Genomic DNA, 57,671 nt, shown 5'->3' with positions numbered 1-57,671 from the left:
TAGACAACGATCAACCTAGTTTAGATATTCTGACTCAGCAAGCACAGGCATCTGGCTTAGAAAGTAATGTTCAAACCGTGTGCGCAAGCATGATGGATTTACCGTTTGAAGCGAAGTCGTTCGACCTGATCTGGTCAGAAGGCAGTGCCTACATCATGGGTGTCCAGAAAGCACTTAAACAGTGGCGAAAGTTACTTACTGATGACGGCATATTGGTCGTGAATGATTTGGTGTGGAACACCGAGAACCCGAGCGAACCAGTCAAAGCATTCTGGCAGAAAGAATACCCAGACATGACGACGGTACCTGAGCGAATTAAACAAGCAAAAGCAGAGGGTTATCAAGTATTGGATGACTTCGCGATGAGCGACGCCGGTTGGCTCGCCTATTACCTGCCTTTACAAAAGCAAGTCGAGGCTTTGAAAGCGACGATGCCGAATTCTAAAGCGCTCACAGATTGCGACAATGAAATTAAACAATTCTTCAATAACAGTAAACCTAAGAGTGACCTTTCAGAAGGTTCTCAAGGCTCTGGGCTGCGTGATTTTGATTATCATTTTTTTGTGTTGAAGAAAGTACATTAAGTGAAGAACACCATGAAATTTAGACAATATGATTCAAGCGAGATCGAAACTATCACTCGCCTTTTTACTCAAACCTTTACGGATTAAGAAGGCGAGAACGAAGGTAAAACAGTGGGTAAGCTTGCCAACGATCTTTTAACGATCACGGATTCGACAGAGCTACTTTGCTTTGTTGCTGCAGATGATTCTAGTGAGTCAGATACGGATAGCACGATTATAGGCGCGATTATCTTTACACCACTTTCATTTGACGATTAAACGAAGGCATATTTGCTTTCACCAGTAGCGGTGAGTACTCAGGTTCAAAAACGTGGTATTGGCCAAAAGCTGATTAACTTTGGTTTACAGGTTCTTAAGGAGCAGGGCGTTGAACTTGCTGTGACATACGGTGACCCTAGTTACTATTCCAAAGTTGGCTTTGGGCAAATTACCGTTGAGCAGATCCCTGCGCCATTTAAATTGAGTTTCCCTCACGGTTGGTTGGCTCAGTCGTTGATTGGCGGTGAAGTTAAAGTAACAAGTGAAAAATCGAATTGCGTTAAAGGCTTGGCTCATGCTGAATATTGGTAGTTGCTTGAAATAAAAATTGAGAAGTAGAGAAAGCCCAATAGGTGTTTCCTATTGGGCTTTGTTGTATTGATCGGATTAAGTAATTTGATTGCCTATTAATTGGCGTTTAATGCTGCCTTAAGTCGTACCAATGCATCATTTAATACTTCAGCAGGACACCCTAGGTTCAAACGGATAAACCCAGAACCTTCCTCTCCAAAGGCACAACCCATACTCGGTACAATTCCGGCTGCAATGAGTTTTTTCTCAAGCTCAGTGTCACTTATTTCCATTGCTCGGCAGTCAAGCCATGCGAGGTAAGTCGCTTGAGGTTTTACAAAGCGAACATGAGGTAGTTCTGCTTTCAAGAATCCATGCAGCGTTTCGATGTTGCCTTGCAAATATTGCTTTAAGTCCGCTAACCAAGTATCACACTCTTGATATGCCGTGGTCGCAGCGGACATTGATAGGTTGTTGAAGCAATCCATGCCATGAGCATCTAAACGGCGAACAAACTGCTCTTTCAATTCTGCATTTGGAATGATGAAGTTAGAGATTCTTAATGATGACAAGCCAAAAGTTTTACTGGCCGCAGTCGCCACAATAAGTTTGTCGGTTAGCGAACTTGGTAGTTTCAATGTTGAATGGAATATGTTGGATGCTAGCGCTAGGTCGCTCCAAATTTCATCACTGATTAGCCATACACCGTGTTTTTGGCAAAGCTCGGCAACTTGCAGGATCTCTTGTTCGCTCCATACTCGGCCTGTTGGGTTGTGTGGGTTGCAGAAAATCAACGCTTTGGCTCCACTCGCAAAGCAGTCTTCCAAATGTGCGAAATCAAGCTGGTAATGACCTTCTGATTCAATCAATGGGTTGTTCAACACCTTACGATCATTTAGTTCGATGATCTTACGGAATGAACCGTAGCCCGGGCTTTGAATAACGATTTGGTCATTCACTTGTGTGAGCATTTGCAACGCCATAGCAATACCGGGCAAAACACCGTGTACCGTGGTGATCCACTCTCGTTTGATTTCTGTTTTATGTTGTTTTTTAAACCAATCAATCGCGGCTTGGTAGTAGTCGTCTTGACGTTCTGAGTAACCAAAAATACCATGCGAAATATCTTGAGCTAAGCGATCTAATACTTGTTGAGGTGCTTGGAAATCATAGTCAGACACCCACATAGGCAGCAACTCGGAGCCTTCTAAGCCAAGCTTCTGCTCCATAAAGTCCCACTTTACCGACCCTGTATTTCGGCGGTTAATTGTATTGTCGAAAGAATTCATAGGATGTGAGCCTTACTTAATGCTGTGAGCTAGAGAAGTTTCTGCGGAGTCTTCTGACTGTTCTGGTTTTGCAGGGGCGATACCAAACCCAGTGAAGCCATAAATCAGAGCGAAAACGACACCGGTGTAACATTGGATTGCCCAAGGTAGGTAATCTAGCGTCGCTACACCTAGTGTGCTTGCCATGTAAATACCCGCAGCAGTCCAAGGAACCAGTGGCTCAATAATCGTGCCCGCGTCTTCGATGGTTCTTGATAGGTTTTTAGTATCTAGCCCCATTTTACGGTAAGCGTTTTGGAACAATTCACCTGGAATAAGAAGAGCTAGTTTGCCATCTGATGTCGTGAAAACTACGGTAATAGTCGCGATCACTGTTGATGCGATAAGCTGTCCTGTTGAGTGGATAAGATGCAGGAAACGACCCAGTACCACATTTAACGCGCCCGTCAGGCTTAAAATACCAGCGAAAGAGAAGGCACAGAACACCAGTAGAATGGTGCTCATCATTGAGAACAGGCCACCACGGTTAAGCAGTTTTGATACGTCTGGGATTAGCCCATCAGTCACTGTTCCTTTTGCTTCAAACAATGAAACATTGAAGCCGTCGACATAAGCTTGGAAGCCTTGTTGTAGAGAGAATCCTTGTAGAACCATTCCCAGTACAATCGCTAGTGCTGAAGCTCCTAACATTAGTGGTAGAACGGGTTTCTTAGTTAATGCACCCCATAGGATCATAACTGGTGGGATGATAAGGAAGATACTGAAGTTATAAAGGCTATCTAGCCCCGCAAGGATTTGCGTTACTTTCTCTGGCTGACCAATGTTTGCCACATCAGCGCTTTGTCCTGCAAAGAAGAAGACAACAGAAGCAATCACAAACCCCGGTAGTGTTGTGTAAAGCATGTGCTGAATGTGTTCGTACAGTGTGGTGCCTGAAACGACAGGTGCAAAGTTTGTGGAATCAGAAAGAGGCGAGATCTTGTCGCCAAAGTAAGCACCAGATACAACAGCACCCGCTGCGGCAGCAAGTGACACGTCTAAACCTGCCGCAACTCCCATCAATGCAACACCAACCGTACCTGCAGAACCCCATGAAGTACCAGTACATACCGAGACGATAGAAGTTACGAAGAATGCGGCGATCAGGATGTATTCAGCACTGATGACTTTAAGCCCCCAGTAAACCATGTATGGGATGGTGCCGCTGATCATCCAACTGGCAATGAGGCCGCCTACGGAAACTAAAATCAAAATGACGGGCATGGCTTTAGCAAGTTTCTCAACAATGGCGTTGATGATGTCATCCCAGTTATAGCCCATTTTCCAAGCAATGCATGCAGTGAAAGTTGCAGAAATCAGTAGTAGCACTTCAATGCGAAGTCCTAAAACACCGTATCCAATAGCAAGCAACGCAAACATAACGGCTATAGGTGCTAGTGCTAATCCGAACGATGGTAGAGGCTTTGAGTTATTCATATTTGTTGTCCTCAGGTGAATGTAGGGTTTGTTCGGAGTGGATAATAAGTGGGCTCTAGCATTGAAAGTGAGACTTCAATACTGTTTTCATGTAAGCGGTTACATGAGGTTCGTACATGAGATTTCGGTCACGTTTTGTCTAATTTTAGCGCTTGATTGGCTTAACGGTCTGCCTTTCAACCAAGGTTGTTTCGAATTTATGTTGTGTTGGCGGTACGTAACCCGCTGACTTTAACTTAATTGCGAGGTTGGCTGCGTAGGTCGACATTTCATCAATAGGATTGTGCATTGTGGTTAATCGAGGATAAAGGTAGCGAGCGAGTAAGACGTCGTCAAAGCCGATCACCGAAATATCGTTGGGTACAGAGATACCTTGGTCTTGCAGGCTGGTCATTAAGCCTGCGGCCATCACATCATTAAAGGTGACAGCTGCGGTAACCTCAGGACATTGACTCGCCAAGATGTCGCCAGCCGCTTCACCGCCTGACTCACTAAAGTTTTGGCTGATGATCCAGTTGGGTTGTATTTCGATATTGGCCGCTTTCATGGCCTCTCGGTAGCCTTCCAATCGATCGGTTCTGTCTTGAATGGGCAGGTCGCTGGACACATAAGCTATTTTTCTGTGCCCAAGCTTGATCAGGTGTTGCACTGATACTTGAGTGCCTAGTCTATTGTCTACCCATACTGAGCGGTTCGATACTTGGGCGATGGTGCGGTTGAGCAGTACCATCGCGGGTAACTGAGCGGTGTAGCGTAATAGCGTCGCGTCATCGAGCATTTTTGAGTGAACCACCATCGCCTCGCAGCCTTGGCTGATAAGAAAGTCGAGACCTTCTTTCTCGCGCTGAGCATTGTGGCCGCCGCTAACTACAACCAGTTGATAGCCGTTGGTTCGGGCAACTTCTTCAACACTTTTTGCAACCAGTGCAAAGAAAGGGTCAGCTAAATTGCCGGTTAATAAACCTAAGGTGTTGCTACTTCTATTCGCCAGAGCGGTTGCTCGTGCATCACGATGGTAATTGAGTTCTTTGATTGCTCGTTCTACACGTTCTAACGTGATTGGTTCGACATAGCAGGTACGGTTCATTACTCGTGAAACGGTTGCTGTTGAAACTCCGGCAAGTGCCGCTACATCTTTGATAGTTGCCACGTCGGACTCCGCTAGGCATAGAAAGGCTGAGAGTGTAGCGAATCTTTGCTGTTAAAAATGTTAATAAGGTCAAACCTTATTCATGATTATCACGGTATCTAGGGCAGGCCTGACACTCTCTAGTGTGTATGCTTAGCGATTATCTTCGCTAGTGTCACTACCCCTTCTTTCCACTCTTTGCTCTCTTCAATATTGGCGACAGTGAAGCGAAGGCAATGTTTATATTGGTCATTCGTCCCAAACACTGTGCCGGGTAAAATCCCCAACTTATGCTTTAAACAGTCTTGATAGACCGCGTAGCTATCGACTGACTCAGGCAGTGTTATCCAGTTTAAAAAAGAGCCTTCAGGTCTTGATAAGTGGTAGCGCTCGACAAGGTGAGGGTGACTATCCAATGCTTGAATTAAAAGGCTTTGGAATTGCTTTTGATTGGTTTGGTAAAGCCGTTTCATTTTCGAAAGGTGACTGCGGTATTTGCCTGTGGTGAGGAACTGCCCCACTGCCGATTGCATTAGGTTGGAACTCCCCATGTTGTCGCACAAGAGGTACTTTTCGATCAAAGGCTGGTAACGACCGGATAGTAGCCAGCCGACTCGCAAGCGTGAGTCTAAGGTTTTAGACAATGAGTTGACGTAGATAACTCTATCTTGATCATCAAGCTCTTTGAGGCTGGCAATTGGTGCGTCAAACGCTAAGCTGCCGAAAACATCATCTTCGATAATAGGCAAAGATCCGGTTATCTCCAACAAGGATTTTCGATTAGCAAGAGGCATTCTAGAGCCTGTCGGGTTGGTAAAGTTTGGCGTTAGCAGTAAGGTTTTCACTTCCCATTTGTCTAACGCGCTCTGTAGTGATGGAATATCAATACCGTGGCTAACACTGCTTGGAATTTCAAGGACTTGCAAGCCAAGCGATTCAAGTAAAAGTAGATTACCGAAGTAACATGGTGACTCGACGGCCACTATGTCGCCGGGCTTGGTGAGCGCACGCAGAGCCAGGCTGATCGCCTGTTGAGCACCATGAGTAATCGCAATCTCTTTCGATCCCGCAGGCACACCAAGATCATGGGTGATCTTTAACAATTGCTTTACTAACTGCTCGTCTCCAGGAGGCAGTTGGTAATAACCGGGAAGCTGAGTTTGCAAACGGCTATGCCGACCGATTTCGGCGTACAAGCTACGAATCGCAGGGTTGTTGATGTTCGGGTGTGCTGAGCCTGCCAGCAACTTCAGACGACCTTTTGGACGAGAGAGTACAGACTTGGTGACCGACAACAGGTCAACTTTTTGAGGTTGGTTTGGCGAATCCCAGCTTGTGGTGTTGGGTGCTTTCACGCGATAGCCAGATTTAGGTACTGAGTAAACCCAGCCTGTCGCTTCCAGTTCTTGGTAGGCACGAATCACGGTATTTTTACTCACGCCAAGCTGTTCGCTTAACTGACGAATTGAGGGAAGGCGATCGTCTGGATGAAAGAGTCCTTTATCGATCTGAGCCTTAATATGTTGTTCGGTAGCAAGGTATTTATTGCCGCTGACTTCTGCTTCCACGTTATTCTCCCTCGTGCTCACTTTTAATCTGTAACCATTTAAAGTGTTATATCTGTGTCTTTATTAGTTATCTGTACCCAACTAAGGTAGCAGCATTGATGAAGAGTTGACCAGAGGTTTGTAATGCTGATTAAAATGATTCCGTTTGTGTTTGTAATATTGTGGTCGTCAGGCTTTGTCGGCGCACGTCTTGGTGTGGAATACGCCGAACCCGCAACATTACTTTCACTGAGGATGGTAGCCAACGTGGCGCTGTTCTTGGTTTTGATTGCAATCCTTAAGCGTCGTATCCCTCGTGGTCGCGCATTCTTCCACGCTTGTGTGGTTGGCATCTTGATTCATGGTTTCTACCTTGGTGGCACCTATCTGGCGATTGATATGGGTATGCCCGCCGGGCTGAGTTCTCTACTTGTTGGCTTGCAACCGATTCTTACCGCATTGATTATGATCAGCTGTACTTCGCAGCGTTTTAATTTTGCACAGTGGTTGGGATTAGCGCTTGGTTTTGCGGGTATCAGTTTGGTGTTGATGGGCAATATTGAATGGCAGTCAGACGACCAAAAAGGCTTGGCAACGTTATTGTGTTTGGTTTCTTTAGTGGGTATTACCTGCGGCACTCTGTATCAGAAGCGCTTCTGTCAGGGGACAGATATGGTCGGCGGTGCGATGGTCCAATATTTGGCTTCTGCTGCTCTGTTTCTACCGTTCGCAATGCGCTACGAAACGATGCAAGTGAACTGGACTGTAGAATTCACGTTGACTCTAATCTGGCTGGTGGTAGTTCTGTCTTGTGTTGCCATCCTTTTGCTGCTTTACATGGTAGAGCACGGTGCATCTTCAAGTGTGGCATCGGTGTTTTACTTGGTGCCACCGACGACAGCAATTCAAGCCTGGCTCATCTTTGGGGAATCGTTCGACTTCTACGGGGCAATGGGCTTCGCGTTGTCAGCAACAGCTGTGTATTTGGTGGTGAGGAAGCCGGAGTTAATTAAGGTCCGCAGACGAACAGCATTAGAGAGGTAGTCTGTATAGCAAACTAATTCTACTTAAAGCTGATTACTAGAAACAAAAAAGAGCCTGAATATTCAGGCTCTTTCTGTATCAAATATTGGCTAGCGACTTTTTATTAGCGCTTCATCAAGCAAGCGTATGCCGTAGTAAACGGCGCTTCTTGGTATTGTTTAAGGCCAGTTTCTTTGAACTTCATCATTAGAGGGTTACGTTTAAGGCTCTCTTTGATGTCAGCCGGTGATACAACGGTTACGTCTAGGCCGTCGATCAGTTGAATTGCTGCTTCTAGTTTGAAACCAAAGCCACCACCAGCAAATTTGCCTTTAGTTTGGCGCTGACGAATTACAACTTTATCTACTTGGTAATCTTCCATTAACTTTGCAAAAGAGAATTGAAAGTCTTTCATATTCTGTGTGTCGTTTGCGTCGCTAATTGAAACTTTAGAAACTCGGCAATCAGGAATGTTAAATACACCATCTGATAGAGAAAGAAGACAGATGACTGCATCGTTACCTTTGATTTCAACACCACAAATTTTCATGTTCTTACCTACTTATTTTAGAGCCCTACATTATGGTGTTATTTCTCACACTTCTCCAGTATTTGCGTGTATCAGCGGAAAATAAGTCTAAATCAGAGCATGCCTTAACGTTTGGGAGTTGAGCTATGGTCGAATAATTACCACGAAATTTGACGATATCGTTTGCTATGAGATGAGGCTCACAAATCCTTAGCGAGACTTCATATGTGTGCTGTATATTGCGCGCGCATCCCTATTTGAAGTGTGGTTATTAATCCCAATGAATATCAATAATCTTTCGATTAAGAGTAAAATCGCGATCCCGCTGTTTGTGATTGTGATTGTTTTTTCTACTGTTACTGTGCTCAACGTTATCAGATCAAATGCTCAAGCTGCGATTAATAACGAGCTCAATAATGTGGTTCAGCCAGTGCTAGATAACCTAGAAGATGGCTACCGAGATATCTACCAGATTATCGCTTCGGCACAAGGTCTGTTGCTTGCTAAAGACCAAGCGGCGATCGAGTACCAAAAGTTTGAATTTAAAGACAACGCTTACAAAGCGGTTCCTCGTTTTCAAAGTGTTGAAACCTTATATCAAGCGGGCGTGTTGGATCCATCTTCACGTGATGAGTTATCAAAGCTTGTTAATGCGATGAGCAAGTGGGTGGCACTGCACGAGCCAATGTTCGCTGATCCAGCAAACGCAGACCAATACAATATTGATTACTCACCTGCATTAGATGCTGAGTTTGCAACTATTCGTAAGCAACTGCGTGATATCCGAACTCTGATTGAACTGAAGCAGAAAGAGCTTCGCCAACAAGCCGACGATTCGATTGAATCAAGTAAGTTGATCATTGAAGTGGGTATGGCGGTTGCTATCTTAGCGGCGTTGTTTGCGATGTGGCTGTCGAATCGTTTTATTATTCGTCCAATTCAAAATGTCGAAAAAGCGATGAGCGAGATTGCTTCTGGCGACGGCGATTTATCACAGCGTATGCATGTTGAGGGCAATGACGAAATTGCACGTTTGAGCTCTGCGTTTAATCAATTTGTCGGTAAGATTCACGTGACAGTTGAGCAAGTTATCTTAGCGTCAAATGCGGTTCGTTCAGAGATGGAAAACATCAAATCATTGACTCAAAGTGTTGCTCTTTTCTCTGCTAATCAACAACAAGAAAGTGAAGTAGTGGCTGCGGCAGTACATGAAATGCAAGCGACCAGTGAAGTGGTCAGCGGTAACGCACTGGATGCGGCTACAGCAAGCAATGTAGCAAACCATGAAGTGGAATCTGCGGATACTACATTAGGTTTAACTGTCACTTCAATTGAGCGTTTAGCGCAAGATATTGAAAATGCGGGTGGTGTGGTTCAAGAGTTGGATACCGATGTGAAGAACATCGCTTCTATTTTGGGAGTTATCAAAGGCATTGCAGAGCAAACCAATTTGTTGGCATTGAATGCGGCGATTGAAGCGGCACGTGCGGGTGAACAAGGTCGTGGTTTTGCGGTTGTGGCCGATGAAGTTCGTGCGCTTGCGAGCAAAACTCAAGACAGCACCGGTGAAATCCAATCAATGATTGAACGCTTAGAAGTGGGTGCGAAACATGCGGTTGGCGTGATGACTGAAAGCAAAGTGAGTGGCGAGAAAACCATTGTTCAAGCCGGAACGGCGGCGTCTTCCTTGAGTGAGATTCGTAACTCAATTGGCAAGATGAATGAGATGAACACGCAGATTGCCACAGCGGCTTCCCAGCAATCTCAAGTGTCGGAAGAAGTGAATCAAAACGTCCAACGTATCGCAGAAAGCACCGTGCAAATGGTAGAGATGGCGAGCAGTGCTGAGAACGCATGTATGGCGTTGGCAGAACAGTGTGAAGCGCTTGATAGCCTTGTTTCTCAGTTTGAAGTTTAATTTTCAAAGCTAAACAGACGAATATGAGCTGATACTGGTTGTTCGTTTGAATTCCATTAATCAGCGCTGAACGACAAAAAAGCCCGTGCTCAATGAGTACGGGCTTTCTTTTAGATGCTAGGTCGGTTTTGAGACCTAATTAATCGTTCGGTATTAGCTGCTACGGCCGTCTTTATATGTGTAACGGTAGTCAACTTTTACGTTCGCTTGGTAGTGGATGTCGCCGCTCATGTTAGTGATTTTCTTCACTTCCATATTCGCATCATCAATCTTGAACGAATCGTATTTGGTTGTTTGTTGGAACTGTGGCAGTTCTCTTGAAAGCTCAAAAGGTGTTTTTGCGCTTAACTCATCCATAAGGTTCGTGCCTGCATCGTATGCTTCCGCTTCAGTAACAAATGTATCAGATTTTAGCGTTGTTTCTTGAATCGTTGTTTTAGTTGCTGCAAACGCTGTAGTGCTGAGAACAAGAGTTGACGCAAGTATGATTAATTTTTTCATAGGAGTACCCCTTACTTTATTGAAGTACCTGTGTTCCGGTACAGAACCAACTTACCAATTAAGTGGTTGGATGAGTGTCAGAGGACAATACGATTTTGTTAGTGTTCAGTAAGGAGTTTTGAGAAATGTCAGGTATTGGTTGGCGTTATTTTAATCAGTTGTGGCTAGCGAATATTTATGCGTAACGCATATCAAGTAAGGTGACACTGATATATATCTTCAATACACTGTATGGGTAACCATCGTTAAACATAGGGTAAAAGTATGGCCAATTGGGAAGGGGTAAGTGAGTTTGTTGCCGTGGCGGAGCGTGAAAGCTTTACGGGAGCGGCGCAGAAGCTTGCTACGTCAGTTGCTCAAATCAGCCGAAGAGTGGCTAACTTAGAAGAGCGCCTAGCGGTCAAACTATTGAATCGAACTACACGTAAAGTCTCTCTAACTGAAGCCGGACAACTTTATTACCAACAATGTAAATTATTGGTTGAAGGATTAGAAATTGCTGAGCTTGCTGTTACTCAAATGCAATCCACCCCAAAAGGGCTTTTGAAAGTCACGGCACCAGTGACTTATGGTGAACGTCAACTGGCTCCGATTCTGCATAAGTTTTTAAAACTGTATCCGCAAGTTGAACTAGAACTTATGTTAACAAACCAAAAGCTTGATCTTATCGACTCAGGTGTTGATGTAGCAATTCGTCTCGGTCGATTAGAAGATTCTAGCCTCGTAGCCAAAAAGCTATCTCAACGACAACTTTATGTGTGTGCTAGCCCTGAGTACATCGAACGCTATGGTGAGCCTCATACCCTCTCGGAGCTGAGTAACCACCAATGTCTAGTGGGTGGCTTTGAGCATTGGCGTTTTAAAGAAAACAAACGCCCACGAGCAGTGCGAGTTAATGGACGTATCAAGTGCAATAGTGGTTTGGCTTTGCTAGATGCAGCCAAGCAAAGCATCGGTTTAGTGCAATTACCAGAATATTATGTGAGTGAAGACCTTGAGTCTGGTGAGTTGGTTGAAGTGTTGTCTGATTATCGTGATGACAAAGAGGGTATTTGGGCACTTTATCCACAGAATCGTAACTTATCTTCTAAGGTGCGCTTGCTGGTGGACTTCCTTTCTGAGCAGTTGGATTAGTTTATGACCTAAAGCCTCCACCGATAAAAAACGGGCTTCAGAATAGAGATTCTGAAGCCCGATTACTTTAGAGAGGATAGCTTTGAACGTTGAGGAGTGTTCACCTGCTCGACATTAGACTGTGAAGCGATCCACCAAGTGGTACAGCTCATTGGCACGACTGTTGAGGTTTTGGCTACCTGCACGGTTTTGGTTTGCTAGTGCAGCCGATTGCGAGCTTTGATCTGAAATCACCACAATGCGTTGAGATATCTCTTGGCCCACAATATTTTGCTGTTCAGTTGCTGTAGCAATAAGCGAGTTCATGTCCATGATGGTATCGATTGACTCTTGGATTTTCGCCAGCGCCGCGGCAGCAGCGTTTGCTTCTTCCACCGTTTGAGCACTACGGTTTTGGCTTGAATCCATTGCTTTTACCGCGGCGTCTGAAGCGGCTTTGAGCTGCTCAATCATCTTGTGAATGTCGCCCGTGCTCTCTTGAGTTCGGCTTGCCAGCTTACGAACCTCATCCGCAACAACTGCGAACCCACGACCTTGTTCACCTGCTCGAGCCGCTTCAATTGCTGCATTCAATGCGAGTAGATTGGTTTGCTCTGCAATGTCTTGAATTACCGCCAACGAAGAGGAGATATTCTGCACATCGCCTTCTAAGCGCGATACCACTGTGTTGGCTTCTGATACTTCGCTCGCCAGGCCTGCAACCGAATCGGCAGCTGCGTTTACTATTTGCTGCGCTTCTTTTGCGTTGCCTTCGGCAAGCTTGGCTGAATCCGCCGCTTGGCTTGCGTTGCTTGAGATCTCTTGCGCAGTCGTTGTCATCTCAGTCATCGCAGTTGCAACTTGCTCTGTTTCTTCACGTTGACCTGTGGCAATTTCGTCGACCTGCGCGGCGCGAGAAGACATGCTAGATGTTTCGGCTACCACTTGCTGGCCTACATCGCTTACGCTGCGAATGATGGTTTGCAGGCTTGCTACAAAGGCATTGAAGTTCTCGCTCAGTTTAGTGAACTCTGGCGCTTTGAAGGTTTCCATTCGTGCAGTTAAATCGGCTTCGCCACTTGCGAATGCGCTAATTGAATGATCAAACTGTTCTAGCGGCTTCATGATGGTACGGTTAACTGCTACTGCGAACACGGCAACCACTAGGGCGATCAAGCCACAGAAAAGGGCGATAGCAGTCAGTGAACTTTGAAGTGCTGCATTCGAACTCTCTTTCATTTCTGCGATGACAGCATCAATGTCGTCAGTATAAAAACCAGTGCCCAGCATCAAATCCCATTGTGGGATGAATATAGAGTAGCTCAGTTTTGGTAAGGCTTCAGATTGACCAAGTTTTGGAAAGTAGTAAGTGGTGAATTCGCCAAGCTTCGAGTTCTTGATTAGGTCACGAATCAGGTAATTACCTTTTTTGTCTTGCAGGTCATAGTAATTTTTACCAATACCATCGTTGTTTTGCCCAACCACTACTCGAACGCCTTTAGAGTCGTAGCCAAAGATATAGCCAGATTCGCCATATTCGAGTGTTCTTAAGGTTGGCAAGGCTTCTTCTAATGTTGCACCTCTTTCCAAGAACGGGCTGATAGAAGATTGAGCCATTTGCAGATACGCTTTGAGTTCCTTTTCTTTCATCGCCATCATATTGCTACGCGTCGATTCTACTTGTTGGGCGGTTAGCTCGGTGCTCTTCATATACGTCACGCTCATCATCCCGATTGCCATCAATAGCAGTGGAATGAAAGAGAGAATATAAAGGCGGTTTTTGATGGTTAGGGTCATGTCACGCTTCCTGTGTGATTGTCTCATACAATTTTCAACACATTATTAATGTGGTTTCAAAATGTAAATGGGCTTGTTGTTTAATTGTTACCCTAGCGTGTTTTTGTTTTATAAATATGATGACGGTTAGATTTTTTTGGTGAGAAGCCTTGCAACTAGAGGCTTAAGGGCGAAAAAGTGAGTTTGTATCGATGCTTTTGAATTCGACTCTGCTTTGTTAGAATGCGACGCTTTGTAGCACCCTGCTATGTCTATTCGTTAAGTGAGAAAGATTCATGAACAAAAGCCATGTGACTATTGGTTTAACTAACCCAAAGAGCCCGACAAACGTTGGTGCTGTTATGCGTGCGGCTGGTTGTTACCAAGTCGACGAAGTTAAATACACAGGGCAACGCTACGAAAAAGCCGCTAAATTTCACACCGATACCAAGAGTGCTGCGCGAACCATCCCGTTGACCGGTGTTGAGTCGTTTTTAGACAATCTTGATCCTGAAACTAAGATCGTTTGTGTGGAACTAGCAGAAGGTGCCACACCACTGCCGCGTTTTAAACACCCAGAAAACGCTATCTATATCTTTGGCCCTGAAGATGGTTCTATTTCTCAAGATGTTGCCGATAGAGCGGATCACGTTGTGTACGTTCCAACGGTGGGCTGCATGAACTTGGCTGCGACGGTGAACGTGTTGCTTTATGATCGCCTTGCGAAATCCGATGAAATGGATGAAAGCAACGAGTTAATTAAAAAGAGCCGTGATAACCGAAATCATCTGCTAATCAAAGAAAAGTAAATCTCTGCTTCTAGTGTTATCTATCCCGTACGCAATCGGATATTATCTTGAGTTCATCACTAGATAATTGAAGGGTTAGATAACGCCATGGAAGACAAGCAATTACTTGCCGCGCTACAACAACACCCTGTTCTCGATCTATATCAGTTATTCCAGGAAGTTTGTCAAAACCACTCTCTGTACACATTACTAGAGAGGTTATCTTCCCTTAAAGAACACCATCAGCTGAGTACTCGTCTTAGCCCTTTAAAGCCACATATCGAAGGGTTGCTAGCTCAATTCGATAGCACCACACCTGACAGTGAAATCCTCAAGGCAGTTGCTCTCCAGTCTGAGATTCAGCAACGAGGCCACAGCATGAGCCGTTACATCATGACATCAGATAACCATCGTCATTTTTCTCCGAATGCAGACTTAGTCATGTTTGGTGATTCGATCACTGAATGGGCTCCGTGGGCGGATGTTTTCCGTGATATCTCTATGGTCAATCGCGGCCTCGCGGGGGATACCACAACCGGCATGCTGCGACGTATTGATACCACGTTGAATGTGAAGCCAAAGCTGGTGTGCTTTATGGCAGGGATAAACGATTTGGCTCAGGGGTATGATGTTGAACATATCTACCAGAACTACATTGATATGCTTGAAGTGTGGCAAGAAAACGATATTCGAATCTTGGTGCAATCAACGCTTTATGTTGGCTCTAAACTGCAAGGGTTGAACCCGTTAGTAGAACTGCTCAATAGCAAAATAAGCGAGTACTGCGATCAGCAAGGTATCGCGTTCTTAGATGTGAATTCAGTATTGTCGCCGAATGGACTTCTTTCTAATGAATACTCGTGTGATGATTTGCATTTGAATGCTAAGGCTTATCAAGCTTGGGCTGAGGTACTTCAATCTACGATAGAAGAGTTATTAAAATAAACTCATGTAAAGTAGCTAATTAAACAGATAGACAGCTTAGCCAATACCAAAAAATCTAACCCCTATATTTGTTTCGCGAGCTATAAGGACATTAATTTGAACCTAAGACAACTGGAAGTCTTTTACGCCATTATGCAGACCGGAACCGTATCTGAGGCTGCGCGCAATCTGCATGTTTCTCAGCCCAACGTTACTCGTATTCTTGCTCATACTGAGCAGCAGCTTGGGTTTGGATTATTCGAACGGGTGAAAGGGCGTTTAGTTCCTACCATTGAAGCCAAAGCGCTACTGCCAGAAGCCGAGAAGGTGTATCAGCAATTAGGTCAATTTCGCTCTTTGACCAATAAAGTTAAACAAGGGCAACAGCACTTACGTATTGGTGCGCCTCCTATCCTTGCCACCAAATTGCTGACTCCGGTAGTAGCCCAGATGTCACGGGATCAACAGTCCGGAACACAAAGACTTTCGTTTGAGTTGCTGACCGCAAATCGAGATGAGTTGTGTGAAGGTTTACTCAAGCATGAACTTGATATTGCGATTGCTTTTGGCGATGAAACGCCGCCCGCGATATTAAGTGAAGTGTTGTTGGTTCAATCTCTTAAGGTGCTAGCTCCTGCAGGTATGGTTGAATCGTTATCTGAAGCGCCGACCCTCGAAGAACTTATCGAACACTCTTTGCCTATCATTGGGCTTGATAGCAGGGACCCTATTGGTTTGCTTCTCCATCAGAATCTTTCTGCTCGTGATAGCCGTTATCATCACCCTATTTTAGTTCGTAGCTATAGCGCAGCGGCAGAGCTCGTCAAGCACCAAGCGGGATTTGCGATTGTCGACCCTTGGACTGCGGAGCACTATCAAAACGATGAGTCGATTTGTGTGTTGCCATTGCAACCTGATATTCAATTCTCGGTTTCTATACTTTGCGCAGAGCACACTCCTCAGTCTATTTCTGTTAAGCAGTTCATCACTTCATTCAAGAGCAATATTTACCCTATAACCTAAGGTTATAGGGTGCCGATAAATAGGTATTCGGCAGCCTTTAACTTCTTAATTAAAGTAATTCCACACAAGGACTTATTAATTAGGAATGCTCATGTCGATCGCTCAACCTTACCTTCTTTTTCTTGGGGATGTTACTGACCCATTAGCCGCAAAAACAGCCCGTGGTATTCACCAATGGCGACCAGAAATCTGCCTCGGCCAACTGCGTTTAACGAACGAAACTGTTTCTCTTGGCCTAACGGATATGACCTTACAAGAGGCACAAACGCAGGGTGCTAAAACTCTAGTGATTGGTACAGCAAACCCTGGCGGTGTTATTCCTGACTCATGGCAACCTACGATATTAACCGCTGCAGAAATGGGATTTGAGATTGCATCTGGAATGCACCAACGACTGAGTGAATTTTCACCGCTTGCTGACATGCAGCAGCGAGGATTGACTAAGCTTCATGATGTACGCCATTTTGATGGTGTCCTAAACGTTGGTAATGGCAAGCCTCGTCAAGGTAAGCGCCTTCTCACGGTCGGTACCGATTGCTCTGTAGGCAAGATGTTTTCGGCGTTAGCAATTGAAAAGTCGCTTAAAGAAGCGGGCACATCAGCTCAGTTTAAAGCGACAGGCCAGACAGGTATCTTGATTGAAGGCAGCGGAATTTCGATTGATGCTGTGGTTGCGGATTTTATTTCCGGCGCGGTCGAAGCGATTAGCCCCGATTTTGCTGACCACGAGTGGGACATCATTGAAGGGCAAGGCTCTTTGTTTAATCCGTCTTTTTCCGGAGTGAGTTTGGGTTTGTTGCATGGTGCACAAGCTGATGCTTTGGTGTTGTGTCACGAAGTAGGGCGACCACATATTCGCAACCTTCCTCACGCGCAATTGCCAACGATGGAACAGGCCATTGAAGCTAACTTACAAGCCGCGAGACTGACAAATCCAGATGTGAAGCTGGTGGGTATCTGCCTGAACACATCGGCGATTAGCATTGAAGAGGCTGAGACATTGTGCCAAGAATGGACCACACTTTATCAAGTACCAGTGACGGATCCAGTTCGTTTTGGTGTACAACATATTACTGATCATTTGCGACATTCACTTTAACGGTTTCATCATTTCTACGTTTCCATTTGTTAAAGCGAACATCAACCGAGTGAAATTATGAAGATTACAGCAGAACCCATTACTATCGCGATGCAAACGCCTTTCCGAATATCTCGAGGCAGCCGTACTGAGTGTCACGTTGTTCGTGTTTACATTGAACATGACGGCAAACAAGCGCAAGGTGAATGTACGCCTTACCCACGCTATGGCGAGTCATCGGAGTCTGTACTGGCGCAAATCCAACAGGCGTCTAGCGCACTTGAAGCCATGTTTGAGCGAGGCATGACCGATCCCGCAGAGCTAAGAGAGCACCTTCTGTCTTTATTATCTGGAGGGGCGGCGCGTAATGCTGTCGATTGTGCGCTTTGGGAATTTGAAGCGAAGCAAAATGATCAGTTATTCCCAAATAGCTTGTTTGAGTTGCCAGAGCAAATGGTTACCGCAATGACGGTCTCTATCGGCACGCCAGAAGCCATGGCAATACAAGCGCATGATTATGTCGAGAATGGCGCGAAATTACTGAAAGTAAAGCTAGATGGCGAGCAGGTGATTGAACGTGTTCGTGCGGTACGAGAAGCTGCCGAAGGTGTTCAAATTGTTCTGGATGCCAATGAAGCGTGGACAGGGCTCAACCTTGAAGAGCTGTTTAATCAACTGGTAGAGTTTGACATTGCGATGATCGAACAGCCTTTACCACAGCAGCATGATGCCTCGTTGGCACACATCAAGCATCCGATTCCGTTGTGTGCTGATGAAAGCTGCCATACCACTTCACAACTGTCATCGTTGGTAGGTAAGTATGAAATGGTCAACATCAAGCTAGATAAAACCGGTGGTTTAACAGAGGCATTAGCACTCGCCGAAGAAGCGAAAAGGCTCGGATTTACTTTGATGTCGGGCTGTATGCTTGGTACCTCATTGGCGATGCGTGCTGCGCTGCCTATCGCGGTTCAATCTGAAATTGTCGACCTCGACGGCCCTGTATTACTTGGGCAAGATGTTTCGCCAGCACTGACTTATCGAGATGGGATGATCATTCTCTGAGATGGTTTAGCACTGTCTAGTTGGAGCAACAATCTAAATGAAATCGCATGAGTGAAAGCTTGTGCGATTTTTTTTGGCGTCAATAATCCTTAACTGACTAACTACATGAGAGTTTTATTATTTGATCGAGAGTTATTAATTATCCTCTACTGGTTAGTATTGATAGAGTAATCACGTTTCTGTCGGTGCGGTCACTTTCTATTATCGCAAAATAGACCATGCAAGCTTTATAAAATAATTGTTATGATATCTTATGTGAAATGTTAATGATTAATCTTCATTTAATAGTTTCACTAAAGCTATTCGATGCAAGCCTAAGTAAGGTTCATGCCATAACTAATTGAATCATTGACCTTTCCTAATGGTTTTTGATGAGAAAAAGGTGGGGCGAGTGAGTAGTCGTGTCTCAGAGGTGATAGATAGCAAGGATCGTTTTGAACGTCCATTTCCGATCAAAATTCCGCGTCGTAGGTGGTTTGGTTGGAAAGGTATAGAGCTACGGTTAGTGTTGGCATTGGCCATGCTATCGATGACTACCATCTTTCTCTCTGTTGTCTCCAGCTTCACCTTTGACAACCTAAATCAAAGGCTTGTCGAATTAAAAGAGAGTGAAATCCCTGCTTTAGATAACGCTGCTCGCCTGAATGATATGGTGCGAGTGATTATCACAACGTCTTCTCAGCTCAGTGATGCGGAATCGAATTTAGAACGCAAACAAGCGATGCTAAAAATCGAAGACGCTATTTCCGTGATGAATAGCGTTATGGTGCAATTCCCTGATTATCACGCCTACTTTAAAGATCTTATCGCCCAAGTTAATAATAGTCTGAGCCTGTTGTATCAAAGTGAGATTGAGTCAGAACAACTCAATCAAGAACTTCGTAATTTGCTTGAAGGCTTTTATCCTCTATTGCAACAAGCCAGTGATTCACTCGATAGCTTACCTGAATCAGCCAAAGACCAGATCCAATACACGCAGTTAAAATCCCTGCTGTATTACCAATTAGGCTTGGTCGAAAAGCTGTATAACGACTCTAGCTTTAATGAGTTGGATTACACCAGCTTACGACTAGGGCAGGTTGGAGAAGAGTGGTGGCAGCTTTGGGTAAATGGTGATTTAAGAAGCAAATTTCCCCAATTAGATCACCAACTCACCGTAATTTACAACCTAGCCTCAAGTGATAGCAGCTTGTATGGGTTGAAAAACAAAGCGCTCGATCATCTTTACCAAGAGCAGTATTTCCTGCAAAACAGCCGTGAACATCTTAACCAATTAACTGTGCAGATCGAGCGCAATACTAGCCAAGTGAACCGCAATATTGATCAGTCGATTCAGCAGGCTCAGCTGTCGTTACAATCGAACCAACAACTCTCTCTTTTCCTTTCTTTGTTCAGCGTACTGGCTGCAGCGGCTATTTCATGGTTCTACGTGCGTAAGAGCATTTTGGAAAGGCTTTTACAGCTTAAAGACAACATGTTTGCAATTTCTACCGGCCATTTAGATACCGAAGTTTCGATTCGTGGCAAAGACGAAGTGACACAAATGGCCAAGTACTTAAAGGTATTCCAGACAACGGCCAAAGTCGTGAAACAAACAAATCGAAAATTAGAGGCCGAAGTAGAAGAGCGAACCCTAGCCGAAGCCAAACTGCGTGTTACTCAAGATGAGTTAATCCAAGCAGGAAAACTGGCAGCGTTGGGGCAATTAAGTGTTGGAATCACTCACGAGATCAATCAACCATTAACTGCGGTAAACAGCCATGTTCGAAGCGCTCAATTGTGGTTAGGTAAGCAAAGGCCAGACAGAGCAGAAGAGAACCTGAAAAAGATCGAGATCTTACTAGATAAAGTGGCTGCGATTACACGTCACTTGAAGGCATTCTCGTGCAAGAGTGACGGCAAAATTGATAACGTCGAGGTGGATACGGTTATTGGTGATGCGATCGACCTCTTTGAAACTCGGCAAAGTAGGGTGTTGATTCATTATACGCCACAAAGCGATCAAATGGTTCGAGCCAATAGCATTCGCTTGGAGCAGGTGTTGGTGAATTTGATCAGTAATGCGTTGGATGCCGTTGAACATAGAGCTCTGCCTCAGCTTAACATCTCCACTCAAGAGCACCTGAATACCATTCAGATATCAGTTAAAGACAATGGATTAGGGATACCTGAAGAAGATATTCCTTACCTGTTTGATCCGTTTTATACCCGCAAGACCACAGGCAAAGGACTCGGACTCGGTTTGTCTATTGCATACAACATAATTAAAGACTTTGGCGGCTCGATTCACGTCGAATCGGTTGAACACCAAGGCACCACTTTTATCGTCACTCTACCAAAAGGCACAGACTCATGACTTCAGAAAAACACATAGTTCTTATCGACGATGAAACCGACGTCGTTGAAGCCGTGAGTGAAATGTTGGAACTCGAGGGTTTTAGTGTCACGAGCTTTACTGACCCAAACCTTGGCCTAAAGTCCCTCAAAGCAAACAGTCAGTCGGTGGTGTTGTGTGATGTGCGGATGCCACAAGTGGACGGGCTTACGTTGTTGAGCTCAATCCAACATCGCGCAGCCAATATTCCGGTATTACTGATGAGCGGGCATGGTGATATTCCGATGGCAATCGAGGCGATGAAGTTGGGTGCGTTCGATTTTCTAGAAAAGCCTCTTAACGCCAGTGAGCTGGTGGAAAAGCTCGATTTGGCGTTGGCACAGTGTCAGCACAACAGCCCTGCAACGTTAGACGACGATCAGGATACAGAACTACCGATTGAATCTGTGGTTATCGGGCAATCCCAAGCGATGGACACCATACGTAAGCAAGTGCTTGCGCTCTCTTATACTGGCGTCGATACCATCATTAATGGTGAAACTGGAACTGGCAAAGAGGTGATTGCTCGCGCCTTGCATCAGTTTAGTCGTCGCAAGGCAAAGCCGTTTGTCGCAATAAACTGTGGTGGCATGACAGAGAGCATTATTGAGAGTGAGCTGTTTGGTCATGAAGCGGGCTCGTTTACCAGTGCCAATAAGAAACGCATCGGAAAAATAGAACAAGCCAATGGTGGCACTCTGTTTCTCGATGAAATTGAAAGTATGCCGATTGCAGTGCAGATTAAGTTGCTACGCGTGATTCAAGAACGAGTGATCGAGCGTGTGGGCGGTAATGAATTGATACCTGTCGATATTGTGGTGGTTGCCGCGAGTAAAGCAGATCTCGCAAGCCTCAGTGAATCCGGTCAATTCAGAGCTGATCTCTTCTATCGTCTCAACATTGCGAGCTTAAATCTTCCGGCGCTGCGCCAACGCAAGGAGGACATTCAGGTGTTGTTCCGTCATTTTGTGATTCAAGCGAGCCATAAATACAAGACACGCCCATCAACGATTTACCCTGAGCAGATACAGCAGTTGTGTCGACACGAATGGCCTGGGAACGTACGTGAATTACGCAATGTTGCCGATCGATTTGTGCTCGGTATTGTGGGAGATGGCTTTGATCTTCAATCGCCAATTTGTGAATCAACAGGAGAAGACTTCGCCTTTGAAAAGCAGATGGAGCAGTACGAGAGAAATGTACTGACCGAAGCGTTGATAGAGAGTGCTGGCAATATCAATGAGGTATCGAGCAAGCTGAATCTACCACGTAAAACGCTTTATCGAAAAATGAAGAAACATCAATTAGATAAAGAGAGCTTCAAGGCTTAACTCGCGAAGTTGGTTATCAAGTAGCAAATTAAAGCCAAAACCAGAAGAAAAAAGCACAAGACAACAATGACCCATTTATCATTTAGTTGAATGACTAACGGTTTCAAGTAATTGTAATAAAAGAGTTTTAATATTTGGCACAAAGCGTGCAATCCCTACATTGTGGCATCAGCCCACATGAGGTCATCTAACAGAAAGTAGAAATGACCGGATTAAGGAAATTAGAAAAATAATTGCTTGTTGCAAGGAGATATAAACATGAAGCAAATACTGAAAGGTTCGATTGCTCTGATAATTGGCGTTAGCTCAATGACAGCATGGGCAGCTACAGAGTCAGCAAACCTAGGACCTCGTCCCCTCTTTTTAGTCAACAATATGGATGAGAGCCCTTTGAAAACCAAGCTGCTGAGTTGTAGCGAAGGGCCTTTTCATCGTAGCGATTTTTCTATTGGGCACCGCGGAGCTGCAATGCAGTTTCCTGAGCACACTAAGGAATCTTACTTAGCGGCGATTCAGATGGGGGCGGGTGTCGTTGAGTGTGATGTCACTTTTACTAAAGATAAAGCGTTGGTATGCCGTCACTCGCAAAGTGATCTGCACACCACAACAGATGTCTTGGCACACCCTGATCTCGCTAAGAAATGTTCAGTTCCATTTAAACCAGCGAACCCAGCGACAGGTGAAGATGCTCAGGTTGAGTGTCGTACTTCTGATTTCACGTTGGCAGAGTTTAAGACGCTCAAAGGGAAAATGGATGGCGCGAATCCGAAAGCGACCACTGTCGAAGAGTACATGAATGGCACACCGGGTTGGAGAACTGACCTTTACAGCCAAACAGGGACACTGATGACGCACGCAGAAAGTGCAGCACTATTTAAAGAGCACGGCGTGAAGGTAACGCCTGAACTGAAATCAGCAGCGGTCGAAATGCCTTTCAATGGTTTCAGCCAAGAAATGTACGCGCAAAAGCTAGTGGATGAACTGAAAGAGGCAGGTTTTGAGCCTTCAGAGACTTACCTACAGTCATTCAACTTGGATGATGTGAAGTATTGGATCAAAGAAACACCGAAGTTCGGAAAACAAGCCGTTTATCTTGATGACCGTGTTTATGAGCAAGCGGACTTTGTTGCATCTGTGGAGAACATGAAAGAGCTGCACGATGCGGGTGTGAATATCATCGCGCCACCTCTGTTTGCTTTGGTTGAGCTAGACAAGAATAACGAATTGGTTGCGTCAAACTACGCGAAGCTTGCTAAGGATGCAGATCTTGAGATTATCGCATGGACACTTGAGCGTTCAGGCCCACTCGCGCAAGGAGGCGGTTGGTACTACAAGAGTGTGAAAGATGGCATAAACAATGATGGCGATATGATGAAAATGCTCGATGTACTGGCACAAGATGTAGGTGTGATGGGCGTATTCAGTGACTGGCCTGCAACGGTAACTTACTACGCAAACTGCATGGACAGCGACGCCTAAGTTATCTGGATTATTGAAGAATAATAAGAGAAAAAGTAGTGAACCAAAGAGCCTCCGGGCTCTTTTTTTACCGTTAAAATTGATGGGACAGAAATGACCCAAATGTAATCTTTTGGGTTGGACATGAATGACTCAAAATAGATTGTTGAATTTGACTTCTTCATTAAGTTGTTGAATTTAAATAAATAAAAATATGGCATAAAGGCTGCAATAGTGAAGGCGACTTTCAACAATAAGTAAAAGTAAGGTTTGAATATGAAAATCAGTGTTAAAGGACTGTTAATCGCTAGCTCATTGTTACTTCCTTCAATGGCTATGGCAAGCGACTGCTCTAGCCGTGGTGTGTTAGACGATCGATACTGTGATGAAAACCAAGATTTAGTGGCAGATTCACCAAAGAACCCAGATGAGTGGAATGATCCAAGCACACTTGTGTTTACCTACACCCCGGTAGAAGATCCTGCGTTATACAAAGATGCGTTTGCCGACTTCCAAGCTCACTTAAGCAAGATCACGGGTAAGCGAGTGATCTACTACACCGTGCACTCGAACTCAGCGCAAGTAGAAGCGATGCGTTCTGGTCGACTGCACGTTGCTGGTTTCTCTACGGGTCCAACAGGCTACGCAGTTAACCTAGCAGGTTACGTTCCAATTGCAGTGAAAGGCGATGAGTCTGGTTTTCAAGGCTACAACCTAATTACTATCGTGCGAAAAGACAGCGGCATTAACAAAATGTCTGATCTGAAAGGCAAAAAGGTTGCACATACTTCTGCATCTTCCAACTCTGGCAACCTAGCTCCTCGAGCGTTATTCCCAGCAAAAGGCTTAGTGCCAGATGAAGACTACAAAGTACTGTACTCAGGTAAGCATGACCAATCTATCCTAGGTGTTTATAACGGAGACTATGATGCAGCACCTGTGGCGTCTGACGTGTACGATCGTATGGTAGCAGCAGGCCGTGTTGATGATTCTGAGCTTAAGATCATCTACCGTAGTCCACGCTTCCCAACATCTGCTTTCGGCTACGCGTACAACCTAAAACCAGAGTTAGTTGAGAAGATCAACGAAGCTTTCTTCAGTTACCGCTTCACACCAGAGATGAGTGCATCATTCAAAGGTGCCGACCGCTTCTCACCAATCAGCTACAAAGAAGAGTGGGACGTGATTCGTGATATCGCTCATGCGACAGGCACGGCTTACACCAAAGCGGGTTTGAAAAAACTGGCTGAAAAAGACGCTGCTAAACGCGCAAAGAAAAAAGCCGCTGAGCTAGCGAAACAAGCAAACAACGGTTAACTCTTCTCTCTGTTAAAAGATTAAGTTTTAGAAAGGCTTAGTCCTTTAAAAACACTTACCTCAACTAAAATCTATGCCCTCGCGGGTAGGGCATAGATCATTCTAAAATTCGCACAAGGAAATGCAGTATGGCCGTAGCAAGCTATGAAGGAATAAAGATCAACAACCTTTTCCACGAATATGTGGCAGGCAAGCCAATCCTTAAAGGCATTAATATTGATATCGATGAGCCAGGCATTATCGCGATTATCGGCCCATCCGGTACAGGTAAAAGTACACTTCTACGCTGTATCAACCGCCTTAACGACCCAAGCCAAGGGGAGATTATTTTTGATGGCGCAGACCTGACTCAACTAAAAGGCCAAGCACTTCGTAAACAGCGCCGTCATATCGGCATGGTATTTCAAGAGTACAACTTGGTAGAGCGTTTAACGGTTATCGAGAACGTGTTGAGTGGTCGTCTGGGTTACATGACCGCTTGGAATGCGTGGCGTCGTAATTACTCAGCTGAAGATTTAGCAAAAGCGTTTGAGTTACTGGAATTTGTTGGCCTGCAAGACTTTGCTAACCAACGTGCTGACAGCTTGTCTGGCGGGCAAAGACAGCGTGTCGGTATCGCTCGTGCGGTGATGCAAGACCCTTACATTCTTCTTGCTGACGAACCAACGTCATCACTCGACCCAAAAACTGCGGTTGAGATCATGGAGTTGATGGAAACTTTCGCTGAGCAGAAAAATATTCCAGTATTGGTGAACATTCACGATGTGAACCTAGCTAAGCGTTATGCTAAACGTATCATTGGCATGTGTAATGGTAAGGTACATTATGACGGTAGCCCTGAAGGTATTTCTGAGGAAGATCTAAAAATTATCTATGGGGGTGAATCATGGCTGGATTAAACCCAAGTTCATCGCCAAGCGTACCGTCAAACCAGTCGCCAGCGAAGCACGAAAACCCGTTCAAGGTGTCATGGACGAACCGTGTGATTATCGCTGGCATTATTGCTTACCTGTTCTACAGCTTTTCGACATTAGGGCTAACGTTTGATCGTTTGATCATCGGCTTTGGTGAAAGTGAGCGATTACTATCTAGAATGTTTCCGCCTGATTTTTCGCGTACTAGTTTGCTGTTAAGTGGTTTAGCAGAGAGCTTACAGATCGCGATTATCTCAAGTTTCTTCGGCATCGTTATCTCGCTATTTTTAGGCTTGCTTGCAGCGAGAAACATGATGCCGTCAATTGTATCAACACCAATCCGTGGTTTTATTGCATTGTGCCGTTCTTTTCACCCAGTGATCATCGCCATCTTGTTTGTGAAAGCGGTGGGCTTTGGTGCTCTGGCTGGGATCTTGACCTTGGTGTTCGCATCGATTGGCTTTATCGCCAAGTTGTTTGCAGAAGCGATTGAGGAGATTTCTTTTAAACCGGTTGAAGCAATTAAAGCGACCGGCGCTAACTTCATCAGTGTGATTCTGTATGCCGTGATGCCGCAGGTGTTTACTCGTTTTATTGGCTTCGCTAGCTACCAGTTGGACTCGAATTTACGTAACTCAACCATGGTGGGCATCGTAGGTGCGGGCGGCCTTGGCGGGACACTTTTCTCTGCCTTCCAACGTTTCGATTACGACTTCGTTGCCGCTATCTTGATCACCATTATCGCACTGATTCTGGTCGGTGAATTTCTTTCCAACATTGTTAGGAGAATCTTCTAATGACAACTGCATCTATCGATAGAGAGTGGCAGCGCTTTACACCCAACGAACGTGTGGCTCGATTTGCCGTTTACCTTAGTCTTGTGTGTGCCATCGTGTGGTCTTGGCAGACGGTGGAAGTGATTCCTGAGTTCCTTTATGACGCGCCCGCTCAATTTGCGGATATGTTCGAGCGAATGGTGCCAATGGACTACGGCTTCTACCCAGAATCGATCCACGCTGCAATGATTGAAACCTTACATATCGCGACGTTGGGCACACTGTTTACTTTGGTGTTTGCGATTCCTTTGGCGTTGTTGAATGCACCAAACATTACTCCAAATAAAGCGTTGAACTGGGTTGCTCAATTCTTCCTCGTGTCTTCACGTTCCGTGAATTCATTGGTATGGGCACTACTGTTTATCGCACTGTTTGGCCCCGGTGTTCTCGCAGGCATCATGGCAATTGCAATTCGCAGTATCGGCTTTGTAGGGAAGCTGTTAGCGGAAGCCATTGCCGAAGTGAACATGGGGCCTATTGAAGCTTTACGCGCAACGGGCGCTTCGTGGATGAGTATTCTGCTGAAAGGGTATTGGCCACAAGTGATGCCTGCGTTCTACTCAATCGTGTTATTCCGTTGGGACATCAACGTGCGTGAGTCTGCGGTACTAGGTTTGGTGGGCGCTGGTGGTATTGGTGTGGTGCTAAACGATGCGCAGAACCTTTTCGAGTGGCAAAAAGTGTCGATGGTATTGGTGAGTATTTTTGCAGTGGTTATCGTTGCAGAAGCGGCGGTGATCCACATCCGTAACAAGCTTATTTAGACAGATGGTGCAATGCAGCGTGTTTTGTGTGATGCGTCAAAGTTAAGAGCTTATCTAGCATTTTGAAGCTCAAACGACCCTAGGTACTTCGGTCTACCTAGCGGTCGTTTTTTTATGTCTATTGAGTGACCTGAGACCTTGTTAGAAGGGCGTAACTCGTTTTTAAGGGGTTAGCTTTTTAACTGCCAGTAGCGCATCCACAAATTCTGCAAACCCATAGCCACCAGGCTGCGACATGACCTTGCTTGGATGATACTCTAGTTTATCCCAATAATGCTTAATGTTTGCCACGCCAACGGTAAGTGGAAGTGATTCGAACATCTGCTGATCATTCATTGAATCGCCGACATAGCAGGCTTGATTGTGGATTTGTTCGAGCGATAAGCCTTTATTAGTCAGAAACCGGTGCACTGCGTTTTTCTTTGAGTGTTCGCCATACCAAGCGTTGATATGAATCGAACTTGCCGTTGCGTACGCACCTAAAGCGTGTATTCTTTCGAGTACCGCTTGCACTATTTCAGGATCAACAGGCTTACGGTTTTGGCCGATATCAATTGCGACCTCGCACAAGCGGTAAGATTGATCCAGAGTTAGGGATAGGTCTGGGTAACTCAGCAAGATAGCTTCAACTTGTTGTTTGAGTTTGGCTTGATTCTGGCGTACTTGCTCTAGCGGCGTTTCAAATGAGAGCTGTAATGCATTATCTTGTTTCTCTAGTAAGAAAGCGCCGTTCTCTCCAAGTACTGCATCGACAGGCCAAAGCTGCGCAATATGATCACACCAACCTGCACAGGCGCCCGTCACCGCGACCACCTTAATTCCATTATCTCGTAGTTTTTGTAATGCAATTAGGGTTTCTGGAGGCAATGAGCCTTGCCAAGTAAGGGTGTCGTCAACGTCGGTTAATAGCCATTCGATACGTTTCCAGTCATTACTTAGTTGGTGTTCCATCCTCAAACTCACTTATTCGGGGTTATTGTGTTGCGTGGAGTGCTCAGTTCGTCGTTGCACGTCTTTCACTTAGTGTCGTCAATTAACGCTTAGCAGTGTTTAGAAAACACAATGCTTAGCAAAATCACCGGCTTCATTGGCTGTCCAGTCACCTTTCGGCTTTTCTTTCATATCGGCACACCAAGCTTCACTGCCCACTTCTGTACAAGCCATTAGTTGAGTTGCCAGAAATACAATTAGCGCGATTTTTTTCATAATAAACACTCCGTTGTGGTCTAAATTTCAGTTTATAACTGTATCAAATACTACAAGTGATTGTTATAGCTGCTAAGAACTTAACGGAATCAAAAATGATGTGGGTTTGCTCTAAGTTCGAGAGGAGCAAAGAGGGAATAATTATTTGGCTTTTAGATCGAAAAAGCCAGCAACGTGTGCTGGCTTTGCAATTCTTGATAAGCTTCTATTCGTTAGTAAGCTCGAGCTACTTGAGTAATTATACCAGTTTCATCTCTTGGATGATGTCCGAAGCAATCTCTGGCTTGGTGCTTGTTGGTTTCTCGTGTAGGTCGGCTTTCAATTGTCCCTTACGGTTACTTAGGCCTGCTTCAAGTTTCTTGAGTGCTGAAGCGATAGCTGGGTACATAACATCGTCTGTAGATTTTGCTGTTACTCGTACACCTTCGTAGTTGGTGAATACTTCAACCTGATGTTGACCATGTTCTTTTGTAATGATGATGTCGCAGCTAATCAGTGATGGAAAATGGTTAGATATCTTTTCGAATTTACCTTCGATGTCTTTACGTGAGTCGTCGTTAATTGATACGTGATGTGTTTGAACGTTTATTTTCATAAATCATACCTTTCCAATGACTGTGTCATTTAAACGTAGCAAACATCGGATAGATTAACCAATAGAGAAAGTACACATGTGTGATTGACTTCAGTGTTATCAAATAATCTCTCCTTCCTCCCTTGAAAGTCCGAATAACTGATCGCATATTATGTTTCGTGTTTTCGAGACATGTTCAAAAATACTCCATCCTTGATAATTTGCTCTAACGTAGCGCTCAATTCCAGTGAATCTCTCTTTATCGGTTTTATAATTCCGAACTTGTCACTTGGCTAACCTCTTTCGTTTTTGATAAATAAGTTACCGATAGACTTTAATTTATAGACACTCAGCAGCCCACTTCATATTGAGGTTTGTCTCTAAACTCAAATAGATCCTAGTAACACACTAACTACTGATGATTTCGTCACTCATTATCACAATTACTAATATAGGCTGCAGTGGTTAATTGAGGTATTTGTTAGTGCGGGGTACTCTAACGCCTTCGTTAAACTTGGATTCGTTACCATGAAAATGCCTGTTAAATTTTCTGCGATCGCGGCTTCACTTTCTTTTGCCTTTAATGCTTTCGCTGCACCTGTTGAGTTTCAGAAAATTCCGGAGATCATGCAGCAATTTGAAACTGCAGAACTTTACGTTAAGAAGTCGGTGACGTTAGGCCGTTTGCCTGCTGATTCTGAAATTGGCGATGATTTTCCTACCTACGTTTCAGATGGAAAGGGTGGTTACAGTTTAGAAACCAATAATGTAATGACAGACGATGTGGTTATTGCAAGCATGCCGAAAGCGATTGTTGATGATGTTTTCAACCAATGGTTGGTGCCCAAAGAGACGTGGATCAGTAGCTATGGCTCACTGCCAACGTCGACCACTGAGTTCAAGCCGTTTAAGCGTATTAAAACCATCAAAGCCATTAAGATTGATGCAGAAATGCTTGAGCTGTTAGGCAGTGAAGATGGCAATACAGCGATGATCAAAGTGAGCTGGGATGAGAATGGAATGAAGGTCTATAAGGATGGCTACTTAGGGGATTATGAGTACGGGATTGCCCCTCATGAGATGCAAGAAAACTACGAGTTAGCACCTAAGTAGTTCGATTCAATTTAGAAAAGCGCCCTGTTTTTATGGGGCGCTTTTTTGTAGGTAAAGGGGTTGTTACTGAAGAATGTTGAGTGACCAGTATTAGAGTTAAGACTCATTAAACTCATAAGAAGATGGCACCACAATCACGCCTTGTTTTGATATGTGGAAGTGTTTCGCATCGGCAAGGCTATCAACACCGATCTGGGTTCCGTCAGGCACCTTAACATTCTTATCGATGATGCAGTTTTGTATGTGGCAATTTTTTCCAATCTCAACATCTTCAAACAGGATACTATCAATCACAATCGCCGCATTGTTCACTTTTACCTTCGGGAAGAAGATGGAGTTTTGCGCTGAACCACCTTCAATCACTACGCCATTCGCGATCATTGAATTGATGAAGATCCCTTGGTTACCTTCGACCGAAGCAATGGTTCGTGCGGGCGGGAGTTGCGGCTCATAGGTACGAATTGCCCAATCTGGTTGGTACAAATCGATAGGTGAGGCCGGTTTCAACAGGTCCATATTCGATTGGTAATAAGAGTCGATCGTACCCACATCTCTCCAGTAAGCATCTTGGGTTACGCGTCCTTCTTCATCACCAAATTTGTAAGCGTAAACACTGTTGTTGCCGACCAATTTAGGAATGATGTCTTTACCAAAATCGTGGCTTGAGTTCGGATCTTCTGCATCCGCCAATAATGCCTGTGTCAGTATTTCTTTATCAAAGATGTAAATCCCCATTGAAGCCATGCTTCGTGTCGGCCTACCAGGTACACATGCAGGGTAACGTGGTTTCTCTGTGAAGTTATTTATCTGATGCGATTCGTTAATTTCCATCACGCCAAACTCTTTAGCTTCATCAATCGACACCTCCATACAGGCTACCGTTAAGTCGGCTTCATTCTGCTTATGTTGCTTGAGCATTGGGGCGTAATCCATGCGATAGATATGGTCGCCAGATAACACCACTACATGCTTAGCTTCACTACGAGACAGCAAATACAAGTTTTGATAAATCGCATCGGCCGTGCCGCTATACCAGCTGTCACCTGTTCGCATTTGCGGGGGAACATTGGTGATGTATTCGCCGAGCTCGGGGTTAAGCACCGACCAACCATCACGTAAGTGTTTTTGCAAAGAGTGAGACTTGTACTGAGTCAGCACCAGTATTTGGCGAAGCCCAGAATGCAAGCAGTTCGCTAGTGTGAAATCGATGATTCGATATTTGCCACCAAACGGGACCGCAGGTTTTGCGCGGTTATCGGTGAGGGGGGAAAGCCGAGAGCCAACACCGCCGGCCAGAACGATTGTTAGAGTGTCTTGCATAGTCAGAACCTCAATGTATTTATGATTATGAACATAGACTTGCAAGCACCACGCCAAATGTAACTCATTGAATATTAAACGAGGTGATAATGAACTCTGCGAGACTGCACCAAATTGATGCGTACGGGATGTTGGGTTGCTCTATTTTGATCCAAAGAGATTAGAGCAAAGTGAAAAGGCATCATTAACAAAATGATGCACGGAAAAGTTGCATTACAAAACTGTCAATAAAATGAAGAAATAAAGTGATCGGGTCGATATAAATTTACACAAATAATCATAACCTTTCACAAATTGATTTCCATCAATAAAGTAGGGTTATTGTATGTTACCTTGCACGCAAAATAAGAAATGATTACTCATTCACCAATAAAGAATAAGCCCTCAAAAGGAAATAATAATGAAAAAAACAGTATGTGGTATTGCGGTTATTGCGGCTCTTATGTCAACGAATGTTCTTGCTCATAAAGAAGGTGATTTCATCATCCGTGCAGGTGCAGCAACGGTATCTCCAAACGACAGCAGTGACGCTGTACTTAACAATCCTGACCTAGAATTCTCAGTTGATTCTAATACTCAACTTGGTCTAACTTTCGGTTACATGTTCACTGACAACATCAGTTTTGAAGTCCTAGCTGCAAGCCCATTTTCTCATAGCATTTCTGTCAACGGTCTAGGCAAAATTGCTGATACTAAACACCTTCCGCCAACGTTCATGGTTCAATATTACTTTGGTGAAGCGAACAGCGACTTCCGTCCTTACGTAGGTGCGGGCATCAACTACACTGTGTTCTTTGACGAAGGATTGAATGCTAACGGCAAAAATGCAGGCCTAACGGATGTGTCTTTGGATGATTCTTGGGGCCTTGCTGCAAACATTGGTATTGACTACATGATCAATGAGGACTGGTTCCTAAACGCATCGGTTTGGTACGCAGACATCGGTACTACAGCGACATACAAAACGGCTACAGACACGTTCAAAACAGACGTTGATATAGACCCATGGGTATTCATGATCGGTGGTGGTTACAACTTCTAACCCACCTATTCAGTTTACTAAAGGCGCTCAAGCACCAGCCAGCTTGGGCGCTTTTTTTTGCTTGCTTGTTAATGAAACGCTCATTCCAACTTGCTGTTGTTATAGGTAAGTGGAACCGATTGTCGTCACCTATTGTTAACAAAAGGTAAAGATAACTGTCATAAGCGGCCTCTATGATCGCGATTCAAATTATGGAGGATATATGAATCGTAAATTTAATAAGCTGACTTTATTACTACCTATCGCAGTAAGCTCGGCTCTCGTTGGTTGTTCTCAATCAACTTCAAAGCCTGCAACATCATCTCAAACATCACTTGATGCTTTTAGCCTTCAATGCCAATCCATCCAGAAACCTATCGCGAACGATGCTGTGGTAACTGGGCTTATTCTGGTGGGTAGCTCTATTGCAGACGCCCCGTTTGATACTTCTGCAGCCGAAATCGTCAGCTACGATTCATGTACCGATAAGCTTTATGTGGTTAACGCTCAAGCGCAGAAAGTCGATGTGTTATCGATGAATGCCGATAGCGCACCGACATCTGAGGGCTCTATCGACCTTCAATCAGCCGCTGCAGCTTCGGGTATTAATATCGGTGCTGCGAACAGTGTATCGACTCATCAGGGCTTAGTTGCTGTCGCGATCGAAAATGCTGACAAGCAACAAAATGGCATAATTGCGCTTTATCGCTCAGATACACTAGAGTTGATTACCACATACGCTGCTGGCGCATTGCCAGACATGGTGAGCTTCTCGAAAGACGGCCGTTACATCGCATCAGCAAACGAAGGTGAGCCGAATGCGGATTACAGCATTGATCCGGAAGGCTCTGTGACGCTGGTTGATTTAGCTAATGGTCCTTTACAAGCAAAAGTGACTCAAATTGATTTCAAGGCATTCAATCAAGGTCAGCCTCGCCATGCAGAACTGACCGACAAGGTTCGAATCTCGGCTCCGAATGCTACCGTTGCTCAAGATCTAGAGCCGGAATACCTGACGTTTGCTAATTACGGCAAACTCTATGTTGCCCTGCAAGAGAACAATGCGCTAGCAGCTATTGATGTAGAAACCGCAGAGGTGGATGCGATTCTTGGATTAGGCGGCAAACCTTGGGATACCGCTCAATTGGATGCATCAAACAAAGACAAAAACATCGGCAATCTGCAAAGCTACGCAATGTTAGAAGGACTTTACATGCCAGACAGCATCACTAGCTACAGTGTTGATGGCAACACCTACATCGTGACGGCGAACGAAGGTGATGGCCGCGAGTATGGCATCAAGACAACGCAAAAAGTGTGTGATGATAAAGGCTTTGAGTGGGATGGTGATGACTATAAAGGCACTGAAAACTACACCACAGAAAAAGACTTTTGTATCGCTTATATTGATGAAGTACGTGGCAAGAAGCTAGATGTTGATGCTAACCACCCATTGGCTGGTGCATTGAAAGACAACAAACAACTGGCTCGTCTTAAGGTGATTAAGCCACAAGGAACACTTGCTGCTGACCAAAAAGTTCAAGCATTCGGTAGCCGTTCTTTCTCTATTTGGGATGAATCTGGCGAGTTAGTGTTTGATAGCGGCGATGATTTCGCTCGAATCGTTCTTGATCAAGATCCTGCAAACTTCAACAGCACCAATGATAACAACCAAAGTGGTGACGATCGCAGCGATGACAAAGGGGTTGAACCTGAGGCTATCGAAGTGGCTGAGATTAACGGTAAGCAGTATGCCTTTATTGGTCTTGAGCGCCAAGGTGGTATCATGGTTTACGACGTAACACAGCCTAAAAACGCGAGTTTCATCAGTTACTTGAACAACCGAGACTTTACACAACCAGTGTGTACCAAAGTTGATGAAGACGGTGATTGCGACAACGATACTTACAACTCAAAAGCGGGTGACCTAGGCCCAGAGTCAATCAAGTATTTCACTCGCTCTGGTAACCACTTTATTGCGGTTGGCAACGAAGTGAGTGGTAGCACATCAGTTTACCGCGTTGAGTTTTAATCACGGTTACTGCTTGTAGCTAGACTCAATAAAAACAAAAGCGCCACTACTGAATAAGTAGTGGCGCTTTCTATTTATGCATCACAAAGGTATGCGTGATAATTAGCTTCTATGGTTGTTGCTTAGTTGGTGCTAGAGCAATCTCACGGATACAAACGTTTTGTGGTTGTTGGTAAGCGAATGATACGGCGCGTGCAATATCGTCAGCTGCCAATACACCGCCCATGTCTTCTTTCCAAGAATCGTAACCGTCTTTGATCTCTTGAGATGTTGTGTGAGACAGAAGCTCAGTTTCTACAGCACCCGGTGCGATAGTAGTAACACGAACATTTGAAGCTGCTACTTCTTCACGAACGTTCTCAGAGATAGCGTGTACCGCGAACTTAGTACCACAGTAAGCAGCGTGGCTTGGGAATGTTTTCTTACCCGCAATTGAGCTGATGTTGATGATAGTACCTGTGTTGCGTTCCATCATCGGAGCAAGTACAGACTGCATGCCGTTTAGAAGACCAATTACGTTCACATCGAACATTGTCTTCCACTCTTGAGCGTCTTGAGTATCGATTTGACCAAGAAGCATTGCACCTGCGTTGTTGATAAGCGCATCTACAGGACCAAACTTCGCTTCACCTTGTGCGATTGCCGCATCAAAAGACGCTTTGTCTGTTACGTCTACTTTCACAGATAGAGAGTTTGGTAGGTTAAGCGCTTCAAGGCGGTCAACACGACGAGCTAGAAGTAGCAGAGGGTGACCTTCATCGCTTAGACGACGAGCGATTGCTTCACCAATACCAGAGCTTGCACCTGTAATTACGATTAGTTTTTTCATTTTATTTCCTCTGTACTTTTATTGCGTCGGGTGGTTACGACGTATTGTTTAAGTGCATTCGAATCAAGTGCTTGTTGCCTTGCTTCGTTGCGATGGAGGTATATTAAGGAAAATAGCATTGTTGATATATAACGCTTTACTTGAAACACTGTTGTTGTGGTGCAACAATTAATGTGTACATTTTATTACTTCATCATCTTAAAATCTCACAACTAAGCTGGCGACCATGCTCAATCAAATTAACCTGTCTGATATTCGTTCTTTCGTGCTTATCGCTCGTTTAGGTAACTTTACCAAAGCAGCGGAGGAGCTTGATGTGTCGCGCTCCCACGTATCACGCCAAGTGAGTAGCCTAGAAAAGCAGATGGGCGTGACGTTGTTTATCCGTACCACTCGAACCTTAAGACTGACGCACGCAGGGCAAGATCTGTACGTGAGATGTGAACAAGCCTTAGATAATATAGACCAAGCGCTGATTGCTGCTGTGGACGATGTCGAAGAAGTACGTGGCGACATAAAAGTAAACTGTGTCGGGGGTTATTTGGGGGAGGTGATCATTGCGGATCTAGTGAATGAGTTTATGCAGCTCTATCCCGATATCAGTATAAGTCTGGATTTCAGTAGTAACCGAGTCGACTTGATTGAAGACGCTTTCGATATTGCATTTCGTATGGGAAGCCTTGAAGACGCGGGCTTTATTGCAAGGAAGCTATTGGACATAGAGATGGGAACACTCGCGAGCCCTGAGTATTTTGCTCGCAAAGGAAAGCCTAATCACCCTAAAGAGTTGATCCATCATGACTGCTTAACCGGTTCGGTGCGTAAATGGAGTTTTCAAGCGCTCGATGACACCAAGAAAACGCTCGATGTACATGTGACTGGAAGGTTGCAATGCAAAAATGGTCGAGTGCTAGTACAAGGTGCGAAGTCGGGTAACGGGATTATTCGTGTGCCAACCATCTATTGCTTGCAAGAACTCAATGATGGGCAATTAGTGCAAGTGTTTAATGACTGGGTGGTGCCTAAAGTGGACTTTTCAGCGATCTACCACCGAGACCGCTATCAACCAAGCCGAATTCGAACCTTCATTGATTTTGTGAAAGGACGTTTTGAGCAAATGCCAGTCAGTTAAGCGCTGCGTGCTTCCTTCCGTCTTCCTTCTTTTGTCTTCCGTTTTTTGACAATAATTGGACTGGCTCGAACTTACATTTCGTCGATTTCGTTTTGCAGGCTTTCCAGTTGATCCAGAATCAGTAAAAACTTCTCACCAAAAGGCGTTACCTGATACTCAACTCTTGGTGGCAGTTCGTTGAACATTTGCTTGTCTAAAATCCCGAACTCAACATTTCGCTTCAAACATTCATTCAGTACCTTGGTCGATAACCCTTCGACCGAGCGCACCATCTCACCGGGGCGATTAATACCATTTGCCAATAATTGGTAAACCGTTAGCGACCATTTACAGCCGTAGATGGTTTCCACCATACGAGCGGAACGCTCTGGTGCTGATTTTCTTGAAAAAAAGTTTTCCTGATTTTTCATAAAGATGTACCAATAAGTACCTACCTAACCGATTTGTACTTACTATTCATAGTGTTAGTTCAAAGCCTAAGATTACCACGTTCACATGACTTAGGAGATAACAAAATGAACTTCACTAAAAATGGTATTGCAGTAGTAATCGGTGGCACAAGCGGCATGGGCTTTGAAACAGCGAAGCAGTTAGTCGCTCAAAACATCCATGTATTGGTTGTCGGCAATAACCCAGCTAAGTTAGATAAAGCGGTGTCAGAACTTCAATCATTAGGCCACGCTTCTGGTTGGCAAGCTAACCTTTATGATGATGCAAGTGTGTCGAACCTTATTGCGCATCTAGAGTCGCTTGAAGAGGGTATTGGTTACCTTGTTAATGCGGCTGGCTACTTCAACCCCAAAGCGTTTATTGAGCACCAAGAATCTGATTACGAGCAATACATGCAGCTTAATAAAGCAACCTTCTTCATCACTCAAGCGATAAGCAAGTTGATGATTAAGAACGGCGGCGGCAGTGTGGTTAACGTTGGTTCTATGTGGGGTAAGCAAGCAATCAAAGCGACACCATCTTCTGCGTACTCAATGGCTAAAGCTGGACTACACGCTTTAACACAGCATATGGCGATGGAGCTTGCGGATCACAACATTCGTGTGAATGCGGTGTCTCCAGCCGTAGTTAAAACGCCAATTTACGAATCTTTCATTAAGCCGGAAGAAGTAGATCAAGCGCTAGAAGGCTTCAATGCTTTCCATCCAATTGGTCGAGTAGGTTTGCCGAAAGACATCGCAAACAGCATCTCTTTCTTACTATCAGACAGTGCCGATTGGGTAACGGGCGCAATCTGGGATGTTGATGGTGGCGTGATCGCTGGCCGCAATTAATCAAGCCTAGCTTTCAATATGGGGGGATGCTTTGTTAGCAATTAGCAATTAGCAATTAGCAATTAGCAGTTAACAGCGAAGTCTCCCCCTAGCTCGTTATTCGCGTAGAATAGACATTAGCAAGACAATAATAATTAAAACGATAACAAGAGTAAGGTCGTCATTATGTTCAACATGGACTTTTCAAAGAGACTGGTTATCGAAACCGATAAACTAGATTGGGTTGCGAGCCCTGCCAAAGGGGTATGGCGTAAGCCCCTAGAAAGAGAAGAGAAAGAATCGGGTCACACGACTAGCGTGGTGAAATACGATCCTCAATCTTCATTCTCCGAACACCCACATCCGCAAGGAGAAGAGATCTTCGTGTTAGACGGTGTGTTCTCAGATGAAACTGGCGATTTCCCAACAGGCACTTATATCCGTAATCCGCCGGGTAGTGCGCACTCTCCATCGAGTAAAGATGGCTGTACGATCTTGGTTAAGCTTAATCAGTTTGATGTGAGAGACTTAACTCAAGTTCGTATCAATACTCAAGAAACGGAATGGCTTCCGGGTATTGGTGGTTTACAAGTGATGCCACTGCATGGTTTTGAACACGAAAATGTTGCCTTGGTGAAATGGCCCGTTGGCGAACGTTTTCAGCCGCATCGTCACTTTGGTGGTGAAGAGATCTTTGTGTTGTCTGGCACTTTTAAAGATGAGCATGGCGAGTATCCAAAACACACATGGATGCGCAGCCCGCACATGAGCGAGCATTTTCCTTATGTGGAAGAAGAGACCGTTATCCTAGTGAAAACAGGGCATCTGCCATTGGATTAAATGAATGCTCAGTAAAAAGATGAGAAAGCCGCATTGTTTTGAACAAGCGGCTTTTTAGTTTTTATATGTGAGCTGACTAGTAAGCGACACCAATACGTTGGCGTGGGAACTTGCCAGCTTCTAGTTCATCAATCATCGCGATAGCGTAGTCGCTGACGGATATTTTGCTGTTGCCATCTTCGTCAGTGAGCAGTTGATCACCACCTGTGCGGTAGGCTGATAGCTTATCGCCCGGGAAGATTTCCGCAGCAGGGCTAACGAATGTCCAGTTAACCTTGTCATTAGATTGTTTGAACACTTCAAGCGCTTCACCCTGTGCTAGTGCTTCGTTTTTGTAATCTGCTGGGAAGTCAGGAACGGTCACTAACGGTACGTTTGGCGCCACTTCTAATGAACCTGCACCGCCAACCCAAAGTAGGCGCTCGATACCAATGCTTGGCAGTGTCTCAAGCAGCTTAGTTGCTGTGCTTTTTACGATGTCGTGATTACCCAAAGCACGTCCGCCAATCGAAGTGATTACTGCATCAACGCCGGATAGTGCGGTTGCAAGGCTTGCTGCTTCATCTTGTAAATCAAATGAACGAACCTCAACATTGTTCATTTCTACACGGCTTGCATCTTTTACGACAGCAACCACGTCGTGACCACGAGATTGAGCTTCTTGAGCAATGTGATTACCAATCCAACCTGATGCGCCTAATACTGCAATTTTCATAATGTCTCTCCAATTATCTAATTTATTGAGTCGTTTTCTCGACAGCCATTGCAGTCTAATAGCTCACTAGGTTGCGATAAATATCGTAAAATGATGTAGATTGTATCTATATGGTGATCTAATAAGATTTGATTTGCTAGCAAGTAGTTCAAGGAGAGCGTGATGGATAGGTTGACTGCAATGCGCAGTTTTGTCGAAGTCGCAAATTGTGCCAGTTTCACTCAGGCAGCTGAGCATTTGGACATGAGCCGACTACAGGTTTCACGTCATGTTCAAGAGATCGAAGCGTGGCTAAAACAAAGACTTTTGCATAGAACAACTCGAAAGGTGAGTTTGACGGCGGCAGGGGAAATCGCATTACAACGCTGTGAAAAAATACTCCATGAGACCGCAGAGCTAGAGGTTACTGCGCTTAATCAAACCGATGATCTTTCCGGGACAATTCGAATCGCAGCGCCGATTGGTTTAACTCAAAACATGTTATTGGATGTGGTCGAGCAGTTCACTGAGCGTCATCCAAATATTACGGTAGAACTCTTTGCTTCGGATCGTTTTACTCAGTTGGTGGATGAGAGGATAGATATTGCACTTCGATATACCGATCAACCTGATGAAAGCTTAATTGCCAGAAAGCTAATGGAAATCGATTCCGTTGTGTGTGTATCTGCTGCTTATCTAGACAAGCACGGTGAACCTAAAACGATTGAAGAACTTCGACAACATAATTGCTTTCGCCATTTGAGTGTCTCTAAGTGGGATTTTGTTAAGGATAACCAACATTATTCGGTTGAGGTGTCTGGCACCATTAAAGCCAACGATGTTGGGGTGTTAACCCGCGCCGCACAGCATGGCAAAGGGATCGTGCGATTACCGTGTGACTTAGCCAATCCATTGATTGCCAATGGTAAGTTGAAGCGGATTTTGGAAGACTTTGTTTCACCGAGCAGTGTGCTTTGGGCAGTGTATCTATCTCGCAGCTATCAACTCCCTGTTGTACGTCAGTTTATTGATTTTGCAGCAGGAGCTTGGTCTAACGATATTAAATCTGGGGATGTTTGAGGTTATATCTTAAGTACACAAGTACACAAGTACACAAGTACACAAGGCATAAACATATAAATACAAAAATCCGATATCAAAGGTGATATCGGATTTGAACTCAATAATTCAGAGTTCCAGCACGCTCTCCTCTCACGAAGTCTTTACATGTAATGATGTACGGATAATCGGGTGTCTATCGCCTTTTCGTTAATGTCAGGTAAAGGTCGATACAAGCTTCTAGTAATGTCGGATAATACTTGGTCGTAAACTTGCGACACGACGCTAGAAATATCACTGGTTAATTCGTACATGCTATCTGCTGGTTGGGTCGCTTCAGTGCTTGATGCGATCTCTGTAAGTGCATGCATCGCTCGTGTACAAACCGGTGACCCACTGCTAATCGGGCAGATAATCGATAATTGGTTGAGTTTTCTGTGTGTCTGAGAGGCGTAGAATTTGAATCTCAAATACTCCTCAGGCTTCTCCATATCAGGTATGCACATGCGTAACTTGGTCAGGATTTCCATGCAGTCTAAGATCTGTTGCCAATTCATGTGATACTCACGGCTCATGTCTTCTCGTTCAGACTGAATCAGCCAAATGATCATCACTTCATCCATCAAGAACATGCTATGGCGAATTGTTTTGCCATGAATCGATTGGTTACGCACCAAGCTGCGGTTTTGCCAGTCACTGTGCATGGCAATGAGCTTAAGGTGATAGATGCGATACATAGGGCGACTATCAAACGAAACATGAGATTGAAGCAGCTCAGATACCTCAAGTATGTTGTCGTAAATCTCGTTCACTTTGCGAATCGAGTCGCTAGATAATTTATATGCTAGAGCGTAATGCGTTGCTGCGCGGTGTTTGCGTGATAGCAACAATAACTCTCTAAGCAGAACTAAGGTTTCAAACCTGTGTGATAGCGCTGTTTGTCTCTTCCTTGAGAAATGAAACAGGGCTGCAAGTACTAATAGGGATAAACCCACTGAAATAACTACAAACATATTCAACTCCTAATATTTGTATACCTACTTAGTGGTAGTGCAGGCACCGTGCCAAAATAAATAAGTGTTATATTTCATTGAGTTATGTTTTTAGTCTAATTATGGATGATCAATCATGGTGCACGACTTCACCATTCGAGTGAATGTTTCTCATATTTTGCAGGATTTTTTGAGAGGTTACGCTTCTCTGATGGTAGGTTGGAGAGGCTTCGGTAAGCAGGGACACTTTGGAGATCCATCTCTGGGTCGTTTCATGCTACGCAAATTAAAAAGGCCTCACTCCTTATATGCTTTTAATTATAACAAGCAGTAAGAGTGAGGCCTTTCAGTGTTCATTTCGCAGTGTAGTTAGCTTCAATGCTAAGTGTTTAGCATTGAAGGCTAAACGTTATGCAAGCTTGAGATCGAACTCAGTGCGGTACATAACCATATCTTCAATGGTCAGTACTGGCATGTTGTGCATTTTACCGAAAGCCACGATCTCTGGCGCTTTTGCCATCGTGCCATCTGGGTTGGTTACTTCACACAGTACACCTGCCGATTGAAGACCAGCCATTTGCATAAGATCCACTGTACCTTCTGTGTGGCCGCGACGAGCAAGTACACCACCTTTACGAGCACGCAATGGGAATACGTGGCCAGGGCGAGCAAGGTCAGTAGGCTTAGCGGTTGGGTTTGCAGCTGTCTTAATCGTTGTTACACGGTCAGCGGCAGAAACACCTGTTGTTACGCCCACTTTTGCTTCGATAGTTACGGTAAACGCAGTTTGGTTTGCGCTGTTGTTATCAACAACCATAGGTGGAAGTTCAAGTTGGTTCGCTTGCTCGTCAGTTAGACACAGGCACACAATGCCGCTGCATTCGCGGATCATAAGCGCCATTTGAGCATTCGTCAGGTGTTCTACTGAGTAGATGATGTCGCCTTCGTTCTCGCGATCTTCATCATCGAGTAAAAGTACGCCACGACCTTCGCGCAGAGCTTGCAGTGCGTTTTCAACACGAGTGATTGGTTCGCCAAATTCGGCAAGTAGTGAAGACTGATTCATGGTTAAACTCCTAAAATATCACCAGAATCAGGGCTGTATGAGGGATCTTAACCGAGCACAACAAAGCCGACTCATTACAAGTTGGCCTTAGCTCATTATGGTTTTATCCAAAACGAAATGCACCCGCCTAAGTTGGAGGCATGAACCCAATAAATAGGTACGCCTTTCCAACTTAAACGAGTGTGTTTTCATTCTCTCTCATCCGGACTATGACCGTCGGCTCTGGCATCTCACCAGATCTGCTGACCTCGACGAATCGAGCGCTCGCGGGCTTATCTTTAGATTTTGCTAAGGACATACCGCCGGTGGGGAATTTCGCCCCGCCCTGAGAATAAAAATTAATAATCTGTTTTGCTTTTGAAAGCAGACCAGATGGTAATCCTTTCAATAGTGGATTTAAAGGACTGACAGCAAAGTTTTTCAGATTCTGGCCTGATAACCCGGTGAGTGTTCACTTTATCAGCAGAACACAATGCCGTTGCGTTTAGTACGGTATAGCTGGTCTTTAGTTGGTTTTACTGTCGGTATGCGTATAAGTGGATGGTAAAGATTATTGGTGATGAGGTGAGGGTTCACCGAATCAATATTCAAGCACTGCATTAATCGAATATTGTTACACCATGACGACTGACTGACCGTTTTGACATGAAATTGATATTGGCGATGCTAAGCTGCGATAGCATCCGACCACTTTATCCAAAAGATCTTAGCCATGACTTCTCTGTTCTCTAACAAATCCAAAGGCTTATTACTGCTCGTTTTAAGTTTGTATTCTCTCGTACCCTTTTTGATCTTTGGATCGAACTTTGACCTTGGAAGTGCGGTTTTGCCTTTCTATGGTGCGTTCATGACGTTCGTGACGTACTCAGCAGGTAATCAAGGATTCTTGGTAACGCTAGCTGTTTTGTCTCTGGCATTGCTCACGATGAAGTTTTCCAAAGCTAAGCTAGTCAGCCTGTTTCTGCAGCTTGGCCTGTTGTTGATTCTTAGCTTTGCAGCGAAAACCTTCTTAAAGCATTCAACAGAAAGCCCTCGACCTTATTCTGAGTATTTGGTGACGCAAGAAGTTGTCGAAATGCCAGAAGTGTTTTATGAACTGCCACTGGTAGAAAAGAACGCAGCGATTGCATCTGTGCAAGATAAGGTGAGTGAGTGGCGAACGCGCCACTGGTTGGGTGAGACTGACTATTCTTTCCCATCTGGACACATGATTTTCGTCGGTGTGTGTTTGGCGTTCTTCGGTGGATTTTTTTTAGAAGCGAAGCGTTTTTATTTGGTAGGTGGTTTGCTGGTTTGGGCTGGTGGTGTCGCTTACAGCCGAGTTTGGCTTGGCATGCATCGACCAGAAGACTTAGCCGGATCTATTGCCTTTGCGGGTTTGATCTATCTATTGGTACCGCTTATCTCAGAGCAAAAAATAGAACGCTATTTACCTGCATTTTTGAAACAGACTTCTTAGGGAGCCTTCCTCACTGCAAAAGAAGGGCTCAGATTAGCAATACGTAATAAACGTTATTGATTGAGCCCTAGCTCTGCTTGTTTCTTTTTGGTTAGACTTAAGGACACAATTCGATGTGATTCAGTGAGGTAGTATCTTAATTCCTCATCTCTTTCTGGTGTGCTCTCAAACAGCTGAATCCACTTCATACCACGTGAAGCAAAGTAGGGCGCAGGTTTATAACCGGGCTCTTCTTTTAGAAAGTCGAAATTCTGATTGGACGCTTTGAAGATAAATGCAGGCTCGTCGTTCGGCCCCCAACCTCCAATCGCAAACACTTTCCCTCCCACTTTCCAAACGTGAGAGTTATTCCATTGCATCACATAGCTGGTGGCTGCTTGCGACTCACAGAATGCATTGAACTCATCGTATGTCATAGAACGCCCTTTCAATAGTTTGGTGTTGGACCTAGTGCTTGTTGCTTTATCGATGTTTCTGCTTCGAGTTAGCCAGCTAAGCCTTGCCAAATGGCAGTAAAGCCACTGATAGAACATAGCAACAAAGAGCCGATACGTATCTTCTCTTTAGGAATGCTTTGCGTCGTCAATAACGCCATCTTGTAACCCAACCAAGCGGCAGGAAGCAGCGGGATTGTGATGATCAAATGGTGAATTGTGAAGAAGCCAATTGGGATCTGTACCAGTAATGAAATGATAGAACTAAACACAAAGAATGCAGAAAGGTTGCCGCGAAGCTGATTCGCATCTTGGTGTTGAAGAAGGAGTGCCATAGGTGGACCACCAATGCCTGAACTAGTACCGAAGAAGCCTGAGAAGAACCCAGCGATGCCCATTTTAGTAGGCGTCGGTTCTAACCTAAACGGAAGCAAACTAACAATCACCGCGAATACAACCAACAAGCCTAACCACAGTGACAAAACGCTTGTTGATACCATCACCAACAAAGCACCGCCTGCCAGTGAACCAGGAATTCGGCCTAATAGTGCGATTTTCAATCCACCAATAGATATATTTGCTCGGTGTTTAAACGCGTTGAATACAGAAATGAACAGACCAACGAGACAGATAGGTGCGGGTACATAGTCAGGTGAGACCAAAAACAACAACGGGGCAGCCACAATAGCCAGGCCAAAGCCGATTGCTGTTTGTACAAACGAGCCGGCAAAAATGAGTGCCATCGCGATAAGAGCGGTCTGATCTAGGTATTCCATAAGCCTGCGAATAAGTTCAAAAGGGGAGAACGAATACTATAAAGTAAAACGGCAGGAATAGTCTTATTATTCAGTGAGGTTTATGCAAGTTTCGCTAGTTATAATTTCGATTTCAACGCCCAATAAAAAAGAGAGCGAATATCTTAGGATGTGTTCCTTTCGATATCCACTCTCTTATTGGTTTGCTTATCAATTTTCGCTGCTGGGGGAGTCAGTGTTAAATGTTAAGCCATTGCCAATTTGATGCGCTCAATCGGCTTGTCATTGATTGGTAAATGGATAAGCGCTGCTACAAATGCCAATACCACCGTTGACCACCAAATTGGCTCGTAAGATCCGTAGTAATCGTAAATACGACCACCAACCCAAGCGCCTAAGAAACTACCCACTTGGTGAGTGAAGAAAACCAAGCCATACAAAGTCGATAGGTAACGTGCACCGAAGATCTGACGAACTAAGCCAGAAGTTAGCGGTACTGTACCTAACCAACAGAATCCTATTGCCCCGCCGAAGATAGCTGCGGTTGATTCCGTTACTGGTAGAGTCACAAACGCACCAATAACCACAGTACGCACTAAATATAGTGCCGACATTACATGACGCTTACTAAACTTATCGCCCATTACACCCCAGAAGTAAGATCCGAAGATGTTAAAGATACCGACATAAGCCAGTGCCATCGCTGCGCTGCTCGCAGGTAAATTCTTGTCTGCTAAGTAACTTGGCAAGTGTGTCGCAATAAACATCACGTGGAAACCACACACAAAGAAGCCAGCGTGAATCAACCAGTAACTTTTGTTAGAGAGCGCTTCAGACAACGCTTCTTTCAATGTTTGATTGTCTTCTGCTTGAGCCTGTTTGTTTGATGCCGCTTTGGGCGCACGCATGAAGAGTGCAAAAGAGATCATCAAACAACACAATACGCCAGACACTTGCATCGCACTTTGCCAATCGAATTCGTTCAACATGTATTGCGCGCCCGGTATCACCGCGAACATACCAAATGAACCGGCAGCTGTGGTTAAACCAAACGCCTTAGCTGCGTGTTCTGCGGGCACGACTTTCGCGACAGCACCCAACACAATCACATAGCTTGTTGCACTTAGTCCAAGGCCAACCAAAGCGCCCAATGAAACGTAAAGCATGCTTGATTCGGTAGAAATTGAGGTAAGAAGTAGACCCAAACCGTAAGCACATGCGCCAGCAATAATGATTCGTCTTGCTCCCCATTTGTCAGCGGCCATACCAACAAAAGGTTGGAACACACCGAACAATAGGTTTTGTAGAGCAATAGCGAAGCTGAAAAACTCTCGCCCCGTGCCGAAATGCTCTGAAATTGGCATCATGAAAATGCCGAATGATTGTCTGATCCCTAGACTGATAATAAGTGTGCCGATCCCAAGCCATACCAGTAAAGGAAAACGGAAAATGCTCATTCTAATACTCTTAAATTAATGGTGGTGATGTGAGTGGTCTTGCGCTGACATGTGTTGGTCAGTCATCTCATGGTGGTGTTCGTGCCCAGAATGATCATGCCCTGACTGCTGGTGGCAACCACTGCTTACGGCATGCTGAGCCAAGAGATCAATCAATGGCTGACTGTGATGCACAATAACCAAACTAATGACGAGGAATAACGTCATTCTGGCCAGTTGGGCAAAAAGAGATTGTGAAAACATAAGGTGTTTACATGCGTTCTATGTTTTAAGAAGTCGCGCATCATAATGACGAGTGAGGTATGTATCAAATGACCATTTGTGATTTAGTCTATGCGTTTTATGCATAGATGTATGCATGGTTTTATGTGTCGCTGGAATTGGGATGAAACATGACCAATAAATAGGAAAACGCTAAGCTAACTGATTCAGCGATAGAAGCCTATAATTCAGAATAGATACTTAATTTCATGTTCGTAACTAATTGCTTTATTGAGGTATTTCACAAAACTGTAAAAACTAATATACAAACTAATCACCTCGTAAGATCGGCTATTCGCTCGACTTATCTGCTAAACATCGTAAATTTGGGCGTAAATCGTTTCAACTGACTGAAACGCGATGTTAAAAGATTCAGGGAGAGTCATTCACATGGATAAAGATCATAACCTTCGCGAAAACTTACTGGCGCTGATCTTAGGTAGCGCATTGGTATCACTCGGCGTTATCTTTTTCAATCGGGTCGGTTTGCTCACCGGAGGCACGGCTGGTCTAGCGATCTTCATTACCAAAGTAACAGACCTAAGCTTTGGCCAAGTGTTCTTCGCACTTAACTTACCTTTCTATATTTTGTCGGTTGCTCGTATGGGCTGGCGCTTCACCATCAATACGTTTATCGCGGTTTCGATTGTTTCGTTCGCTGTGGATCACTTGTATCACGTGATTCAGATTGCCGAAATTCATGCATTATATGCAGCTTTACTTGGTGGTGGCTTAATTGGTACCGGCATGCTGGTGATTTTCCGTCATAAGATGAGCTTAGGTGGCTTCAACATTTTGGCGTTGTTCCTACAAGAACGTTTTGGAATTCGTGCGGGTAAGGTTCAGATGGCACTAGACTGCACGATTGTTGTGCTGTCACTGTTTATCGTTGATGTGTCATTGGTTCTGTTGTCTGTACTGGGCGCAATAGTCACCAACTTGATTTTGGCGATGAACCATAAACCGGGGCGCTATCAACCAGTCGTCAAAGCGGAAGTGGCGTAGCTAAGTTCGCACAAGTACTAGGTTCGCTCAAGCACTAGGCTAGCTTAGGCAAAGTGATTTACAGATTATGAAAACAACAAAGCCAGCATCAATTGCTGGCTTTGTTCTATTTAAAAAACGGGTTTGAGCTAGTTACTATCAGTACTTCTATTGGCACTTACCGCAATCAGCGTCCGACTTGAGCTCACAATCAATCACATTGCCTTGCTTATCCAGTGACAAATTGCAGCACTGTTCGAATAGGTTCTTAAGATCCCCACGACTTTTCTGAACGCGAGACTTCACCGTTGAATAGCTTATGTTTTGTGCCTCTGCGATCTCTTTCTGGCTTTGGTCTTTGATATCAACAGCAAGCAGTAGCGATGAACTTTGTTCTGGTAATGCTTGAATAAACGGCTCAATACACAACGACAGCTTCTGTTTAAACTCAGAGTCGTGGTCTAAATCGGCAAACCAAAGATCTTCAGCATCAATTTGGCTGTCACGCTGTTGGCGAGCATGTTTACGGTAGAAGTCGATGATCGTGTGACTCGCTAATTGAAATAGCCACGATTTCACACTGCTTGCATCTTGGACTTTGTGTAAGTTCTGGTATGTCTTAATCAAGATCTCTTGAAGCAAGTCTTCTACATCGGCTGCATTGTTGACCTTAGAGTGCAGAAACGACTTCAACGCTTGTTGATACTCGGCCCAAACCTGTTCTAAGTCCAAAGAAGCCCTATTCAAAGGTGCCCCGTTCAAAGGTGCATCAGTTGCACTGTTCATTCACGCAACACTCGTCTTGTAAGAAATCAATCACGCCTTCTAGGCATTCATACTCTGCCACGCAGAATAGGGTTCTTCCCTCACGTCTTTGGCTGATTAGCCCCGCCGACGCTAGGCTTGAAATGTGGTGAGACAAGGTAGAACCGGGGATACCGAGTTCTTCTTGTAGGCCGCCAACTGCAATGCCTTGGTAGCCAGCTTTTACGACACTCTTATAGATATTTAGGCGGATAGGGTGCCCCAACTCTTTAAGTGCTTTCGCAACGACTTCTAAGTTCATATTAACTCCTCAATATTTAATTTCGATAATAGTCGAAATGTATCCTAAATACAAATGTAAAAATCGTGATTATGTAAGTCATTGAAAATCAGTTCTTTTGAAATTCAATTCGATTTTTATCGAAATAAAGCTTGATCTGTTACTAAATATTTCTATAATTCGAGAATATTCGAAATTAAAGGTTTGGTTACTTTTCTCATAGAGTCCGGCCTTCAATCCAGTTTGGAGTTAATTATGAGCAATGAAATGTTAACAATGCTAAAAGACGCACTTGATATGTTCGCTTTCTTAGCAGTAGAGCTAATCATCCTTTTCTTGGCGATCAGCTACATTGTTGGGATTCTGCAAGAGTTTCTTACACCAGAAAAGATTCAGTCTATTTTGAGTTCGCGTAACGGTAAGGGTTATGTCGTTGCAGCGTTACTGGGTGCGATTACGCCTTTCTGTTCATGTTCGACTATTCCTTTCTTAAAAGGATTGCTGCGTGCACGAGCGGGTTTCGGTCCAATGATGGTGTTCTTATTCGGTAGTCCACTATTGAACCCAGTGATCATTGGTTTGTTCGTGATTACGTTCGGCTGGCAAGTTGCGGTGTTCTACTTCCTAGTAGCAATGACAGTATCTGTAGTGGCAGGTTACGCACTAGAGAAACTAGGCTTCGAGCGTTACGTAAAAGCCGAAGCGTATGAATCAACTGGTTCTTCTTCAAGCTGTGGTACTAGCTGTGGTGACTCTGCTCCTAAGAAAACAGCACCAGTAAAAGCTGAATCTTCATGTGGCACAAGTGCATGTGGTGAGCCTGCACCGGTAATGGCGAAAGAGACATCTTGCTGCGATTCTAAAAAAGAAGAGCCACAAGTTACTGTTTCATGCTGCTCAGCGGATGGAAGCGCAACTGCTGAAATCGTAGAGAAAAAAGAGCCTAGCCGTTGGATGAGAATTTGGTTCTCAACTTGGAAAGACTTCAAACAAGTTTTCCCTTACCTAATGATGGGTATCGCGATTGGTTCATTCATCTACGGCTTCATTCCTACAGACTTAATTACACAGTACGCTGGTGAAGGTATGTGGTATGCGATTCCTGTAGCAGCTGTGATTGGTATTCCACTGTACATTCGTGCTGAAGCGGTAATCCCACTAAGTGCTGCTCTAGTTCAGAAAGGTATGGCGCTAGGTTCGGTAATGGCATTGATCATTGGTAGTGCGGGTGCAAGTTTGACTGAAGTTATCCTGCTTAAATCAATCTTCAAAAACCAAATGATTGCAGCATTCCTATTCGTTATCCTAAGCATGGCGATGGGTGCAGGCTTCCTATACAGCTTCATCTTTGGTTAATCAGGTCTGATTCCTAGATAACCCGATTGATAACAAGATATAGATAACAAAAAAGAGCTCACTTAGTTGAGCTCTTTTTTTGTTTGGGTTGTCCCGACCTGAAATGTGTTAAACAAAGCGTGATTATCAGACTGGGTTTGGTAGTGCCGCCGAAGTCCCGTGTGCTGCGAAAGCATTAGTCGCTAACACATCGCAGTGGTGACGATTAATTGCATCGCCATAATTATTAGTGATACCGGGGAACTGAAAGCGATACATTGGAATGCCGTAGCGACGTTCTCTCTGCTGACCGATTCGGTCTTTGCTTGTCCAAAGTAGTCTGTTTTTCGCGGTATAAGTCATGCCGTGCATTTTATTGAAGTATTCTTCGTGACTGCGCATTTGCTCGTATAACTCGATGATGCGTTGTCGGGAGAAGTTTAATGTCGTACTCGCTTTAAGTTGCGTTCCCCAACCGGTTAACACCTTCTCCATGAAGTCTCGTGTGACGAGACCAGGACCAGTGAGTAATCCTGCCCCTTTGCTCCCGCCAGAGGTATTGGCATTGCCGACCAAAGTGCCGTGTCGACCAGGCATGTAGGTTGTGTAGTATTTAGTTGAAGGTGACAAGCGGGGCATTCTTGCTTTGAAAGCCAGTGAACGTTCGTCTTCAGCGAAAACACACACTATCTGTTTAACGTTTTTACCGAGTGATTTGTAATCCTTGAATGCGTTCATCCCTCCGGGTACGGGATCACACGCAAAGATGTTTACTGGGATGTGGCTAAGTTCGGGATCTTTGAGCATACGGTTCGCCAATTCAAAGCAACTTACACCACCGCGGCTCCAGCCCACGATGTTAACTTGGCTAATCGGTTTACTTTGGCGCTCAATCGCAATGTTCTGTTGGCGTGCAGCGATACCGTGTTTCAGGTCAGCGGCTAATTCTTGTGAATCTTTCAACCAATCTTGATATTTCTGGCTGGTTGCAAAAGGCCAAGCCGATTTTGCAGGGCGAGATTCACTGAGCAGTCCTTTCGCTCGCTTCATATAGTTATTCTTATCTTGTTGGTTTCCACGCAAGATATTCAGAACATGGCGCATATTGCTATCAATGCCTTTGCCCTGCAGCGTTCCTCTCACTGCTGAGTAGGTGTCATCTTTGCCTTGCTTCAACCACTCGTTCTGATTGCCACTACCAACCCCATCCACTTGAATGTAGTCAATCATGTCTCTGCCCGTTGCATTCTTTGCTAACGTCGAAATCAATTCGCCAGACACATAGTTTTTGTGATTGTTGTCTTCTGAATTTGAGCCTGTACCACAGAAGAATACGGTTAATACGCTCATCCTTTGCCTTTAACACGATTAATTAAGATTGGAATTAGTATAGAAGTGATATGAGAAATTTATAAGATTGAATGAGTTAGAGAGAGGCATTGCTCCGAAAGTTGATGTAATTAGTCTGAAAAAAGTATCGCTATCCAATTTTTGGAGTGCTGTTTATCTATAATTTTAAAATTATCATTAATATCTATGTTTCCGTGTTGTTAATGTAATGGTGTCAGTATTTTATATTGTTGGTTAATAATTGGACTGTTTTTACATCGATATCTAGTATTTGTATAAGGCCGACCAATCCAATAGCATTCATTAATATTCAGAATGTTACGTTTATTTGACGGTGGAAGTGTCAAAAGTATGGAGTTAATGAATGAGAGATAAATTAAAAATTTACTGTCTTGGGACCCCAATAGTTGATACGGAAAATCGATTTGATATTGCGCAAGTAAGTGATATTGAGCAACTACCAGAGTTGTTAGGTGGTGTGGTTTTTCTAAACACAGAAGCCAGTGTACAAGATGATTTATTAAGTCAACTTCACCGTTGCAGAAAGTTTTGGTCTTGGAAGATTTATGTATTTGAAACTAGCGCATTGTCAGTTTGTTTATCTGATGGAGTTTTAAATCAAGAGACTATCGAGGAAGAACTGCTCCAACATAGTAGAACGTTGAACAGTGTTTCCGAATCGACGGAGGCTTTAGACCCTTTAATTGGATGGTTAGGGTTAGAGCAAGATCGACGACTAGTCCCTCATCGATCCCTGACTCTGAAATCGATATATTCTTACCCTTTAGTCGACTTATATTATCCAGAGTTGAGTTCTACATATCGTTTTGTTTTGTCAGAAACCAAGCGTGATACGTTTGAATATGATGAGTTGATCAATCGAGTCCGTGTATGTTCTGACTGCGCTAGTGCTCATTTGAATTACATCGAAGTGTGCCCTTCATGTAAAGACATTGATATTACCGAGCGTGTCTCATTACATTGTTTCACCTGTGGTCATGTAGCCGAACAAGGACAATTTAAACGTAACCATAAACTGGAATGCCCTAAATGTTTAACTCAACTTCGTCATATCGGTGTGGATTATGACCGCCCGTTAGAGACTCATTCATGTAACGTTTGTTCTCATTCCTTTTCTGAAGCTGAGACTTTGGCTGTTTGTTTTAGTTGTGATGCCAAGAATGATGTTTCTCAGTTGGTTGTCAGGAAAATCTATTCATTAAAATTAGGTGTGCAGGGCGAGTATATATTTCGTCACGGCGTCAAATTATCTGCTCCAGAGCTGACCCTACGCGGCAAAGTAGACAGCGGGTATTTTTCGAACCTCCTTGATTGGGTCAATCGTATCGCTATCCGTCATCAAGAAGAGCATCTTCTCCTAGGTCTGCATCTCCCTGATTTAGCTCAATATGTATCTAAGAATGGAGATGCGAAAATGTTTGCTTTGATCGAGCAAATTACTGAGCGCCTTAACGGTTTGTTTAGAGACTCAGATATTTGTTGTCAGTACAAAAGTGATGTTCTTTTCGTATTTATGCCTAAAGCTAAGATGGAACATATCAATGTTCTGCGTGAAAAAATAGAAGCCCTTTGTCTACTTATTGAAGACGATGATTTTACATTGAATGTGTTTGCTTGGAGCCTTCCTGACCCCATGGTTATAGAGGACGTAGGGGCGTGGTTAGAGAGTAAAGTCGGCGAAATTTATGCTGTCGAATAGCCTCAATCTTCAACAATATTTTTGGGGAATGTTACTCGAAAATACAGAGTTATGGCTCATGCTGTTTCCCATGATGGTTATTGTTGAACTGCCACTTTTTTTACTCGTGTTAACAGGGATATTTCGTTGGTCTTATTCTGAGAGTGATATTGAGATAACAGAATACCCGAGCATATCTTTCGTCATTACTTGTTATGGCGAAGGGGATGCGATTGAAATTACGATAGACACACTAGTTGAGCAACTGTATCCCGGAAAGATTGAAGTGTTAGCGGTAGTTGATGGTGCAGCTCAGAATGAAGATACTTATCAAGCTGCGATTCGAGGTGAGCAGAGACATCAATCTGTAAAAAATCGAAATGTTCGAGTTATACCCAAGTGGCAAAGGGGAGGAAGAGTATCAACGTTGAATGCTGGTTTAGATAATGCCACCGGCGATTTTGTTATAAATGTTGATGGCGATACTTCTTTTGATAACGATATGGCACTGCAAATGATGAAGCAATTTACTGACAAGAATGTGATTGCTTCAGGTGGTGCGTTGCGTGTAAGAAATTGGCAGGACAACTTACTTACTCGTATGCAGTCTCTAGAATATATGTTGTCTATGCAAGCAGGAAAAACAGGGCTCTCAAATTGGGGAGTGCTAAATAATATTTCTGGAGCCTTTGGTGCATTTAGAAAAAATGTATTAAAACAAGTTGGAGGTTGGGATACGCATACGGCTGAAGATCTCGATTTAACGATGAGGCTTAAGCAATATAAGAAACGCTACCCCAACAATAGATTGTCTTTTACACCAAAGGCTGTAGGGCATACCGATGTTCCTAGTACCCTGAAAGGATTGATGCAACAAAGGCTTAGATGGGATGGAGATTTACTGTTTTTGTTTTTGAGGAAGCATAATGAAGGCTTAACCCCTCGTTTGCTTGGCTGGGGGAATTTCATTTTCACTTTAGTTTATGGCGTCTTACAAAATGTATTGCTGCCTATCCTAGTTTCGGTCTTTATGTTTTATATATTTTGGGTGTACCCAATCGATTTTGTTGCAGCATTGATGATTCTAATTTATTGCGTGTATTTGTTTACAGTCATTCTATTTTTTACTGTTTACATTGGTTTGGTCTCTGAAAGAGAGAAAGAGGATTTAAAAATGTCTAAATGGCTAATTCTATATCCTTTTTATCAGTTTGTTATGCGGTTGATTACGGCGTTTTCCATGATCAATGAATTATTTAGAAGGAGTCATGAAGAATCGAGTATGGCTCCTTGGTGGGTATTGAAAAAAGGCAAAAGGTTTTAGCAATGAAAGTGAAATTTCATCTGGATAAAAAAAACAAACCTCAATCGGATGATGGTGTAAAGGTTGCTTACGGACAAGCCAAAAGAGGGGGCTATCGCTTTCGTTGGTATTTGATCTTGAGCTTGGTGATAAGCCCACTTTTGTTTGTTGCTTATTTTTTCTTTAAGACAAATATTTTAGTTATTGCCCCGGCTATTATTACATCTTATCCAGTTACCTTGACAGCTAAGGTTGCAGGCGTCGTTGGACCTATTCCGATAGAAGGCGGAACTCGAGTAGAGCAATCCCAGACCGTAATTCAATTGACGAATTTGGAAATTGAGGCTCAAATTGAGTTTATCCATTCTGAGCTATTAGGGTTGGATGTTAACTTACCAAGCGATATAGAAGCATTGCATTTAAACGGTCTTGCAGAAACACGTCGTAACTTAAGCAAAGTACAGGAAATTCAAAAGCGCTATGAAGAATATCGCAGAAAAGGACAAGTATCTGATGTGGACTATGCAAATATTGTTGGGATGGGCAACTCGCTAAACAATCAATTGAACCAGCAAAAACTTGATTTTCAAAATGCCAAATTGGCAGAGGAGGAGCGGGCACTAGCTGGACCAGTTAGCCAGGCTAGACGTGCATTGATGAAAGACTTAGCGCTCAAACGTGTGATAGAACAAGGGTTGTCGATAAAGTCTCCTTATACGGGTCACGTCGTTGATATACATGTTGTTGAAGGGCAGCGTGTTTTTGAAGGCGATGAACTGGTAACGATAGCAAAGAATACAGTTCCAAATATTGTTGCTTATCTAGACCCTAAATACTTAGAAGACGCAGTAAAGGGAGCAAATGTCTTGATAAAGTTTCCTAATGGTAGCTCTTTCGAGGCTGAAGTGTCCGATTCAGTAGAAGTTGTTAGTAAATTACCAAGTCAGTTAGTCAGCCCGTTTGAAGGTCAGCCGACGTACTTGAAAGTCGTATTGGACTTTGTTAAAGAGCCGCCAGGAGAGTATTGGGTGGAGGGGATGACAGTTGAAGCTCGTTTTTAGTACGGATGCTAACTGAACAAATGAGTTAAATGGAGCGATGATCGCTCCATTTTTATTTCTACAGATATTGTGTTGAATTAGAAGTCTCTTAAATCAAGCTCATTGTTGATCAGCACAACACACTGAGAAGCAAACAGCATGTTTGGACCTAAGCTGATTTTCTCTGTCCCTAAACGCTTCAAGCTGTTGTAGCTTTTCTTCGGCATAGGGATATGGTCAGTTAGAAGGAAACATGGGTTTTCCGCAATCTCTGCATCACGGATAAAGTCGCCTTTCTTATCCATCATGTACAGTTGGTGGTCTTCGGCCAGTTCTTTGACCAACTTTTCAAAGCTCATGGTACGGACAGTGATGCCCGGTTCTACCTGACGTGTCTGTTCTTTTGTCATGCCTTGAGAAGCGTCAACCGCTCTTACTACCGCAGATAACAGTGCAGATTCATGAAAGCCACCAATGTTGGTGATTTCATTTGAATCGAATGTAATGGTACGTGAAAAGTCTTTAGTACTCTCTAGCACAAGGTGCACGGTGACATTCTCACGGTGAGATTGAGCAACGAAGATCGTGTTCATCAGAGTATGAGCCAGAATCTCAGTATGAGCATCTTGCCCAACACCCTCTAAGATAAGTTTGCTCTCTGTAGGGGCTGCGCGAGCGCGTAATACAAATGAACGCATGGAATGTACCTTGTCAGTATGTGATAAAGCGAAACAGACTTTATCAACATGAATTGATGAATAACCAAAATTATGGCGGTATGTAACTCTTTTCTATTAATGAAGTCAAATGGAGTTATGTATAGTACTGACCAGAAGAACTATACGTATTAAATAGAGAGTGACCACATTACAAGATGGTAAAGGTTGAAGCGAACCAAGGTTTACATAGATAGTATGCGCAAATTATTAGGTGACTTACATAAGGAAGTAGTCGATGAAGTTACAGAAGATTAATAAAGAAGAATATAGAAAGAAGATGAACCTGCTGTTGGTTTCATTGGTTGGGTCACTTGCCTTGTTTGCCATCGTATTCGGTAGCATCCTGATTGAACTTTTTGGTTCAGCTGGATCCGTTACTGGGGAAGCGACAGGCAATTTCCATTTGAATGTACTCGGGGTGATTTTATCAGTTGCCTTGAATGCGTTTATTGCGAGTCGTGTGAAAGGGCATGATTACTTTAAAGAAGCGCTTTATGTGTGGAACCTTAAACAAGTTCACAATCAAATCTACCGTAAGCTTAAGCGTATTCAACCAAAAGCTGAGCAAGGCGATCGAGAAGCATTAACGATCCTTTACTTCTATTACACGACGCAAAAACAGGTATACGACCTAGATAACAATACATTGACGATAAAAACGGTTCAGCAATCGCTAGATAACATAGTGGAGCTAAGTGAAAAGTGGAGTATCGAACTGGATATAGAGGCATTCTCAAAAGATCTAGTCGCAAAATTCTAAGTTATATGCTCTTGATTGTATGAGCTTTAACCTGTGAAAGACGGTTTTGATGTAAAAGTAGCCGCTTAAGCAACTTTTTTGAATTTTTATTAAAATAGGGGTTGCCATGTTTTCGATGATCTCTATAATGCCGCCTCACTGAGACGGCAGACGCCACAAGGCTTCAGCAGTAATCAGTAAGACGGAAAGTTCGAAAGAAATTAATTTTAAAAAGTGTTTGACACTTAAGATTAAATCGCTAGAATTCACGTCCGCTTTCAAGGGTTTCTTTGTAAAAAGAAAGTTTCGATAAGCAAAGCTCTTTAACAATTTAAACCTATCAATCTGTGTGGGCACTCGTTGATGAATATCAAAACGTTATTGGTTCTTTTTCGAAAGAGCGTAATAACAGTTACTTCGGTAACAAAATGATTTCAATGAACTGAGTGACCAATACGAATAATTACTTTCTTTATAGAGAGGGGTTATTTGGCACAGTCAATTCATTACCATTCTGTTGGAATGGTAATAGCTTTAAAATTACATAGTAGTTTTGAAGTCAGTATTCGTTGAGTCACAAAATCTTAAATTGAAGAGTTTGATCATGGCTCAGATTGAACGCTGGCGGCAGGCCTAACACATGCA

General features: G+C 44.0%; 54 protein-coding genes, 1 pseudogene and 1 riboswitch (1 of these 56 running past the window's edge). Of the genes and pseudogenes, 31 read left to right on the top strand and 24 right to left on the bottom strand.

Going from position 1 to position 57,671, the window contains the following annotated elements; all coding sequences use genetic code 11:
* A protein-coding gene (locus QQ041_RS18350) for a MerR family transcriptional regulator (protein WP_285954722.1) crosses the window boundary here: on the top strand, positions 1-584 show its final stretch. It extends 649 nt beyond the left edge of the window; 584 of the gene's 1,233 nt are visible here — the last part of the coding sequence; its start codon lies beyond the left edge, outside the window; it ends in the stop codon at positions 582-584.
* Positions 585-695: 111 nt separating this feature from the next.
* A pseudogene (locus tag QQ041_RS18345) lies at positions 696-1,154 on the top strand (GNAT family N-acetyltransferase).
* Positions 1,155-1,249: 95 nt separating this feature from the next.
* On the opposite strand, the gene QQ041_RS18340 reads toward QQ041_RS18345, so the two are convergent.
* From QQ041_RS18340 to QQ041_RS18325, 4 genes are all read right to left on the bottom strand, one after another.
* Positions 1,250-2,422 carry a MalY/PatB family protein gene (locus tag QQ041_RS18340; RefSeq protein ID WP_285954721.1) on the bottom strand — a complete coding sequence of 391 codons (1,173 nt, stop codon included), beginning with the start codon at positions 2,420-2,422 and terminating at the stop codon, positions 1,250-1,252.
* 12 nt (positions 2,423-2,434) lie between these two features.
* Entirely contained in the window at positions 2,435-3,898 is a 1,464-nt protein-coding gene (gene nhaC / locus QQ041_RS18335; protein WP_285954720.1) for a Na+/H+ antiporter NhaC, read from the bottom strand.
* Positions 3,899-4,043: 145 nt separating this feature from the next.
* Entirely contained in the window at positions 4,044-5,048 is a 1,005-nt protein-coding gene (locus QQ041_RS18330) for a LacI family DNA-binding transcriptional regulator (protein ID WP_019821382.1), read from the bottom strand.
* A 119-nt stretch (positions 5,049-5,167) separates the two neighbouring features.
* The gene (locus QQ041_RS18325) at positions 5,168-6,595 is read right to left on the bottom strand and encodes a PLP-dependent aminotransferase family protein (protein ID WP_285954719.1); all 1,428 of its coding nucleotides are present in this window, start codon (positions 6,593-6,595) and stop codon (positions 5,168-5,170) included.
* A gap of 123 nt (positions 6,596-6,718) precedes the next feature.
* On the opposite strand from QQ041_RS18325, the gene QQ041_RS18320 reads away from it, so the two are divergent.
* Entirely contained in the window at positions 6,719-7,618 is a 900-nt protein-coding gene (locus tag QQ041_RS18320) for a DMT family transporter (protein WP_146490329.1), read from the top strand.
* Between the two features lie 103 nt (positions 7,619-7,721).
* On the opposite strand, the gene QQ041_RS18315 is transcribed toward QQ041_RS18320, so the two are convergent.
* Positions 7,722-8,147 carry a DUF3010 family protein gene (locus QQ041_RS18315; protein WP_017069797.1) on the bottom strand — a complete coding sequence of 142 codons (426 nt, stop codon included), beginning with the start codon at positions 8,145-8,147 and terminating at the stop codon, positions 7,722-7,724.
* 259 nt (positions 8,148-8,406) lie between these two features.
* Between QQ041_RS18315 and QQ041_RS18310 the strand changes: the two genes are divergently transcribed.
* Positions 8,407-10,044, top strand: a complete 1,638-nt coding sequence (locus QQ041_RS18310) for a methyl-accepting chemotaxis protein (RefSeq protein ID WP_146490330.1) — start codon at positions 8,407-8,409, stop codon at positions 10,042-10,044.
* Positions 10,045-10,197: 153 nt separating this feature from the next.
* Here the strand turns inward: QQ041_RS18310 and QQ041_RS18305 are convergent, their stop codons facing one another.
* Positions 10,198-10,545, bottom strand: coding sequence for a DUF3316 domain-containing protein (locus QQ041_RS18305; protein ID WP_017076504.1), 348 nt, complete (start codon positions 10,543-10,545; stop codon positions 10,198-10,200).
* A 264-nt stretch (positions 10,546-10,809) separates the two neighbouring features.
* Between QQ041_RS18305 and QQ041_RS18300 the strand changes: the two genes are divergently transcribed.
* Positions 10,810-11,679 (top strand): LysR family transcriptional regulator, encoded by an 870-nt coding sequence (locus QQ041_RS18300; protein ID WP_060981068.1) that lies wholly within the window; start codon positions 10,810-10,812, stop codon positions 11,677-11,679.
* 114 nt (positions 11,680-11,793) lie between these two features.
* Here the strand turns inward: QQ041_RS18300 and QQ041_RS18295 are convergent, their stop codons facing one another.
* The gene (locus QQ041_RS18295) at positions 11,794-13,455 is read right to left on the bottom strand and encodes a methyl-accepting chemotaxis protein (RefSeq protein WP_285954718.1); all 1,662 of its coding nucleotides are present in this window, start codon (positions 13,453-13,455) and stop codon (positions 11,794-11,796) included.
* A 275-nt stretch (positions 13,456-13,730) separates the two neighbouring features.
* Here QQ041_RS18295 and QQ041_RS18290 point away from each other — a divergent pair, with 275 nt between their 5' ends.
* From QQ041_RS18290 to phnE (QQ041_RS18235), 12 genes are all read left to right on the top strand, one after another.
* The gene (locus QQ041_RS18290; protein ID WP_017061674.1) at positions 13,731-14,243 is read left to right on the top strand and encodes an RNA methyltransferase; all 513 of its coding nucleotides are present in this window, start codon (positions 13,731-13,733) and stop codon (positions 14,241-14,243) included.
* A gap of 87 nt (positions 14,244-14,330) precedes the next feature.
* A complete protein-coding gene (locus tag QQ041_RS18285; protein WP_285954717.1) occupies positions 14,331-15,167 on the top strand; it encodes an SGNH/GDSL hydrolase family protein in 837 nt (278 codons plus the stop codon).
* Between the two features lie 96 nt (positions 15,168-15,263).
* Positions 15,264-16,169 carry a LysR family transcriptional regulator gene (locus QQ041_RS18280; RefSeq protein WP_285954716.1) on the top strand — a complete coding sequence of 302 codons (906 nt, stop codon included), beginning with the start codon at positions 15,264-15,266 and terminating at the stop codon, positions 16,167-16,169.
* Positions 16,170-16,260: 91 nt separating this feature from the next.
* The gene (gene dgcN, locus QQ041_RS18275) at positions 16,261-17,268 is read left to right on the top strand and encodes an N-acetyltransferase DgcN (RefSeq protein ID WP_285954715.1); all 1,008 of its coding nucleotides are present in this window, start codon (positions 16,261-16,263) and stop codon (positions 17,266-17,268) included.
* A gap of 57 nt (positions 17,269-17,325) precedes the next feature.
* Positions 17,326-18,312 carry an N-acetyl-D-Glu racemase DgcA gene (gene dgcA, locus QQ041_RS18270; protein WP_285954714.1) on the top strand — a complete coding sequence of 329 codons (987 nt, stop codon included), beginning with the start codon at positions 17,326-17,328 and terminating at the stop codon, positions 18,310-18,312.
* A 361-nt stretch (positions 18,313-18,673) separates the two neighbouring features.
* The gene (locus tag QQ041_RS18265; protein ID WP_285954713.1) at positions 18,674-20,668 is read left to right on the top strand and encodes an ATP-binding protein; all 1,995 of its coding nucleotides are present in this window, start codon (positions 18,674-18,676) and stop codon (positions 20,666-20,668) included.
* Positions 20,665-22,017 (top strand): sigma-54 dependent transcriptional regulator, encoded by a 1,353-nt coding sequence (locus QQ041_RS18260; RefSeq protein ID WP_285954712.1) that lies wholly within the window; start codon positions 20,665-20,667, stop codon positions 22,015-22,017. The genes QQ041_RS18265 and QQ041_RS18260 overlap by 4 nt, the downstream gene beginning before the upstream one ends.
* A 258-nt stretch (positions 22,018-22,275) precedes the next feature.
* A complete protein-coding gene (locus QQ041_RS18255) occupies positions 22,276-23,496 on the top strand; it encodes a glycerophosphodiester phosphodiesterase family protein (RefSeq protein ID WP_215402906.1) in 1,221 nt (406 codons plus the stop codon).
* A 255-nt stretch (positions 23,497-23,751) separates the two neighbouring features.
* Positions 23,752-24,792 carry a phosphate/phosphite/phosphonate ABC transporter substrate-binding protein gene (gene phnD, locus QQ041_RS18250; RefSeq protein ID WP_285954711.1) on the top strand — a complete coding sequence of 347 codons (1,041 nt, stop codon included), beginning with the start codon at positions 23,752-23,754 and terminating at the stop codon, positions 24,790-24,792.
* 128 nt (positions 24,793-24,920) lie between these two features.
* Positions 24,921-25,691 (top strand): phosphonate ABC transporter ATP-binding protein, encoded by a 771-nt coding sequence (gene phnC, locus QQ041_RS18245; protein ID WP_060981091.1) that lies wholly within the window; start codon positions 24,921-24,923, stop codon positions 25,689-25,691.
* Positions 25,679-26,503: a phosphonate ABC transporter, permease protein PhnE gene (phnE, locus tag QQ041_RS18240; protein WP_285954710.1), complete on the top strand. Its 825-nt coding sequence runs from the start codon at positions 25,679-25,681 to the stop codon at positions 26,501-26,503. The genes phnC and phnE (QQ041_RS18240) overlap by 13 nt, the downstream gene beginning before the upstream one ends.
* Positions 26,503-27,306 (top strand): phosphonate ABC transporter, permease protein PhnE, encoded by an 804-nt coding sequence (phnE, locus tag QQ041_RS18235; protein WP_146490350.1) that lies wholly within the window; start codon positions 26,503-26,505, stop codon positions 27,304-27,306. The genes phnE (QQ041_RS18240) and phnE (QQ041_RS18235) overlap by 1 nt, the downstream gene beginning before the upstream one ends.
* A 162-nt stretch (positions 27,307-27,468) precedes the next feature.
* On the opposite strand, the gene QQ041_RS18230 is transcribed toward phnE (QQ041_RS18235), so the two are convergent.
* The 3 genes from QQ041_RS18230 to raiA all read right to left on the bottom strand — a co-directional run bounded on the left by QQ041_RS18230 (position 27,469) and on the right by raiA (position 29,107).
* Positions 27,469-28,257 (bottom strand): HAD-IIB family hydrolase, encoded by a 789-nt coding sequence (locus QQ041_RS18230; RefSeq protein WP_146490351.1) that lies wholly within the window; start codon positions 28,255-28,257, stop codon positions 27,469-27,471.
* Positions 28,258-28,356: 99 nt separating this feature from the next.
* A complete protein-coding gene (locus QQ041_RS18225) occupies positions 28,357-28,512 on the bottom strand; it encodes a DUF3012 domain-containing protein (protein WP_081090158.1) in 156 nt (51 codons plus the stop codon).
* A gap of 238 nt (positions 28,513-28,750) precedes the next feature.
* Positions 28,751-29,107 carry a ribosome-associated translation inhibitor RaiA gene (gene raiA, locus QQ041_RS18220; protein ID WP_146490352.1) on the bottom strand — a complete coding sequence of 119 codons (357 nt, stop codon included), beginning with the start codon at positions 29,105-29,107 and terminating at the stop codon, positions 28,751-28,753.
* 507 nt (positions 29,108-29,614) lie between these two features.
* Between raiA and QQ041_RS18215 the strand changes: the two genes are divergently transcribed.
* The gene (locus QQ041_RS18215) at positions 29,615-30,199 is read left to right on the top strand and encodes a hypothetical protein (protein ID WP_285954709.1); all 585 of its coding nucleotides are present in this window, start codon (positions 29,615-29,617) and stop codon (positions 30,197-30,199) included.
* 96 nt (positions 30,200-30,295) lie between these two features.
* Here QQ041_RS18215 and glgC read toward each other — a convergent pair whose 3' ends face one another.
* Positions 30,296-31,519 carry a glucose-1-phosphate adenylyltransferase gene (glgC, locus tag QQ041_RS18210; RefSeq protein WP_285954708.1) on the bottom strand — a complete coding sequence of 408 codons (1,224 nt, stop codon included), beginning with the start codon at positions 31,517-31,519 and terminating at the stop codon, positions 30,296-30,298.
* 400 nt (positions 31,520-31,919) lie between these two features.
* Here glgC and ompW point away from each other — a divergent pair, with 400 nt between their 5' ends.
* The gene (ompW, locus tag QQ041_RS18205) at positions 31,920-32,561 is read left to right on the top strand and encodes an outer membrane protein OmpW (protein WP_146490355.1); all 642 of its coding nucleotides are present in this window, start codon (positions 31,920-31,922) and stop codon (positions 32,559-32,561) included.
* Between the two features lie 202 nt (positions 32,562-32,763).
* Entirely contained in the window at positions 32,764-34,572 is a 1,809-nt protein-coding gene (locus QQ041_RS18200; RefSeq protein ID WP_285954707.1) for a choice-of-anchor I family protein, read from the top strand.
* Between the two features lie 109 nt (positions 34,573-34,681).
* On the opposite strand, the gene QQ041_RS18195 is transcribed toward QQ041_RS18200, so the two are convergent.
* Positions 34,682-35,401, bottom strand: a complete 720-nt coding sequence (locus tag QQ041_RS18195; RefSeq protein ID WP_010433036.1) for an SDR family oxidoreductase — start codon at positions 35,399-35,401, stop codon at positions 34,682-34,684.
* Positions 35,402-35,627: 226 nt separating this feature from the next.
* Here QQ041_RS18195 and QQ041_RS18190 point away from each other — a divergent pair, with 226 nt between their 5' ends.
* Complete coding sequence (locus tag QQ041_RS18190; RefSeq protein ID WP_285954706.1) at positions 35,628-36,533, top strand: LysR family transcriptional regulator; 906 nt, start codon at positions 35,628-35,630, stop codon at positions 36,531-36,533.
* Between the two features lie 71 nt (positions 36,534-36,604).
* Here QQ041_RS18190 and QQ041_RS18185 read toward each other — a convergent pair whose 3' ends face one another.
* The gene (locus QQ041_RS18185) at positions 36,605-36,943 is read right to left on the bottom strand and encodes a helix-turn-helix domain-containing protein (RefSeq protein WP_004741127.1); all 339 of its coding nucleotides are present in this window, start codon (positions 36,941-36,943) and stop codon (positions 36,605-36,607) included.
* Between the two features lie 105 nt (positions 36,944-37,048).
* On the opposite strand from QQ041_RS18185, the gene QQ041_RS18180 reads away from it, so the two are divergent.
* Both QQ041_RS18180 and QQ041_RS18175 read left to right on the top strand, forming a co-directional pair.
* The gene (locus tag QQ041_RS18180) at positions 37,049-37,816 is read left to right on the top strand and encodes an SDR family NAD(P)-dependent oxidoreductase (RefSeq protein ID WP_086714284.1); all 768 of its coding nucleotides are present in this window, start codon (positions 37,049-37,051) and stop codon (positions 37,814-37,816) included.
* Positions 37,817-37,981: 165 nt separating this feature from the next.
* The gene (locus QQ041_RS18175) at positions 37,982-38,635 is read left to right on the top strand and encodes a cupin domain-containing protein (RefSeq protein WP_285954705.1); all 654 of its coding nucleotides are present in this window, start codon (positions 37,982-37,984) and stop codon (positions 38,633-38,635) included.
* A 76-nt stretch (positions 38,636-38,711) separates the two neighbouring features.
* Here the strand turns inward: QQ041_RS18175 and QQ041_RS18170 are convergent, their stop codons facing one another.
* Entirely contained in the window at positions 38,712-39,350 is a 639-nt protein-coding gene (locus QQ041_RS18170) for an NAD(P)-dependent oxidoreductase (protein ID WP_285954704.1), read from the bottom strand.
* A 162-nt stretch (positions 39,351-39,512) separates the two neighbouring features.
* Between QQ041_RS18170 and QQ041_RS18165 the strand changes: the two genes are divergently transcribed.
* The gene (locus tag QQ041_RS18165; RefSeq protein WP_285954703.1) at positions 39,513-40,409 is read left to right on the top strand and encodes a LysR family transcriptional regulator; all 897 of its coding nucleotides are present in this window, start codon (positions 39,513-39,515) and stop codon (positions 40,407-40,409) included.
* A 143-nt stretch (positions 40,410-40,552) separates the two neighbouring features.
* Here QQ041_RS18165 and QQ041_RS18160 read toward each other — a convergent pair whose 3' ends face one another.
* Positions 40,553-41,401, bottom strand: coding sequence for a hypothetical protein (locus QQ041_RS18160; RefSeq protein WP_285954702.1), 849 nt, complete (start codon positions 41,399-41,401; stop codon positions 40,553-40,555).
* Between the two features lie 388 nt (positions 41,402-41,789).
* A complete protein-coding gene (ribB, locus tag QQ041_RS18155) occupies positions 41,790-42,446 on the bottom strand; it encodes a 3,4-dihydroxy-2-butanone-4-phosphate synthase (RefSeq protein ID WP_004733029.1) in 657 nt (218 codons plus the stop codon).
* A 186-nt stretch (positions 42,447-42,632) separates the two neighbouring features.
* Positions 42,633-42,783: riboswitch (FMN riboswitch) on the bottom strand.
* 375 nt (positions 42,784-43,158) lie between these two features.
* Between ribB and QQ041_RS18150 the strand changes: the two genes are divergently transcribed.
* Entirely contained in the window at positions 43,159-43,905 is a 747-nt protein-coding gene (locus tag QQ041_RS18150; RefSeq protein WP_285954701.1) for a phosphatase PAP2 family protein, read from the top strand.
* A 53-nt stretch (positions 43,906-43,958) separates the two neighbouring features.
* Here the strand turns inward: QQ041_RS18150 and QQ041_RS18145 are convergent, their stop codons facing one another.
* The 4 genes from QQ041_RS18145 to QQ041_RS18130 all read right to left on the bottom strand — a co-directional run bounded on the left by QQ041_RS18145 (position 43,959) and on the right by QQ041_RS18130 (position 46,794).
* On the bottom strand, positions 43,959-44,321 hold the full coding sequence (locus QQ041_RS18145) for an MmcQ/YjbR family DNA-binding protein (RefSeq protein WP_285954700.1): 363 nt from the start codon (positions 44,319-44,321) through the stop codon (positions 43,959-43,961).
* Positions 44,322-44,389: 68 nt separating this feature from the next.
* Positions 44,390-45,115, bottom strand: a complete 726-nt coding sequence (locus tag QQ041_RS18140) for a sulfite exporter TauE/SafE family protein (protein ID WP_285954699.1) — start codon at positions 45,113-45,115, stop codon at positions 44,390-44,392.
* A 224-nt stretch (positions 45,116-45,339) separates the two neighbouring features.
* Entirely contained in the window at positions 45,340-46,551 is a 1,212-nt protein-coding gene (locus QQ041_RS18135) for an MFS transporter (protein WP_285954698.1), read from the bottom strand.
* Between the two features lie 15 nt (positions 46,552-46,566).
* Entirely contained in the window at positions 46,567-46,794 is a 228-nt protein-coding gene (locus QQ041_RS18130) for a hypothetical protein (protein WP_076668359.1), read from the bottom strand.
* Between the two features lie 408 nt (positions 46,795-47,202).
* On the opposite strand from QQ041_RS18130, the gene QQ041_RS18125 reads away from it, so the two are divergent.
* Positions 47,203-47,817: a YitT family protein gene (locus QQ041_RS18125; RefSeq protein ID WP_285954697.1), complete on the top strand. Its 615-nt coding sequence runs from the start codon at positions 47,203-47,205 to the stop codon at positions 47,815-47,817.
* Between the two features lie 147 nt (positions 47,818-47,964).
* Here the strand turns inward: QQ041_RS18125 and sigZ are convergent, their stop codons facing one another.
* Together sigZ and QQ041_RS18115 are read right to left on the bottom strand one after the other, a co-directional pair.
* A complete protein-coding gene (gene sigZ / locus QQ041_RS18120; protein WP_285954696.1) occupies positions 47,965-48,582 on the bottom strand; it encodes an RNA polymerase sigma factor SigZ in 618 nt (205 codons plus the stop codon).
* Complete coding sequence (locus QQ041_RS18115) at positions 48,566-48,862, bottom strand: helix-turn-helix transcriptional regulator (protein WP_285954695.1); 297 nt, start codon at positions 48,860-48,862, stop codon at positions 48,566-48,568. The genes sigZ and QQ041_RS18115 overlap by 17 nt, the downstream gene beginning before the upstream one ends.
* Before the next feature lie 234 nt (positions 48,863-49,096).
* Here QQ041_RS18115 and QQ041_RS18110 point away from each other — a divergent pair, with 234 nt between their 5' ends.
* Positions 49,097-50,197, top strand: a complete 1,101-nt coding sequence (locus QQ041_RS18110; protein WP_285954694.1) for a permease — start codon at positions 49,097-49,099, stop codon at positions 50,195-50,197.
* 126 nt (positions 50,198-50,323) lie between these two features.
* Here QQ041_RS18110 and QQ041_RS18105 read toward each other — a convergent pair whose 3' ends face one another.
* Complete coding sequence (locus tag QQ041_RS18105; protein WP_285954693.1) at positions 50,324-51,526, bottom strand: hypothetical protein; 1,203 nt, start codon at positions 51,524-51,526, stop codon at positions 50,324-50,326.
* Positions 51,527-51,890: 364 nt separating this feature from the next.
* Between QQ041_RS18105 and QQ041_RS18100 the strand changes: the two genes are divergently transcribed.
* The 3 genes from QQ041_RS18100 to QQ041_RS18090 are packed head-to-tail and all read left to right on the top strand — an operon-like array spanning position 51,891 to position 55,589.
* Positions 51,891-53,246 carry a diguanylate cyclase gene (locus tag QQ041_RS18100; RefSeq protein ID WP_285954692.1) on the top strand — a complete coding sequence of 452 codons (1,356 nt, stop codon included), beginning with the start codon at positions 51,891-51,893 and terminating at the stop codon, positions 53,244-53,246.
* Positions 53,233-54,549, top strand: a complete 1,317-nt coding sequence (locus QQ041_RS18095) for a glycosyltransferase (protein ID WP_285954691.1) — start codon at positions 53,233-53,235, stop codon at positions 54,547-54,549. Before QQ041_RS18100 ends, QQ041_RS18095 begins: the two co-directional genes overlap by 14 nt.
* Positions 54,516-55,589 carry an HlyD family efflux transporter periplasmic adaptor subunit gene (locus QQ041_RS18090; RefSeq protein WP_285954690.1) on the top strand — a complete coding sequence of 358 codons (1,074 nt, stop codon included), beginning with the start codon at positions 54,516-54,518 and terminating at the stop codon, positions 55,587-55,589. The genes QQ041_RS18095 and QQ041_RS18090 overlap by 34 nt, the downstream gene beginning before the upstream one ends.
* Positions 55,590-55,666: 77 nt before the next feature.
* Here QQ041_RS18090 and trmY read toward each other — a convergent pair whose 3' ends face one another.
* Complete coding sequence (gene trmY / locus QQ041_RS18085) at positions 55,667-56,266, bottom strand: tRNA (pseudouridine(54)-N(1))-methyltransferase TrmY (RefSeq protein WP_017083166.1); 600 nt, start codon at positions 56,264-56,266, stop codon at positions 55,667-55,669.
* Positions 56,267-56,522: 256 nt separating this feature from the next.
* Here trmY and QQ041_RS18080 point away from each other — a divergent pair, with 256 nt between their 5' ends.
* A complete protein-coding gene (locus QQ041_RS18080; RefSeq protein WP_285954689.1) occupies positions 56,523-57,047 on the top strand; it encodes a DUF3087 family protein in 525 nt (174 codons plus the stop codon).
* Positions 57,048-57,671: the final 624 nt, after the last annotated feature.

This window comes from Vibrio sp. TMPB1044 (assembly GCF_030442075.1).
GTDB classification, from domain to species: domain Bacteria; phylum Pseudomonadota; class Gammaproteobacteria; order Enterobacterales; family Vibrionaceae; genus Vibrio; species Vibrio satsumensis.
This window is presented reverse-complemented; position numbering and strand designations above follow the sequence as displayed.

Bases quoted from the DNA above. Each gene is read 5' to 3' on its own strand.
- ribB (WP_004733029.1), bottom strand. From the start codon at position 42,446: ATGAATCAGTCTTCACTACTTGCCGAATTTGGCGAACCAATCACTCGT.
- QQ041_RS18315 (WP_017069797.1), bottom strand. From the start codon at position 8,147: ATGAAAATTTGTGGTGTTGAAATCAAAGGTAACGATGCAGTCATCTGT.
- QQ041_RS18260 (WP_285954712.1), top strand. From the start codon at position 20,665: ATGACTTCAGAAAAACACATAGTTCTTATCGACGATGAAACCGACGTC.
- sigZ (WP_285954696.1), bottom strand. From the start codon at position 48,582: ATGAACAGTGCAACTGATGCACCTTTGAACGGGGCACCTTTGAATAGG.
- QQ041_RS18215 (WP_285954709.1), top strand. From the start codon at position 29,615: ATGAAAATGCCTGTTAAATTTTCTGCGATCGCGGCTTCACTTTCTTTT.
- QQ041_RS18080 (WP_285954689.1), top strand. From the start codon at position 56,523: ATGAAGTTACAGAAGATTAATAAAGAAGAATATAGAAAGAAGATGAAC.
- dgcA (WP_285954714.1), top strand. From the start codon at position 17,326: ATGAAGATTACAGCAGAACCCATTACTATCGCGATGCAAACGCCTTTC.
- ompW (WP_146490355.1), top strand. From the start codon at position 31,920: ATGAAAAAAACAGTATGTGGTATTGCGGTTATTGCGGCTCTTATGTCA.
- QQ041_RS18115 (WP_285954695.1), bottom strand. From the start codon at position 48,862: ATGAACTTAGAAGTCGTTGCGAAAGCACTTAAAGAGTTGGGGCACCCT.
- phnD (WP_285954711.1), top strand. From the start codon at position 23,752: ATGAAAATCAGTGTTAAAGGACTGTTAATCGCTAGCTCATTGTTACTT.
- QQ041_RS18195 (WP_010433036.1), bottom strand. From the start codon at position 35,401: ATGAAAAAACTAATCGTAATTACAGGTGCAAGCTCTGGTATTGGTGAA.
- QQ041_RS18160 (WP_285954702.1), bottom strand. From the start codon at position 41,401: ATGTTTGTAGTTATTTCAGTGGGTTTATCCCTATTAGTACTTGCAGCC.
- QQ041_RS18265 (WP_285954713.1), top strand. From the start codon at position 18,674: ATGGTTTTTGATGAGAAAAAGGTGGGGCGAGTGAGTAGTCGTGTCTCA.
- nhaC (WP_285954720.1), bottom strand. From the start codon at position 3,898: ATGAATAACTCAAAGCCTCTACCATCGTTCGGATTAGCACTAGCACCT.
- QQ041_RS18150 (WP_285954701.1), top strand. From the start codon at position 43,159: ATGACTTCTCTGTTCTCTAACAAATCCAAAGGCTTATTACTGCTCGTT.
- QQ041_RS18320 (WP_146490329.1), top strand. From the start codon at position 6,719: ATGCTGATTAAAATGATTCCGTTTGTGTTTGTAATATTGTGGTCGTCA.
- QQ041_RS18170 (WP_285954704.1), bottom strand. From the start codon at position 39,350: ATGAAAATTGCAGTATTAGGCGCATCAGGTTGGATTGGTAATCACATT.
- raiA (WP_146490352.1), bottom strand. From the start codon at position 29,107: ATGAAAATAAACGTTCAAACACATCACGTATCAATTAACGACGACTCA.
- QQ041_RS18135 (WP_285954698.1), bottom strand. From the start codon at position 46,551: ATGAGCATTTTCCGTTTTCCTTTACTGGTATGGCTTGGGATCGGCACA.
- QQ041_RS18285 (WP_285954717.1), top strand. From the start codon at position 14,331: ATGGAAGACAAGCAATTACTTGCCGCGCTACAACAACACCCTGTTCTC.
- QQ041_RS18180 (WP_086714284.1), top strand. From the start codon at position 37,049: ATGAACTTCACTAAAAATGGTATTGCAGTAGTAATCGGTGGCACAAGC.
- QQ041_RS18165 (WP_285954703.1), top strand. From the start codon at position 39,513: ATGGATAGGTTGACTGCAATGCGCAGTTTTGTCGAAGTCGCAAATTGT.
- QQ041_RS18290 (WP_017061674.1), top strand. From the start codon at position 13,731: ATGAACAAAAGCCATGTGACTATTGGTTTAACTAACCCAAAGAGCCCG.
- QQ041_RS18255 (WP_215402906.1), top strand. From the start codon at position 22,276: ATGAAGCAAATACTGAAAGGTTCGATTGCTCTGATAATTGGCGTTAGC.
- QQ041_RS18095 (WP_285954691.1), top strand. From the start codon at position 53,233: ATGCTGTCGAATAGCCTCAATCTTCAACAATATTTTTGGGGAATGTTA.
- trmY (WP_017083166.1), bottom strand. From the start codon at position 56,266: ATGCGTTCATTTGTATTACGCGCTCGCGCAGCCCCTACAGAGAGCAAA.
- phnC (WP_060981091.1), top strand. From the start codon at position 24,921: ATGGCCGTAGCAAGCTATGAAGGAATAAAGATCAACAACCTTTTCCAC.
- phnE (WP_146490350.1), top strand. From the start codon at position 26,503: ATGACAACTGCATCTATCGATAGAGAGTGGCAGCGCTTTACACCCAAC.
- QQ041_RS18105 (WP_285954693.1), bottom strand. From the start codon at position 51,526: ATGAGCGTATTAACCGTATTCTTCTGTGGTACAGGCTCAAATTCAGAA.
- QQ041_RS18225 (WP_081090158.1), bottom strand. From the start codon at position 28,512: ATGAAAAAAATCGCGCTAATTGTATTTCTGGCAACTCAACTAATGGCT.
- QQ041_RS18305 (WP_017076504.1), bottom strand. From the start codon at position 10,545: ATGAAAAAATTAATCATACTTGCGTCAACTCTTGTTCTCAGCACTACA.
- QQ041_RS18100 (WP_285954692.1), top strand. From the start codon at position 51,891: ATGAGAGATAAATTAAAAATTTACTGTCTTGGGACCCCAATAGTTGAT.
- QQ041_RS18200 (WP_285954707.1), top strand. From the start codon at position 32,764: ATGAATCGTAAATTTAATAAGCTGACTTTATTACTACCTATCGCAGTA.
- QQ041_RS18130 (WP_076668359.1), bottom strand. From the start codon at position 46,794: ATGTTTTCACAATCTCTTTTTGCCCAACTGGCCAGAATGACGTTATTC.
- phnE (WP_285954710.1), top strand. From the start codon at position 25,679: ATGGCTGGATTAAACCCAAGTTCATCGCCAAGCGTACCGTCAAACCAG.
- QQ041_RS18145 (WP_285954700.1), bottom strand. From the start codon at position 44,321: ATGACATACGATGAGTTCAATGCATTCTGTGAGTCGCAAGCAGCCACC.
- QQ041_RS18230 (WP_146490351.1), bottom strand. From the start codon at position 28,257: ATGGAACACCAACTAAGTAATGACTGGAAACGTATCGAATGGCTATTA.
- QQ041_RS18175 (WP_285954705.1), top strand. From the start codon at position 37,982: ATGTTCAACATGGACTTTTCAAAGAGACTGGTTATCGAAACCGATAAA.
- glgC (WP_285954708.1), bottom strand. From the start codon at position 31,519: ATGCAAGACACTCTAACAATCGTTCTGGCCGGCGGTGTTGGCTCTCGG.
- QQ041_RS18310 (WP_146490330.1), top strand. From the start codon at position 8,407: ATGAATATCAATAATCTTTCGATTAAGAGTAAAATCGCGATCCCGCTG.
- QQ041_RS18300 (WP_060981068.1), top strand. From the start codon at position 10,810: ATGGCCAATTGGGAAGGGGTAAGTGAGTTTGTTGCCGTGGCGGAGCGT.
- QQ041_RS18140 (WP_285954699.1), bottom strand. From the start codon at position 45,115: ATGGAATACCTAGATCAGACCGCTCTTATCGCGATGGCACTCATTTTT.
- QQ041_RS18340 (WP_285954721.1), bottom strand. From the start codon at position 2,422: ATGAATTCTTTCGACAATACAATTAACCGCCGAAATACAGGGTCGGTA.
- dgcN (WP_285954715.1), top strand. From the start codon at position 16,261: ATGTCGATCGCTCAACCTTACCTTCTTTTTCTTGGGGATGTTACTGAC.
- QQ041_RS18295 (WP_285954718.1), bottom strand. From the start codon at position 13,455: ATGACCCTAACCATCAAAAACCGCCTTTATATTCTCTCTTTCATTCCA.
- QQ041_RS18185 (WP_004741127.1), bottom strand. From the start codon at position 36,943: ATGAAAAATCAGGAAAACTTTTTTTCAAGAAAATCAGCACCAGAGCGT.
- QQ041_RS18110 (WP_285954694.1), top strand. From the start codon at position 49,097: ATGAGCAATGAAATGTTAACAATGCTAAAAGACGCACTTGATATGTTC.
- QQ041_RS18125 (WP_285954697.1), top strand. From the start codon at position 47,203: ATGGATAAAGATCATAACCTTCGCGAAAACTTACTGGCGCTGATCTTA.
- QQ041_RS18190 (WP_285954706.1), top strand. From the start codon at position 35,628: ATGCTCAATCAAATTAACCTGTCTGATATTCGTTCTTTCGTGCTTATC.